Here is a 56581-nt window from a genome sequence, read left to right on the forward strand (position 1 = left end):
TCACTGCCATCACCCGCGTACGCCGGGTCCAGCTGCACCTTGATCGTGTAGGCCTTCGACGCCTTCGCCGCCAACGTAGCAAGCTCGGGACAGCTCACATCCTGACCGGTCGCCGTACAACCATCGCTCGCCGAAACGACCTTCAGCACAGCAGGCAACGCATCTGTCACCACCAGACCCGAAGCCTGCGAGGGACCATTGTTCGTCACCGTCACCGTGTAGTCGAACGTCTCACCCGGGGCCACCAGGGTGCTCGATGCAGGCTTCTTCGCGATCGCCACGTCGGCCTTCACCGGGGAGGGCGGGTTCGGGCCCGGGCCGGGCAGAGTGCCCGTGGATGCGTCGGAGGTGTTGTTGGTCGGGTCCGGGTCGGCAGTGTCCGCGGCCACCTTGGCCTGGTTACGGACATCCGAGCCGTCACCGGTGTAGGCCGGGTCGAGCCGCACGGTGATCGTGTACGTCTTCGACGCCTTCGCCACCAACGTAGCGAGCTTGGGACAGCTGACGTCCTGACCGGTCGCCGTGCAACTATCGGTCGCCGAAACGAACTTCAGCACAGCAGGCAACGCATCCGTGACCACCAGGCCCTTCGCATCCGACGGCCCGTTGTTGGTGACGGTCACGGTGTAGTCGAACGTCTCCCCAGGGGCGACCGGCGTAGCGAGAGTCGGCTTCTTGGTGACGGCGACATCGGCCTTCACCGGAGCAGGCGGATTCGGGCCAGGCCCCGGGCCGGGCAGACCACCGGTTGAAGCGTCCGAGGTGTTGTTGGTCGGGTCCGGGTCAGCACTGTCGGTGGCGACCTTCGCCTGGTTCCGCACATCGCTGCCATCACTGGCGTAGGACGGGTTGAGCTGCACCTTGATCGTGTAGGTCTTCGAGGCCTTCGCGGCCAACGTAGCGAGCTTGGGACAGCTGACGTCCTGACCGGTCGCCGTGCAACTGTCGCTCGCCGAAACGAACTTCAGCACAGCAGGCAACGCATCCGTGACCACCAGGCCCTTCGCATCCGACGGCCCGTTGTTGGTGACGGTCACGGTGTAGTCGAACGTCTCCCCCGCAGCAACCGGCGTGGTCGACGCCGGCTTCTTCGCGATCGCCACGTCGGCCTTCACCGGCGCCGGCGGGTTCGGGCCGGGCCCCGGACCAGGCAGACCACCGGTCGACGCATCCGACGTGTTGTTCGACAGATCCGGATCGCCACTATCGGTCGCGACCTTCGCCTGGTTCCGCACATCACTGCCATCACCCGCGTACGCCGGGTCCAGCTGCACGGTGATCGTGAAGGTCTTCGACGCCTTCGCCGCCAACGTGGCCAACTTCGGGCAACTCACGTTCTGACCGGTCGCCGCGCAACCATCAGGCGACGAAACGAACTTCAACATGACCGGCAGCGCATCAGTCACCACCAGACCGGAGGCCCGCGACGGGCCATTGTTGGTGACGGTCACGGTGTAGTCGAACGTCTCCCCCGCAGCAACCGGCGTGGCAGACGCCGACTTCTTCGCGATCGCCACATCGGCCTTCACCGGAGCAGGCGGATTCGGACCAGGCCCCGGACCCGGCAGACCACCGGTCGACGCATCCGACGTGTTGTTCGACAGATCCGGATCGCCACTGTCGGTCGCGACCTTCGCTTGGTTCCGCACATCACTGCCGTCACCGGTGTACACCGGGTCCAGCTGCACCTTGATCGTGAAGGTCTTCGACGCCTTCGCCGCCAACGTGGCCAACTTCGGACATGACACGTCCTGACCGACAGCCGCGCAACCATCAGGCGACGAAACGAACTTCAGCACGACCGGCAGCGCATCGGTCACCACCAGGCCCTTCGCATCCGACGGCCCGTTGTTCGACACGGTGACCGTGTAGTCGAACGTCTCACCGGGTGCGACCGGAGTAGTCGAGGCGGGCTTCTTCGTGATCGCCACGTCGGCCTTCACCGGGTTGGGCGGGTTCGGGCCCGGCCCCGGACCAGGCAGACCACCGGTCGACGCATCCGACGTGTTGTTCACCATGCTCGGGTCAGCTGTGGCCGACTTCACCGACGCCTGGTTCCGGATGTCCGAGCCATCACCCGAGTAGGCCGGATCCAACTGCACCGTGATCTTGAGGGTCTTCGTCGCGCCCGGGTTCAGCGTCGCAAGCGGAGTACAGGTCACCGCCTGCCCCGAAGCCGTGCACCCCGAGTCCGAGGAGACGAACTTCAACGCGACCGGCAGAGTGTCCGTGACCACCACATTCGTCGCCTGAGACGGTCCGGCGTTCGCCACGACGAGGTCGTACACGAGGCTCTCACCAGGCGCGACAGACGCGGCGCCCTCAGCCTTCTTCGTGATCGACAGATCAGCCGACGCCGTCGCCGTGGTCGTCACCGAGAAGGCCGCTGTACTGTTCCCGGCCGCCGGATCCTCACTGTTCGCCACGGTGGCGCTGCCACCCGACAGCACCGTGCCGAGCGGTGCGTCCGGATCGACCACCACCGAGATGGCGAACGAGGCCGTGCCGCCGTTCTTCAGCCCCGCCGGGATCGTGCACGTCACGGACTTCTTGTCCGCCGCCACCGTGCATCCCGAAGGCTGCGTCGGGGCGGCCGTCGTACGGCCCGGCATCGTGAACGTCACCGTCGACGCCGACGTGGTGTCCGACGGACCGCCGTTCGTCACCGTCCCGGTCACGGTGGCCGCCGTGCCCGGGGTCACCGGGGCGGTCGGCGCGGTCACCGACATCGCCAGGTCGTTCGACCCCTTGGCCGTCGTCGACAGCGGCACGGCCGCCGTGTTGTTCGCCGTGTTCGGATCGTCCACGAAGGCCACCACCGCCGAACCACCCGACAGCGCGGTCGCGACCGGGGCGTTCGAGTCGACGACCAGCGGGATCGCGAAGGTGCTCTTCGCGTCCTTGGCCAGGCCCGCGGCGACGGCGCAGGTAACCGACTTGCCGTCAGCGGCCGCAACACAGCCGGACGGGAGTGGCGAACCGAGCGTCGTGCGCTGCGGCAGCGTGAACGTCACGGTCGCCGCGGACGCCGTCGTCGACGGTCCGTTGTTGGTCACGGTCAGCGTCGCCGTGGAAGTACCGCCGGGCGTCACCGGGTTGGGGGCGGCCGCCGCGGTCATCACCAGGTCGCTGGAGCGCACCGTGAGCCTGGCGCTCGGGCAGGTGGCCGGCTTCGAGGCGTCCGTACACAGCGTGTTCTCGTTGGTCGTGTCCGAGGTCACCGCTGTCACGGCATTGAGGAAGTCACCCTCCTGTCCACCCTTCACCGTGATCTTCAGTGTCGCGGTGGCGCCGTTGGCCAGGCCGCCGACGGTCCACTTGCCGGTGGCCTTGTCGTACTTGCCCGCCGAGTCGTCCGACACGTAGGTGAGACCGGTCGGCAGCTGGTCGGTGAGCACGACGTTGGCCGCCGCGTTCGGGCCCTCGTTCTTCACCGCGACGGTGAACACCGCCTGACCGCCGATCAGCACCACCGACCTGTCCACGGTCTTGGTCACCGTCAGACCCGCCGCCGGCGCGATCAGCACCGGCGCGACCTTCGACAGGGTGGTGAGACCGTCGCCGGTGAAGTCGTTGGTCGCGGTGCCCAGCGTCGCCGTGCTCTTCACCTTCGCCTGGAAGGTGAAGGTGAACGACGCGCCGGCGTTCAGTGTGGTGAAGGCGCCCCAACCCAACTGGGCACCAGTTACCGCCGGTTCCTCCAGGTCGGTACCGTCGGTCGAGCCGGCGACGTAGTCCAGCCGGCTGTCCAGCGTGTCGGTGAAACCGAACGTGGTCACCGGGTAGGTGTTCGGGTTGGTGAACTTCACCGTGTACGTGACGGTGTCGCCCGGCTTCGCCTTGCTCGGCGTCACCGTCTTCTCCGCCGGCATCGGCTTCACGCCCGCCGGACGGAAATAGGTGGCGAAGCTGAAGGTCTTGGACGCGCCCGGCGCCAGCGAGTACGGCCACGAGACGCCCATCGCGCTGTCGAGGTTCTCCGTGCAGCGGCAGGTGTTCTGCAGTGGCTTGCCGCCTGTCGCCTGGTCCCGGACGTTGCTGGGGGTCCCCTCGGCATACGAGCTGCCGGCGGTGAGCGGGACGAACATCATCGCCTGCCCGGTACCGTCGGCGTTCTTCACGCACGCGATGCCGTTGCCCATCCCCGGCGCCCTCGGCAGCACTGCTCCGAAGCTCGAGTCGACTCCTGCCAGCAGGCAGTCGCCGCCCCGGTAGAACGTTCCTTCCTGGGACTTGGTGCCGTTGTTCGTGACCGTGACGTCGATCCGGAAGCCGTTCTCGCCGTTGACGTAGGAGTCCACCTGCGACAGGCGCATCCCACTGCCGGCCGACTGCACCGTCGTCATCGTGAACGGATCGGACGAGCTGCCCGAGCCGGTGGTCGGCGTCTGGCTGACACCGACCAGCGAGCTGGCGCCGTTGAACCAGCCTCCCGAGACGAGGGAGCCTCCCACACTGAGGGCCGAGCTGCAGCTCGGGCCGCTGCCGCCCGCCCAGAACTGGGCCGTGCCGTTGTAGTCCGCCTGACACCGGCCCGCCAGCTGGCTCCAGATCCTGGTCACCGGCTTGCCCTTGTCGATCAGGCCGGTGGCGACCAGGACGACCGAGACGGTGTCGGTGAGGGCTGTCTGACCCGCAGTCAGGGTCTGGCTCGCCTTGTAGGCCACCTTGGTAGCGCTCGTGGCCTGGCCGTTGGCGACGATCGTCCAGGTGCCGTCGGCCGCGACGGTCGCCGTGCCGATGGCCGTGGTCGACGTGCCACGGGTGAGCGTCACCGTGGCTCCGGGCGCCCCGGTCCCGGTGAACTCGGTGTCGGTCCCGATGGTCTCGCCGTCCTCAGGCGACGTGATCTTCACAGCCGGAATCTGCCACTCGACCACGACCGCGCCGGCCCTGGTCGGGATGCCGTACTTGTCGGTGTCGTAGAACGGATCCTCCGTCCCGCCTGCAATCTGTCCCGCCCCCGCAGTGGTGGTGCCGTCCGGGACCTTCGCGGTGTCCACGAAACCGCTGCCGCCGCCACCGCCTGCGCCGGCCTGCGTAACGACGCTGCCGTCACCGCCCGCGCCACCGGCGTAGCCGGATCCCCCACCGCCTCCGGCGCTGCTGGTGCCGATGCTGCCGTCCGTTCCGCCCGCACCACCGGCCCCGAGCGGCCCGGCAACCCCCGCCTTGCCCGAGCGGGCGCCGGCGTTCCCGGCCGCGCCTCCGACAGCACCGGTCGCACCGGCGCCGCCCTTGGCGCCGCCCGCGCCATCGCCGCCGGTCACCCCGTTCGCGCCACCACCGGCCCCGCCGTCGCCCGCCACCGCCCCGGTGACCCCCTTGCCGCCGCCGCCACCGCCACCGGCAACCAGCAACAACCCTCCGGACGCGTCCTTCACCCAGGCCGCACCGGCGCCGCCCCCCGCATTGAAGACGCCGCCGCCCCCTGCGGGCACGTTGATCGAGTACGACGACGCCAGCGGCGCCGAGACGGTCCCCAGGGTGTAGCCACCGGCGCCACCCCACCCGGAAGTGGCACCGACCCCGTTACCACCGCCGCCGCCCCACAGATGGAACCGCACCGCGGTCGCCGCGGCCGGCGGCGTGAACGTCTGCGTGGAACCGGTACTCCGGAAGACCTGGCACTGGTTGTAGCCCGTCGTCTTCGCGACGCAGGCGCCCGCCGCTGCACGCGGCTGAGGCACGGCCTGGCCCGCCGGGGCCACGGCGACAGACGAGAACGGCGACGCGGCCGTGGCCAGAACACAGGCCACCACCACCGCGATCAGGCGCTTGACACTGCCGGCCATCGAGTTCCCGTTCTATCTGAATCAGGCATACCGTGCTTTTTGTATATAAAGGCCTTTCATAATGCAGATATGACTGGACACTCCAGAGCGCACGATGATCAGCAAAGATGAACCCGTCCAGAGCAGCAGTGCACCGGAACAGGGTCAGCTGCCTCTCCCTCAGGTCCCGCCCACAGACCGCCACACCACCAGGCTTGGGCACCAGTTCCGGCACCCGGGATATCCGCACCGGGTGAACAGGAGCGCCGGACCCGTGCTCGGACGAGAGGTCAACTTCGGTTCCCGTACCGCCCGTTCAGGCCTGGTTGGCCCCAGCATGACGAAGGAGTGCGCAGATGAGCGGTATGCACGGCCACCACGACATGGGCCACACCGTTGCGGGGTGGACCGGCTCGGCCCTGGTGTTCGCGGGATTCGGCGACCTGGCTGCTGCACCTCGCGGGCCGGGGAAAGTCGAGCGGCCAGGCCGCAGCCGCGAACTGACGACCGCTCAGCCTGCGGACTGACCCGGCGAGCGCTCGGTCAGCCGGAGGTGCCGCTGCCGGGCTGCCTGGGCCGAGCCGAGGCCGAGGTTGACGGCGATCTGCTGCCAGGTCAGCCCCCGGCCGCGCGCCATCTCCAGCAGGCCGAGCTCCCACTCGTCCACCTCCGCCCGGGCCCACTGCACCAGGGCCAGCGCGGCCGCCAGGTCGTCCGCGTCGACCGGCGCCTCACCCTCCTCGGGGAACTCGCTGCCGCCGGCCAGCATCACCACCCGCCGCCAGGCGTCCACCGGGCCGAGCGGCATCCGCCGCTCCTCCCAGCGGGTACGGGCTTCGCCGTGGGCGTGGCGCTCGGTGATCCGGAGCAGGGCCGGGTACTGCCGCTTCTCGTGCGCCTCGGCCACGTCCGGCACGCCGAACGGGGCGGAGAGCTGCACCTTACTGTCCTCGGTCATAGCCACACGGTAGGCGACCATGGCATTCGTTGACAACATTTTATTGCAAACAGTCTGTTCAAAAAGTGCGCCGCAGCCACCCGCCACCGGACCGTGAGAAGCTGGCCGGACCCATCCCTGAGCAGGAGGAACGGCAGATGGCGGAGCCACGGACGCGACGCCCCGCGCGCCCGCGCGAGGAGGTCTTCGCCACGGCCCGGGCGGCGATCGCCGAGCACGGGCTGGCCAAGCTGACGATGGCCGGGCTGGGCAAGCAGTTGCAGATGAGCGCCGGGCACCTGCTCTACTACTTCGGCAGCAAGGACCAGCTACTGCTGGAGACCCTGCGCTGGAGCGAGGAGCAGCTCGGCGAACGACGCCGCACCGCGCTGGCCGATCACGCACTGACGGCCCGTCAACGACTGGCTGCGTACGCGGAGTTGTACCTGCCCGAAGGCCCGGGAGATCCGCGCTGGATCCTCTGGCTCGAGGTCTGGGGCCGCTCCCCGGCCAGCGCGGAGATCCGGCAGGGGCAGCTGGAGATCGAGGCCCCCTGGCAGGCCGACCTGGTCGCGCTGATCGAGGAGGGCGTGGCGGGAGGCGAGTTCACCGCCGACGGTGCGGCCGACCGGGCCGTCCAGCTCCGCGCGCTGCTGGACGGCCTCGCGGTACCGGTCGCGATCGGCCTGCCAGGCGCGAGCCGGGCGGAGGCGGCCGGTCAGGTCGCCTCGGTGGCCCGGGCGCTGCTGGGCGGCTGATCCCCAAGCTGCTGACCGCCAGTCAGTGGATCTCGCGCCGCACCAGCACCTGGGCGAACGGCTCACCCGTCCGCCGGGCGTACGCCATCCGCTCGCGCACCTCGAACAGCGTCCGCGGGCGGTAACCCGGGCCTCCGCAGCAGCTCTTGTGGAAGTCGACCCCCGCGTTCAGCAGTACCGACAGGGTCCGCCAGGCAGCGGTGTCGCGACGGCGCGGTGCGGCGAACGCCGAGCCCGCACGGAGCAACGGCCGGGCGCAGCGCGGGCAGTGCCGCCGGTGGTCACCGACGGGCGACTGCTTGTACGAGGCCCGGCAGGGCAGGCAGACGTACGACGTCTTGGTCGGGGTCATGCCCGGAGCGTAGACCGGACCGGACCGCCGGATCGAGTGGGTTTTCGGTTCACTCGGTCCAGAGCGCGGCGGCCGTGCGGTCGGCGGAGTAGCCCTTGGCGCGGACCTGGATCTGGCGGAGGAAGTCGACCGTGCCCGGCGGGTGCGGGTGGGCCCAGTGGTTGGCCAGGAAGTGGGCGACGGCCGGTTCGTCGGCGAGCGGGTCGGCCAGGCCGGGGGTGCAGAGCAGCAGGATGTCGCCGGGAGTGGCCGGCACCAGGCGGAACCGGAACGGCCTGGGCGACGGACCGGCGGGGGACGGCAATTGGCCGTCCGGGTGGTGCAACAGCCGGGCCGCGTAGGCGTCGATCCAGTGTCCGGAGCGCAGCAGGTACAGCCCGCTGGGGCCGAGTCCGAAGGCGGCGCGGTGGGTGGCCGCCGGGTCGAGCGAGAGCAGCAGACAGTGCAGGGCCCCGGTGGACGGACCGTCAGCGGACGGCCCGTCAGCGCCCGGCACCGAGGCGGCGTCCGGCAGCATTCCCGGGGCGCGCAGCGGTGCGAACGCGCTGGTGGTGAGGCGCTGGAGCCCGTAGCGCAGCCGGTCGCGCGCGCCGTCGCGCAGGTCGGCGGCGAGCTCCGTACGGCTGCGGCCGATCGCGGCGGCCAGCTGGCGGCAGGCCTCGGCGGCGAGCGGCGAGGGTGCGGCCGTGGCGGAGGTGGTGGCCACCACGGCGAGCAGCAGGCCCTCCTCCCCCTCGCCGAACCGGGTGATCAGCAGCGCGTCCCGGCGCAGTTCACCCCGGTAGCGCGCGGAGTCACCCCGGACCGAGACCGCGCGCAGCGTGGCGGTGCCGTACTGGGCGCCCTCCAGGACGGTGTCGGGGGTGAGGACGGCGAGCCCGTCCGGGTCCGCCGCGGCGACGGCGGTCGGCTCGGGGCCGTAGGTCGGCGGCCGGTCGCCGACGTGCGGGACGGGCTGCTGGTCGTACGCGCGGCGGGCGGCGGGCGGCAGCGGCTCGACGGAGGTCAGGGGTTCGGCCGCCGGCTCCTCGACGGGTTCTTCCGCCGGGGTCGGATCCACCGGGAGCGGGGCCACCGGGAGCGGGGCCACCCCGGGCCCGGCGGCCGTGGTCTGCACGATGCCGGCGGACGGATCGTCAGCCACCGGATCGTCAGCCACCGGGGCGTCACCCGGCTCGCCCTCGTCCGGCCCGCCGACCACGACCGCCTCGGTGCTGCGCTGTGCCCCGATCATCCCGAGCGCCGAGTCGAACCAGTCGTCCACCGACAGGGCGTCGGCCTCCGGCACCACCTCGGTCTCCGGCGAAACCTCCTCCGGCACCGCCTCGGCCGTGCGCTGCGTCCCGATCATCCCGGCCGCCGAGTCGAACCGGTCGTCCACCGTCGCGTCGTCCTCCGGGGTGTCCGGTGCGTCCGGCAGGGTGGCAGCCGGGCCCTTGTAGACCTCGTGCCACCAGCCGTCGCCGCGCTGCGGTGGTGCGCCCTGGTTGCTCATCCGGCTGCTCCTCGTCCGTGTCTGCCGACTGCCGAGCGGGCCTGGGCCCCGGGCTCGACGTCATTGTCCCCAAGGAGAACGACGGTGTCCGGGAATCGGAGACAACCGGTCACCCCGTGGGCGCAGTGCCACGACGGCCGGTCGGGACCGGCCGAAACCGTGCCGAACTGCACGTACTCGACGTGAACGGCTGGGAACGAGACCCCCCGAGGGGCTCCACCCTCACCCGTTCGGCTGATTAATATGTGCGCATGACCGCGCCCGGGGCTTACACACCGCAGCCGGGGAGGGCCACGATCACCGGCCGCCCCGCCGCTGCGCTGTGGGTACTGCTGCTGGCGGGCCTGCTCACGGTCCTGCCATGTGCGGGCCGCGCGCACGCCGGCGCCAGGACGACCGCCCCGCCGCACCTGACCACGGTGACGGCTCAGCCCGTCGCCGTCGCGGCCGCCGCGCACGTTCTCGTGCACCACCGTTCGCAACAGGGCCAGGGCGCCGATCGGCTGCCGCTGATCTGGTGCACGGTGGACGGCGAACGGCCAGGCCCAGGCAGCGGCTGCTCCAGCCATCTGTACTGCGGCCAGGAGTCCCAGCTGCCGAACGCGCCACCGCAGCCCGTACCCGCGGTGCCCGCCCGGCTGATCCCCCCTCAGACACTGCCCGCTCCGCCGGTGCTCGCACCGCTGAGCGGCCCGGACCTGGCGCCCGACCTGCATGCGCTCCAGGTCCAGCTGAGCTGAGCGGAACCCACCGTCCGAGGACCGGCCGAGGCCAGCCGGCCACGACCGACCGAGCCCCGGACGGCTCCGCTTCCCCTGCCAATCCGTAGACCGCCGAGCGGGCACCGCCCGACGGGGACAAGGACAACTTTCATGGGTTCCGCCGCCAAGCAGCAGCCGACCAAGCAGCCCGGCAAGGGCAAGTCGAACGTCCGGCCGACCACCGCCGACCGCCGCGCCCGGATCGCCGAGCTGCGCGCCGAGGAGCAGCGCCGCGACCGCCGCAACAAGTTCATCGCGATCGGCGCAGCCGCCGTGCTGCTCGCCGGCATGGTGGGCGGCGGCGCGTGGATCGCGCTCGACGCGAAGGAGAAGAAGGACAAGGCGGCCGCCGCCGCCAAGGCGCCGATCGACGGTGTCCAGACCTTCGACAACCTCACCCGCAACCACGTCGCGACCAAGGTGACGTACCCGCAGACCCCGCCGGTCGGCGGCGACCACAGCCAGGTCTGGCTGAACTGCATGGGCACCGTCTACGACAAGCCGGTCGAGAACGAGAACGCCGTGCACGCGATGGAGCACGGCGCGGTCTGGGTGACGTACAACGCCAAGGCTTCGGCCGACGACATCAGCACGCTCTCCACCAAGGTGAAGACCACCCCGTACTCCTTCATGAGCCCCTACCCGGAGGAGGAGGGCGCCATCACGCTGACCGCGTGGGGCACCCAGCTGAAGGTCGACAGCGCGGCCGACCCCCGGGTGGCGAACTTCTTCACCAAGTACGTGCAGGGCCCGCAGACCCAGGAGCCGGGGGCGTCGTGCAGCACCGCCCAGTAGTCGCCGACGAGGTGGCCCCGGCCGGGGCGGGCCGGCGCCGGCTCTGGTGGCCCGCCGCGCTGGCGGCCGCCGTGGCGCTCGGTCTCGGTGTGCCCGCGCTGGTGGCCGGCGGCTCGGACGCCAGCGGCTCGGTGGCGTCGACGCCCGCACAGGAGTCGGCGGAGGCCGGGTTCGCCCGGGACATGGCGACCCATCACCAGCAGGCCATCGACCTCTCGTTCATCGTCCGGGACCGGAGCCAGGACACCGAGGTCCGCAACCTGGCCTTCGACATCATCAACACCCAGGCCAACCAGCGGGGCATGATGATGGGCTGGCTCGACCAGTGGGGTCTGACCCAGCACTCGGGCACCAAGCCGATGGCCTGGATGAAGATGGACCATCAGTACGAGCCGCACGACGGCTCGCTGATGCCCGGCATGGCGACCAACACCGAGCTCGCCAAGCTGCGTTCGCTCAGCGGCCAGGAGGCCGAGGTCTACTACCTCCAGCTGATGGTCGAGCACCACAAGGGCGGCGTCGCCATGGCCCAGGGCTACGTCGACCTCGCCACGAACGCGGTCGAGAAACGCCTCGCCCAGACCATGGTGAACGGCCAGCGCGGGGAGATCGACCTGATCACCGAGCTGCTGGCCAAGCGCGGCGCCAAGCCCCTCTCCTAGCAACCTCGCCGAAGGGTGCGGCCGGACGTCACCGTCCGCCGCACCCTTCGCCGTCTCCTCAGGAACGCAGCCTCAGGAGCGCGGCGCGCTGGTCCGGACCCGGGCCGCCAGGGTGGCGGCCGCACCCGCGACCAGGGTGAGCAGGACGAGCACCGCCCGGCCGCCGGTCTGATGGCCCGCCAGGTGGACCGCGAGTACCGGCAGGGCGGTGCCCAGGGCGGTGCCGAGACCGCGCACCATGTTGACCAGCCCGCCGCCGACGGCCGAGCTGGCGGGCGGGATCGCGCGCATCACCAGCGCGTTGTTCGCCGGCAGCAGCAGCCCGAGGCCGTAGCCCGCCACCACCAGCGGCAGGACGGTGGCCGCCGGCGKGGCGGGCACCACCGCGAGCAGCCCGAGGCCGAGCGCCGCCACCAGTGCGCCGCAGCGGCAACGGACGGCGTCCGACCAGGAGCCGGGCAGCAGACCGGCCCCGACGGTGGCCGCCACCGCGAAGGCGGCGGGGAGCGCGGTGATCACCAGCCCGGCGGTGGCCACCGGTGCGCCCGCGCCCACCAGCATCACCGGGCCGAGCACCAACGGGCAGAACAGCAGCAGATAGCCGACCAGGGCGATCAGCAGCCCGGTCCGGATGCCGGGGGTGTTGATCAACCCCGGCGGGATCAGCGGGCGGTCGGCGCGCTGCTCCTGCCGGGCCAGCGCCAGGGCCAGGACGACGGCCGCGAGCAGCAGGACGGCCACCACCCAGGCGGGCAGCGGGAGTCCGGATGCGGTAGAGAGCGCGAGCAGGAAGGTGGTCGAGCAGCCGGCCAGCAGCACCAGCCCGGCCAGGTCGAACCGGCCGTCCCGGCGGGGCTGCTGCGGCCGCCCCTGCGGGTAGGTGCGGGGCAGCAGGAACCAGCCCGCCAGGATGCCGAACAGGCCGATCGGGACGTTGATCCAGAACACCCAGCGCCAGGAGACATGCTGCACCAGCAGCCCGCCGAGCGTCGGCCCGAGCGCCAGACCAAGGGCCTGGGCGGCGGCCTGGACGCCGAGCGCGGTACGCATCGCGTGCTCGGGGACGCCCCGGGCTACCAGGGCGACGCTGTTCGCCTGCATCATCGCGCCGCCGACCGCCTGGACGGCCCGGCAGGCGACCAGCAGGCCGAGGCTGTCGGCCAGCCCGGCGCCGAGCGAGGCCAGCGCGAAGACCCCGAAGCCGCCCAGGTAGACCGTCTTCCGGCCGACCAGGTCGGAGAGCCGTCCGATCGGGGCCAGCAACGCGACCAGGACCAGCAGGTACGCGAGGGCGACCCACTCCACCGCGGCGAAGTTGGCGTCGAAGGCCCGCTCCAGCTCCGGGAAGACCAAGGCGGTGATGCTCGCGGTGAGCTGCCCGAGGAACGCCCCCAGGCAGACCGTGCCGACGGCCAGCCAGTGCGCGTGCCGCCAGCCGGCCACCGCTCGGGGGCGGGGGCGCTCGGCCAGCAGACGCTGGGCAAAGCTAGGGTTCACGGTGGCCACCCGAGCAATATATCTGTCACAGAGCTGCTCTGTCGACGAACTGCTCGGATGGCGATCGGATCGTTACGGGATGTGCTCGCGAGCAGACCTGGTCACCTACCGACAGGTGTACGAGGCCCGCGCGCTACGCTGTCGCCCATGTCGCCGCAGCCCAACCCCGATCCGACCCTCGGCCACTCCCCTGATTCGGCGGACCACGAGTCCGTCCTGGAGGAGGCCGCAGCCGTCGCGCGGGCCCAGCGGCTGACCGACGTGATCACCCGACTCCGCCGCGCCCTGCGCAGCAGCATCCGCACCGACTACCCCTGGGAGTCACTGCCGATGGCCCAGGTCGAGCTGCTCCAGACGCTGGCCGCCGCCCCGCTCCGGGTCGGCGAACTGGCGGCCCGTCAGCGCCTCGCTCCCAATACCGTCAGCGGGCTGATCGGCAAGCTCCTCGAGGCGGGCTTCGTCGACCGCCAGCCCGACCCCGGCGACCGCCGCACCGCCCGGATCGCGCTCACCGAGGCCGGCCACCAGCAGCTCCGCGACTGGCAGCACGCCCACGAACGCCGGCTGGCGGCCGCCCTCGAAAGCCTCCCGCTCGCCGAGCGCGAGGCCGTCATGCACGCCCTCCCCGCGCTCGAACTCCTCGCCAGAGCCCTGTCCGGCACCACCGGCAGCAGCACTGGCATCAGCACCACCGGTGTGCCGCCCGAGGGTCGCTGACGCCACGTCAGGCGAGGTCCTTCGAGGTCGACGGGCCCCCCGAACTCCTCGCGGAACTCGACAAGATCGCCTCCCGCGCGCGAGCGGCGTCCCGCAGGACGGCAAGCACTAGAAGAGCGAGCCCCGCTCCAGCGCCAGCAGGTGCCGCTTGCGGTCGATGCCCGCCGCGAAGCCGGTCAGCGCACCGTTCGCGCCGACCACCCGGTGGCAGGGCAGGATCACCAGCAGCGGGTTGGCGCCGACCGCGCCGCCCACCGCCCGTACGGCCGTCGGGGGTTGGCCCGCCAGCGCGCCCAGTTCGCCGTAGGTGACGGTCTCGCCGTACGGGATCTCGGCGAGCGCGGCCCAGATCCGCCGCCGGAACTCGGTGCCCACCGGTGCCAGCGGCAGGTCGAAGCTGGTCGACTCCCCGGCGAAGTAGGCGTCGAGCTGCCGGATCACGGCCTCGAACGCCTCCGGGTCGTGCAACCAGCCGTCGGCGGGCTCGTCCAGCGCGCCCTTCTGCCCGGGTGCGGTGACCGCCTGCAGGGCGAGCGAGCCGTCCGGCTGCAGGGTGCCGCTGAGCAGCAGGCGGCCCAGCGGGCTCTCCATCGTCGCGAACACCGTGGTCATGCCCGGACTCCTTCTGATGCCTCGTCAGTCTTCGGGCCAGCCACGGGAGTCAGCGAGACCCACAGCCGGTGCACGGCGTACGAGCGCCACGGCGCCCAGGCCGCGCCGGCCAGCGCCGCCGCCTTGGGGTCGCCCGGGTGGCCGAGCCGTTGCAGGCCGTGCTTGACGCCGACGTCGCTCGGCAGGAAGACGTCCGGATCGGCCAGTGCGCGCATCCGCAGGTAGCCCACCGTCCACGGCCCGATGCCCGGCAGGGCGAGCAGCGARGCGGCGGCCGCCTCCCGGTCCGCGCCGCCGTCCAGCCGGACCGCCCCGTCGGCCAGCGCCGCGCAGAGTCCGCGCAGGGCGCGACGGCGGGCGTCCGGCATCGCCAGGTCGGCGGAGTCGGCCACCGCCAGGGCCCCGGCGGGCGGGAAGAGCAGCCGCAGGCCACCGCTGGCCTCGGGCAGCGCGACGCCGTAGCGCGCGCTCAGCCGGGCAGCCAGGGTCCGGGCCGCCACGACGGTGATCTGCTGGCCGAGGACGGCGCGGACCGCCAGCTCGTGCGGGTCGACGTGCCCCGGGGAACGTACGCCGGGGCGGGCCCGGACCAGCTCGCCGAGCACCGGGTCGGCGCCGAGCTGGCCGTCCACCGCGTCGGGGTCGGCGTCCAGGTCGAAGAGCGCCCGGAGCCGGTGCACTGCGGTGGTGAGGCCACGCAGGTCGGTGAGCTGGAGCCGGCAGTCCAGCCAGCCCCGGTTCGCCGGGTCGCCGGCCCCCAGGCCGTCCACCTCGGCGATGGCGTGGCCGTACGGGAGCGCCAGGGTCCGCCGGTAGGTGCGGACGCCGGGCACGGCGCCCGGCACCACCTCCTCCACGCCCGGGACCGCACGCAGCGCCAGGAAGTCCAGCAGGTGGTCACTGTCGAGCGCGCCCCGGTAGGCCAGCCGGAGGCCGATCGACCCGGGTGTCGCGGTGCCCTTGCGGTGGCCGTTGGTCTCGGCACGCAGGCCGCTCGGGGTGCGGTCGTAGACCTCCCGGACGGTGTCGTTGAACTGCCGCACCGAGGAGAACCCGGCCGCGAACGCGATCTCGGTGACCGGGAGTTCGGTGGTCTGCAGGAGCAGCCGGGCGGTCTGCGCGCGCTGTGCCCTGGCCAGCGCGATCGGCCCGGCGCCGAGCTCGGCGGTCAGCTGCCGCTGCACCTGCCGCGAGCTGTACCCGAGCCGCTCGGCCAGGCCCGCGACACCCTCGCGGTCCACCACACCGTCCCCGATCAGCCGCATCGCCCGGCCGACCAGGTCGGCCCGGTGGTTCCACTCCGGCGACCCCGGCACCGAGTCGGGGCGGCACCGGCGGCAGGCCCGGTAGCCCGCGCCCTGGGCGGCGGCGGCGGTCGGGTAGAAGGTGCAGTTGACGCGCTTGGGGGTCACGGCGGGGCAGCTCGGTCGGCAGTAGATGCCGGTGCTGCTGACAGCCGTGAAGAACACCCCGTCGAAACGGGAATCCCGGCTGTCCACCGCTCGGTACCGGGTGTCGTCGTCGGTCAGAGTCTCGGTCACGTCCTCCAGTCTGCGGCACTCCCGACCTGGCGACTGGCGGAAATGCGACACCCAGGTCGGACCTGACGATCTTGGCCACCGATTCCGCCGAACCTCGCGGGGGGCCGATATCTGGGAGCGCTCTCACCTCCTGCCCTCACCCGATAGGCTCTGCACAGACAAGTCCGAGCCGACCAACCCACCCCGTAGCCCGAGGAGTCCGCAGTGGCCCAGCCGCAGCCCAAGGCCCAGCAGGCCGGCGCGCGCCCGACCCTGGAGTCCGTCGCCGAACGGGCCGGGGTCTCCCGCGCCACCGCGTCCCGGGTGGTGAACGGCGGGACCGGCGTCCGGGAGGCGCTGCGGGAGAAGGTACGGCAGGCCGTCGACGAGCTCGGGTACGCACCCAACCTCGCCGCCCGCACCCTGGTCACCCGGCGGAACCAGGCCATCGCCGTGGTGGTCTCCGAGCCCGAGAGCCGACTCTTCTCGGACCCGTTCTTCGCCCAGCACCTGCGCGGCATCAGCCGTGAACTCTCCGCTGCCGACAACCAGATGGTGCTGCTGCTGATCGAGGCCCAGCAGGACTACGAGCGGGTCGGGCGCTACCTGGCCGGCGGCCACGTGGACGGTGCGCTGCTGTTCTCGCTGCACCGGAGCGACCCGCTGCCCGAGATGGCCCGCAGAGTCGGCCTGCCCACCGTGATCGGCGGCCGCCCGGGCTGGCCCGGCGCCGAGTCCGACCGCGAGCTGGTCTACGTCGACAGCGACAACCGGGGCGGCGCCCGGATGGCGGTCCAGCACCTGCGCTCGCTCGGCCGGACCCGGATCGCCACCATCACCGGACCGCTCGACCAGACCTCCTCCACCGACCGGCTCGACGGCTACCGCGACCTGATCCCCGACGGCGACCCCGCCCTGATCGCCGAGGGCGACTTCACCCCCGACGGCGGCGGCCGCGCGATGACCGAACTGCTGGCCCGGCGGCCCGACCTGGACGCCGTCTTCGCCGCCTCCGACGCGATGGCCTCCGGCGCCCTGCGGGTCCTGCGCGCACACGGCCGCCGGGTCCCCGAGGACGTCGCCCTGGTCGGCTTCGACGACGTCGAGTCCATCGCCGCCTGGACCGAGCCCCCGCTCACCACCATCCGCCAGGACATCGAGGAGATGGGCCGTCTGATGGCCCGCCTGCTGCTCCGCCGCCTGGCCAGCCCGGCCCAGCCGCTCGCCCCCACCTCGGTGATCACCCCGACCCAGCTGGTCCGCCGCGAGTCCGCCTGACGGCGGTCCCGCCCGGGGCATCGGTCAGGACCTGTCTCACACCTCGATCTCGCCACCGAGCTGTCGCAGGTGCCGACGGAAGGTGTACGTCGGGTCGGCCGCCCGGCGGGTCAGGTAGTCGTCGAAGGCGGTCTGCCGGCGCAGCGTCTCCCCCGCCCTGATCCGGTCGGCCTGGGCGCGTTCGGTGGTGTGGATGCCGGCGGCCGTGGTCAACACCTCGGTGGCGCGGTCGGCGGGCACGAACAGCACGCCGTCCTGGTCGCCGAGGACCACGTCCCCGGCGGTGACGGTGTGTGCGCCGATCCGCGCGCTGACCAGGGCCTCGGGCTCCCGCTCGGCCGCCCGGAGCGGACCGAGCGGACAGGCGCCGTAGCTGAACACCGGCAGCCCGATCTCGATCAGCTCGGGGGTGTCCCGGTGCTGTCCCCAGATCACCACGCCGGACAGCCCGGCCACCCCGGCCTCCAGCACGGCCAGGTCGCCGACGCAGGCCTCGTCCGTCCGCCCGCCGTTGTCGATCACCAGCACGTCGCCCGGACCGGCCTCGCCGAATGCCTCCAGGAAGACGTCCACGCTGCCGTAGTGCCGGACCGGCAGCACCCGCCCCGCCACCCGCTGGCCCGGCACCACCGCCCCGATGCCCGGCGGAGCCACCCGCAGCGGCACCCCGAGGCGGACACAGGCGTCGGCGACCAGGGGCGTGGACAGTGAGGCGAACAGCTCACGGTGCGTCATACCCGAACTCTGCCACGCCACCTGGCTAGCGGGGCGGAAGTACCGTCAACACCCGTTCGACAAAAGCCTTGTAGTCGGCCATGAAGTCACTGAGGAACTGCAGCGTGGTCGGCTCGGTCACCTCGCCGTCGTCACCGAACAGGCCCGGGGTGAACTGGATGTACGCCTCCGGGGCGGACATCTGCGGGGCGTTGCAGAAGCTCAGCGCGGACCGCAGGCTCTGCTGCGCCACGGCGGTGCCGATCTTGCCGGGTGAGGTGCCGATCACCGCCGAGGGCTTGTGGGTGAAGGAGTTCGTCCCCCACGGGCGGCTGGCCCAGTCGATCGCGTTCTTCAGCGCGCCGGGGATACCCCGGTTGTACTCGGGCGTGACGAACAGCAGCGCCTGCGAGGCGGCGATCGCCTCCTTGAGCGCCCGGCCCTCCGGCGGGTAGTCGGCGTCGAAGTCGTGGTTGTAGAGCGGCAGATCCTTGATCGGGATCTCCCGGAACTCCAACTCCGCCGGCGCCAGCCTGATCAGCGCCCGGGACAGCACCCGGTTGATCGACTTCTCGGACAGGCTGCCGACGAAATAGCCGACCTGATACGTGGTCACACGAGTCCCCTTCTGGAAGGCCCCCGGAGCATCGTGCCCCAGCACCCGTCGCCCAGGCGACCCGGCTCACCCACCCGGCGCAACGGGCCGGCCCCCGGCAGGAGCTGCCGGGGGCCGGTCGCAAAACGGGCTCGGTCAGTCGACCGCACCGGTCACTTGACCGCGTCGGTCAGTTGAACGGGATGCGCAGCACCGAGGCGTTGCCCTGGGCCTGGGTCGCGCCGGTGCGGAGCTGGGCCGGGGCGTTGCCGATCGCGGACCAGACCTCCACCCTGACCGTGCCGTTGGCCAGGTTGCCGAGGCTGCCGGTGGCCGAGGCGAGACCGGCGGTGGCCGCGTAGCGCTCCCAGCCCACCACCGGGTCGGTGGCGAAGTAGCGGAAGGTCTCGACCCGGTCGAAGCTGCCGTTGCCGGTCAGGTCGTAGGAGATCCGGACCTGCTGGCCGAGGCCGACGGCCGTACCCGCGTCCAGGTAGAGGTCGAACTCCGTTGCGGCGCCCGCCCGCAGGGTCCCGTTGACGTTGCGCAGCTCGTACACGGTGGGCTGGTACGGCGTGCCGTCGTGGTTGGTGCCACCGGCCGAGGCGATGGTGCTGGTGGTCGCGCCGGTGCCGTAGGCGGTGGTCAGGCCGCCGCCGGGCTGGAGGTAGAAGGTGCTGCCACTGGTGGGCGGCACCGACGGCGAGGGCGACGGCGACGGCGAGGGGGAAGAGGAGGGCGACGGCGACGGCGACGGCGACGGAACCCCGCCCGACCCGCCGTCCTGGAAGCTGCCCCGCTCGCTCGCGGTGGACCGGGCCGGCACGGTGAGCGTGTAACCGTCCGAGAAGTGCACCGCCCGCGCCGCCGTCGAGTAGTTGTGCGCGACGTGCGTACGGGTGGCGCCGTTGACGAAGACCGCCGAGGTCGGCTGGTCCGAACTCACCGCCGCATCCAGTGTCCCGAGGGCGGCGAGGTTGTAGATCCAGTGGTAGGTGTGCGCCTTGGACTCGCCCTCCTCGGGGGTGTAACCGTCCTTGCCCGCATCCCAGTTGGCCTTGGCGGCAGCCGGGTCTGCGAGCGCCTGGAACTCCCAGGCCAGGTCCCGCCAGTCGGTGAACACCCCGCCGTTGTTGGCCTTGAGCTCGGCCAGGTTGGCCTTGATGTCGTCCTGCCGGCGCGCCAGGTACAGCGAACCGCCGGTGATCGGCAGGTAGTTGATGCCGTGGATCATGCCCGGGCTGGCCGTCCACCAGGTGGAGTACGCGGCGCCGCTGCCCCAGACCATGCCCGCCGTCTGGTGCCCGAACCCGGCCGGGAAGGCGGACTGGTCGGCGTTGAACCAGTACTGCTCGACCGCCCGCGACTCGGTGGTGTAGAGGTAGATGCCGAGGTCCCGCAGCGTGGTGTCCCCGGTCGCCGAGCCGTAGAGGATCAGCCCCGCACTGAAGTTGAGCGACTCGGAGGAGGACTCCTCGTTGTTCCCGGCCGCGAAGGCGGCGTGGCCCGCGGCCCAGCCGTGGCCCGCGTACGGGTCGAAGCTGCGCAGCCAGGGGAACCGGGTGTCGGCCCGGTCGGCGTTGGCGGCGTCCTTGGCGAGCAGCTTGACCATCCCGCCCCAGGCGGAGTCGGCGGCCCAGGCGGCGTCGTAGCGGGCCACCGTGGCGGCGGCCTGGATGTAGTAGCCGTAGTGGAAGTGGTGGTCGTTCAGCTCGCCGTCGCTGCCGTACGAGGCGGGGTAGCCGATCAGGGTCTTCCAGACGTTGTCGTACGCGAAGACCGTCGAGCCGGTGCCGGCGAACCAGGTCTGCAGTCTGCCCTTCATCAGGCCGAGCAGCCTGTCCCTGGTCGCGGTGTCACCCAACTGGTCGGCGATCGGCACCAGTTGACCGAGCCGGGCGAGCGCCTTGCCGGTCCAGTAGGTGTCACTGGCACCCATGAACGGGTCGGCCGAGTTGGCCACCTCGCGGACCATCGCGCCGAGCGCGGCCCGGTCCTCGGCCCCGACGTCCGGCAGCGAGGGCAGGATGGCGTCGGCCTTCATGGTGGTGCTGAAGCCGGAGCCCTGGCGGACCTTCATCTGGCCGCGCGGCGAGGTGTACGTGAGCGCGGTCAGCGGGTCGGCGCTGGCCTTCCACTGGTGCGGGTAGAGCGCCAGCAGGGTGCCGGTCTGACTGCCCTCCTGGGCGGTCGTGGTGGCCGTGTAACTGGTCGTCACCGAGCCCGCGTTGTAGTTCCAGGCGACCTTGGTGTCGGTGACGAAGCTGTACGCGTAGGTGCGGAACAGTGCCAGGTCGTTCGGTGAGGGCAGCACGGCGACGGAGTAGTAGTCCTTGGCGCCGAGCGCGGCGCTCAGCACGGTGCCGTTCACGTTCCAGCTGGTGCCGGTCGGCGCGAACAGGCCGTAGTGGTGGCCGCCGACGGTGATGCCGAGGACGTTGCCCTGGTTGGCGAAGACCGTCGGGGTGCCGGCCGCGGTGATCTGCGCGGCGCCGCCGGTGGCGTGTGCGTAGACGTAGGGCAGGCCGTGGCCGATGGTCGTGGCGAGGGTGTGCGCGCCGTCGGTCCACTGCGGGGTGACGGTCCAGTCGGTCCAGCCGTCGACCTTGGTGTCGGGGGCGTTCAGCCCGGCCACGCCGACGGTGAGGTCCTTGGTGTGGGTGAAGTCGTACTGGCGCCCGTCGGGGGTGATGGTCGGGTTGGTGGGGTAGCCGACCTCGAGCCCGCCCGAGGCGGCCTTGAACGTGAAGGGGTGGGCGTACAGGTTCTCCGAGTAGGGGTTGCCCGCGTACCGCTGGAAGACCAGCGAGGACCACCAGTCGTTGGTGGGGACGGCCTGGCCGGCCATCTTCGCGGTCACCTTGGGCGTGAGCGGGGCACCGTCGGAGTTGCTCGGGCCGATCGTGCCGGCCGGGCGGGTGTCGGTGTACCCGCCGAGCCCGACCTTGATCGTGGCGGCGGAGGCGGTGGAGGCGCCGACCGTGGCGGTGAGGGCGGCGGCGGTGAGCGCGATCGCGGAGAGGGCCGCGGCCGGGCGGACCAGACGTCTCGGGGACCGAGCGCGTGGCGGCTTCATGTCTGAACACCTCGGGGTGGGAGTGGGGGATGTGAGAGCGCTCTCACAGAGGTCTCGATCCCGGACCGTAGGGGCGCCCGAGGAGCACTGTCAACGGGCCCGACGAAACCTTCCTGACTTCACGACCTGAAACCAGGAGCAGAACAACTCCCGAGATTACGTTCGGGTTTCGAGCACTTGACGGGTGGTGAACTCAACCGGCACTCTCCTTTCAGCGCTTGAGAGCGCTCTCAGAATCCGATCAGGAGGCACCCCCATGCGCCCGTTCAGAGCCGCCGTGACCACCGGCAGCGCCGCCCTCGCCGCCACCCTGCTGCTGACCGCATGCAGCTCCGGCAGCACCACCGGCGCGCAGGACGCGAACGAGAAGGTGACGCTGACCGTCGACCTGTTCGGCACTTTCGGGTTCAAGGAGGCCGGCCTCTACGACGAGTACATGAAGCTGCACCCGAACATCACCGTCAAGCAGAGCGACACCCAGGACGAGGGTCAGTACTGGCAGGCGCTGCAGACCAAGCTGGCCGGCGGCGGCGGTCTGGCCGACGTCCAGGGCCTGGAGGTCGGCCGGATCGCCAGCGTGATGCAGAAGCAGGCGGACAAGTTCACCGACCTGAAGACGCTCGGCGCCGGTGACGTCAACGACGGCCTGGTGCCGTGGAAGGCCGCCGCGGTGAAGACCGCCGACGGCAAGGTGCTGGGCGCGGGCACCGACATCGGTCCGGAGGCGGTCTGCTTCCGCACCGACCTGTTCAAGGAGGCCGGGCTGCCGACCGACCGGACCGAGCTGGCCGCCAAGTGGGCGACCTGGGGCGGCTACCTGGCGCTCGGCAAGGAGTACGTCGCCAAGGCCAAGCCCGGCAACGCCTGGACCGACAGCGCGGCGGGCATGTTCACCGCCGAGGTCGGCCAGCAGAAGGTGCGCTACGCGGACGAGAGCGGCAAGGCCGTGCACGAGAGCAGCCCGGCGGTGCAGACCGCCTGGGCGGACGCCACCAAGCTGGTCGCCGACGGTCTCTCGGCCAAGCTGCCGCAGTGGACCCCGGAGTGGAACAAGGCGTTCAGCACCGGCAAGTTCGCCACCCTGAGCTGCCCGGCCTGGATGATCGGGTACATCAAGGGGCAGGCGGGCGACGCCTTCGCGGGCAAGTGGGACATCGCGGCAGGCCCGGGCAAGACCGGCAACTGGGGCGGCGCCTACCTGGCCGTCCCGAAGACCGCCAAGCACCCGAAGCAGGCCGCCGAGCTGATCAAGTGGCTGAACGCCAAGGAGCAGCAGGTCAAGCTCTTCACCAAGCAGGGCTCCTTCCCGTCCAGCACGGGTGCGCAGGGCGAGATCAAGTCGGTCAAGGACGCCTACTTCAACAACGCCCCGATCGGCGAGATCTTCAGCGAGGCGGCCGGCAACATGCCCGCGCAGGTACTCGGCACCGAGGACGGTGTGGTCGGCAAGGCGTTCACCGACGCGCTCGGCGAGGTGGAGCGGACCAACACCGCCCCGGCCACCGCCTGGCAGCACGCCCTGGAGAACGTCAAGAAGGCCAGCGGTAACTGACGCCCGATCAACTCCGGCTCGGGGCGCCGCCCGCCCCGGGCCGGGGTGACCACCGAAGGACCACCATGGCCACTCTCTCCGCCCCGCTGCGCAGCTCGCAGCCCGCGACCGCGCGGCCGCGCCGGGGTGCCCGGCTCGCCCCGTACGGCTTTCTCGCCCCGTTCTTCGTCCTGTTCGCGGCCTTCGGCCTGTTCCCGTTGCTGTACACGGCCTATGTGTCGCTGCACCGGGTGGAGTTGCAGACCTCGGACCGGATGGACTGGCTGGGGCTCCAGAACTACACCCGGCTGTTCGAGGACCCGTTCTTCTGGAACGCGCTGGGCAACACCTTCACCATCGGGCTGCTCTCCACCGTCCCGCAGCTGCTGCTCGCGCTCGGTCTGGCCCACCTGCTCAACTACCGCCTGCGCGGCCGGACTTTCTTCCGGGTCGCGATGCTGATGCCGTACGCCACCTCGGTCGCGGCGGCCACCCTGGTCTTCGCCCAGCTGTTCGGCCGGGACTACGGGCTGATCAACTGGGCGCTCTCCACCGTGGGGTTGAGCCCGGTCGACTGGCAGGCGAACACCTGGGCCTCGCAGTTCGGCGTCTCCCTGATCGTCACCTGGCGGTGGACCGGCTACAACGCGCTGATCTACCTGGCCGGCATGCAGTCCATCCCGCAGGAGCTGTACGAGTCGGCGGCCGTCGACGGTGCCTCCCGCTGGCAGCAGTTCCGGCACATCACGGTGCCCGGGCTGCGGCCGACCATCGTCTTCACCGTGGTGGTCTCCACCATCGGCGCCACCCAGCTGTTCGGCGAACCACTGCTGTACGAGGGCAACTCGGGCGGCGGCATCTCGCACCAGTACCAGACCCTCGGGCTCTACATGTACGAGCAGGGCTGGACCTTCTTCCACCTGGGCCGGGCCGCCGCCGTGGCCTGGGTGATGTTCCTGCTGATCGTCGTGCTGGCCCTGGTCAACGCGGCCATCGCGGCCCGGCGCAACCGTACGGACCGGTGACCCCCGTGAAGAGAAGCTCCGTGAAGAGACGTTCCCCGCTCCAGGGCGGCCCGCTCGCCTACGGCGTGCTGATCGCCGCCACCCTGGTCTTCGTCTTCCCGTTCTACTGGACGCTGGTGGCCGCGAGCCGCTCCAACTCCGAGCTCAGCGCGGCCACTCCGGCGCTCACCCCGGGGCCGAACCTGTTCCACAACATCGGCGAGGCGCTGCAACAGGCCGCCATCGGTACGGCGTTGGTGAACTCGCTGGTCGTCTCGGCGGCGGTCACCGCCGGGGTGGTGCTCTCCTCCACCCTGGCCGGCTTCGCCTTCGCCAAACTCCGGTTCCGGGGGCGGGGGTTGCTGCTGGCGATCACGGTCGGCACGATGATGATCCCGCCGCAGCTCGGGGTGATCCCGCTGTTCATGGTGATCGTGAAGCTGGACCTGCAGAACAAGCTGCCCTCGGTCATCCTGCCCGCGCTGGTCTCCGCCTTCGGGGTCTTCTTCATGCGGCAGTTCCTGGTCCAGGCACTGCCGGACGAGCTGATCGAGGCGGGCCGGATGGACGGCGCGTCGAGTCTGCGGATCTTCTGGTCGATCGTGCTGCCGGTGGCCCGTCCCGGGATGGCCGTGCTCGGCATGCTCACCTTCATGGCCACCTGGAACGACTTCTTCTGGCCGATCGTGGCCTTGAGTTCGCAGAACCCCACCGTCCAGGTCGCCCTCAAGTCGCTCGGCCAGGGCTACGTCCCGGACCAGTCGATCATCATGGCCGGCACGCTGGTCGGCACCCTCCCCGTGCTGGTGGTCTTCGCGCTGCTGGGCCGTCAGATCGTCGGCGGCATCATGCAGGGCGCCGTCAAGGGCTGACACACCTACTCTGAGTACCCATGGAAGGCGACATGTCCGTAGAAGCCCTACCGGCCCCCGTCCGCACCGACTTCCCCGCCGGATTCGTCTGGGGCGCGGCCACCGCCGCGTACCAGATCGAGGGCGCCGCCGCCGAGGGCGGCCGCACCCCGTCCATCTGGGACACCTTCAGCCGCACCCCCGGCAAGGTCCGCAACGGCGACACCGGCGACATCGCCGCTGACCACTACCACCGCTACCGCGAGGACGTCGCGCTGATGGCCGAACTCGGCCTGGGCGCCTACCGGTTCTCGCTGGCCTGGCCGCGCATCCAGCCCGCCGGGAGCGGTCCGGCCAACGAGGCCGGTCTTGACTTCTACGACCGGCTGGTGGACGAGCTGCTGGCCAACGGCATCACCCCGGTCGCCACCCTCTACCACTGGGACCTGCCGCAGACCCTCGAGGACCAGGGCGGCTGGCTGAACCGCGACACCGCCTACCGGTTCGCCGAGTACGCGAGCCTGACGGCCCGTCGGCTGGGCGACCGGATCGGCACCTGGACCACCTTGAACGAGCCGTGGTGCAGCGCCTTCCTGGGCTACGGCTCCGGTGTCCACGCCCCCGGCCGGACCAGCCCGGCCGAGGCGCTGACGGCCCATCACCATCTGTTGCTGGCCCACGGGTTGGGCGTCGCGGCACTGCGGGCCGAGCTGCCGGCCACCGCGCAGGTCTCGCTCACCCTCAACCTGGCCGCGGTCCGCCCGCTCACCGCGGACCCGGCCGACCTGGACGCGGCCCGCCGGATCGACGGGCTGGCCAACCGGATCTTCCTCGACCCGGTGTTCCACGGCAGCTACCCCGCCGACGTGCTGGCCGACACGGCGGAGGTGACCGACTGGTCCTTCGTCCACGACGGCGACCTCGCCGAGATCTCCCGCCCGATCGACTCGCTCGGCATCAACTACTACACGCCGACCGTGGTGGCGGCCGACGACCCGGAGCACCCCGCGCCGCGCCAGGACGGCCACGCCGGCGAGCTCTCCCCCTGGCCCGCCGACACCGGCGTCCGCTTCCTGCCCGCCGAGGGCAGCCGGACCGCGATGGGCTGGCCGGTGGACGCGGACGGCCTGTACGAGCTGCTCACCCGGCTGCGCGACGACCTGCCGGGGCTGCCGCTGCTGGTCACCGAGAACGGCGCCGCGTACGACGACTACAGCGACCCCACCGGCGCGGTGCACGACCCGGAGCGGGTGGCCTACCTGCACGGGCACCTGGACGCGGTCCGCCGGGCGGCGGCGGACGGTGTGCCGGTGTGCGGCTACTTCCTCTGGTCGCTGCTGGACAACTTCGAGTGGGCGTACGGCTACGGCAAGCGGTTCGGCATGGTGCACGTCGACTTCGCCAGCCAGCGCCGGACGCCGAAGGACAGCGCCCGCTGGTACGCGGAGGTGATCCGCACCGGGCGACTGCCGCGCTGAGCGGACCCGGACGTGGGGGGGGGGGGGGGGGGGGGGGGGGGGGGGGGGGGGGGGGGGGGGGGGGGGGGGGGGGGGGGGGCACCGTCCTCGATCGCGGCCCGCACGGCGCAGCCGGGCTCGGAGTTGTGCCCGCAGTCGTGGAACCGGCAGTCCTCGGCCAGGTCCTCGATCTCGGAGAAGGCCTGCGCGAGGCCCTCGCCGCCGAACAGACCTGCGCCTCGCAGACCGGGGGTGTCGATCACCACGCCACCGCCGGGCAGCGGAATCATCTCGCGGGTGGTGGTGGTGTGCCGGCCCTTCTCGTCCACCACGCGGGTCTGCTGCACCACCATGGAGTCGGTGTTGCTGAGTGCGTTGGTGAGCGTGGACTTGCCGGCACCGGACTGGCCGATCAGCGCGCTGGTGGCGCCCATGCAGGCGCGCAGCACGTCGAGGCCGTCGCCGGTCTCGGCGCTGACCACCACCACGGCCACGCCGGGGGCGATCTGCTCGACGTCGGCCTTGACGAACTCGGCGTCGTCCACCAGGTCGCCCTTGGTGAGCACGACCACCGGATCGGCGCCGGACTCCCAGGCGAGCGCCAGGAAGCGTTCGATCCGGCCGAGGTCGGGGTCGGCGGCGAGCGAGGCCGCGATCAGCACGGTGTCGACGTTGGCCGCCAGCACCTGACCCTCGGAGCGGTTGCCCGCTCCCTTGCGGATGATCGCGGTGGAGCGCGGCAGCAGGGCCGAGACGGTCGGCATCGGGGCAGCCGTCAGGTCGACGCCCACCCAGTCGCCGGTGCAGGCCCAGTTGATCGGGTCGGGGTCACGGACCGGCCGGATGTCGGCGCGGACGGTGTGCAGTTCCGCCGACTCGGGGTCGGCGAACAGCACGTCGCACATCCCCCGGTCGACCCGGGTGATCCGCGCAGGGGTGAGCCCGCCCTCGGCGAGGGGGGCGAAGAGCTCGTCGAGCTCGGAAGTCCAGCCGTAGTCGGCGAAGACAGGGGTGTGCAGAGAAACGGATGCGTGAAGCAACGCGGTGGGGCCCTTCGGGAGGAATGCTTTCCCGGCGGGCGGCGGCTGCTGCGTGGAGTTCTGTTACTGCGTCAGCCGACGGCCGGGACGGGGAGGGGTGTGCGCGAGCTGCCCTGGGCAGCCGTGACCTGGGTGACAGCCACGAGGCTCACCTCCTGTTTCCGTACTCGGCCCGCTTCTTCCACGGGCGCCAACAGACGAACACGCTAGTGGGTCGGCGCGCCGACCCGCATCCCATTTATGACCTGCGGTTTCCTCGGCGGGCCGGGCCACCTCCGACGGCAAGACCGCCGTCTCGGATGCTGAGATCAGATCCCGTCCCACGGGCCGCGCGGGGCCGGCCGGTCGGTGTCCGGGGGCGGCGGCGGGCTGCGGCGGTGATGGGGGCCCTCGGAGGAGATCCGGCCGCGCACGTTGCCCGGCGCCAGGAAGTCGGCCCAGCGCTCGGGGTACTCGGACGGCGGGTGGCCCTCGTCGTCATCGTCCTCGTCCTCCTCCACGCCCTCGGCCAGGCCGAGCTCGCGGGCCAGCCGGGCCCGCTCCACCGCACGCCGGGCGGTGACCTCGCGGACCACCGCGGCGGCCGCCTCCTCGCTGGCCCGCTCGTTCTCGGCCCGGGCGTCGGCGGTCTGCACGGTCGGCCAGCGGCGGTCTATGGCGGCGTTCATCGCGGCGCCGATCAGCACCGCGAGCGCGACCACGCCGATCCACAGCAGCACCGCGACCGGCGCGGCCAGCGAGCCGTACACCGAGCGGCCCTCGACCGAGCTGACCAGGTAGATCCGCAGCAGTACCGAGCAGACCACCAGCACCACCAGGGCGACCAGCGCGCCCGGGATGTCCTCCCGCCAGGGCGTGGAGACCGGGACGGCCACGTGGTAGAGCGTGGTGAGGAAGACGATCAGCAGGGTGATCGCCACCGGCCAGTACAGCGCGTCGATCAGTCCCGACCACTCCGGCAGCGCGTTCAGCACCAGCCCGGGGCCGGTCAGCAGCAGCGGCAGCACCAGCGAGCCGATCACCAGCGCGCCGAGGTAGAGGCCGAGCGACATCATCCGGGTCTTGACCAGGCCGCGCTTGCCGTCCAGGCCGTACATCACGGTGATGGTGTCGATGAAGATGTAGAGCGCCCGGGAGCCGGACCAGAGCGAGAGCAGGAAGCCGATCGAGATCAGGTCGGGCCGGCCGCCGTCGGCGAAGACGCTGTCCAGTAGCGGCCGGACGGTCTGGTTCACCGAGCTGGGCGAGAGCACCGCGCTGGCGGCGGTGATGATGTCCTCCTCCAGCCGCTCGATGGTGCCCGCCCCGAGGATGTCGTCGAGGTAGCCCAGGGTGCCCGCCAGGCAGAGCAGCAGCGGGGGGATGGAGAGCAGGGTGAAGAACGCCGCCTCGGCCGCGAGCCCGGTCACCCGGTACTCGACACAGGTGTTGGTGGTGTCCTTGAGCAGGCTCCAGAGCGTCTGACGCCACGTCGACCGCCGCGCCCGCCGCCCGCCCTTGCCTCGTCGTCGCGAGGGCCGCTCGGCTGTCGTCCTGGTGGTTTCCCCTGCTGGCTGCACGCCCCTACGGTATCGGTCGGCGGACGGTGAGCCGACGAGGCGCCTGACACACCCTCAACAGGGGCTCCGGCGTGCCGCGCAGCGCCACGGTCTCACCCTGTGAAACCATTCCGTCCACTATGCGGACGATAGTGGACCGGGGACAGTGCGCCGTGCGAATCTCTTGCCATGCCGAGCGCCGGAACCACCCTAGTAGGTCGACTTCACGTCGATCTCCTTCGCGTGTCCAGCGCCATCTGTCCGGTGACCTGAGCCCTACCCCGCCGCCACCACCGCACCCCCGGCGCGTACCACCTCGCCGTCCCCGCCGCAGCGGATGTGCGAGCCCCCGGCAAGGTCACTGCTTCCCAAGTCCTCGCGGAACACCGCAGGTCACAGCAGGGCCACGCCTGGATGCTCACAGCCGCCACCAGAGCCACTGCCGTAAGGACTTCACCATGGCCCCCACTCCCGAACCGGTCGAGCCCCCGGKCGACGCCGCCCCGGCGCGCCGGCCCGCCGCCGCCCGCAAGGTGACCCGCCACCGTGGCGAGGGCCAGTGGGGCATGGGGCACCGCACCCCGCTCAACCCCAACGAGCAGTTCAAGAAGGACGACGACGGTCTCAACGTGCGGACACGCATTGAGACGGTCTACGCCCAGCAGGGTTTCGCCTCGATCGACCCGGCCGACCTGCGCGGCCGGATGCGCTGGTGGGGTCTGTACACCCAGCGCAAGGAGGGGATCGACGGCGGCAAGACCGCGATCCTGGAGCCGCACGAGCTGGACGCCGAGTTCTTCATGCTCCGGGTCCGGATCGACGGCGGCCGCCTGACGGTGGCCCAGCTGAAGGCGATCGCCGAGGTCTCCGAGCAGTACGGCCGGGGCACCGCCGACCTGACCGACCGCCAGAACGTCCAGTACCACTGGATCCGGATCGAGGACATGCCCGCGATCTGGCAGAAGCTGGAAGCGGTCGGCCTCTCCACCACCGAGGCCTGCGGTGACACCCCGCGCGTGATCCTGGGCTCCCCGGTCGCCGGGATCGCCGAGGACGAGATCATCGACGGCACGCCCGCCATCGACGAGATCATGCGCCGGTTCATCGGCAACAAGGAGTTCTCCAACCTGCCGCGCAAGTTCAAGTCGGCGATCTCCGGGTCGCCGCTGCTGGACGTGGCGCACGAGATCAACGACATCGCCTTCGTCGGCGTCGAGCACCCCGAGCACGGCCCCGGCTTCGACCTCTGGGTCGGCGGCGGGCTCTCCACCAACCCCAAGCTGGGTGTCCGGCTCGGTGCCTGGGTGCCGCTGGACGAGGTCGCCGACGTGTACGGCGGCGTGATCGGGATCTTCCGTGACTTCGGCTACCGCCGCCTGCGCAACCGGGCCCGGTTGAAGTTCCTGGTCGCCGACTGGGGCGTGGCGAAGTTCCGCCAGGTGCTGGAGGACGACTACCTCAAGTACCAGCTGATCGACGGCCCCGCGCCGAAGGAGCCGAGCGGCACCTGGCGCGACCACGTCGGCGTGCACCGGCAGAAGGACGGCCGGTTCTACGTCGGCTTCGCTCCTCGGGTCGGCCGGGTCAACGGCAAGCTGCTCGGCCAGGTCGCCGACCTGGCCGCCGAGCACGGCTCGGACCGGCTGCGCACCACCGCCGAGCAGAAGATGATCGTGCTGGACGTCCCGGCCGACCGGGTCGAGTCGCTGGTGGCCGGCCTGGAGGCGCTGGACCTGCGGGTCACCCCCTCGCCGTTCCGGCGCGGCACGATGGCCTGCACCGGCATCGAGTACTGCAAGCTCGCCATCGTCGAGACCAAGGAGCGCGGCCGCACGCTCATCGACGAGCTGGAGACCCGCCTGCCGGACTTCGCCGAGCCGCTCACCATCAACATCAACGGCTGCCCGAACGCCTGCGCCCGGATCCAGGTCGCGGACATCGGTCTCAAGGGCCAGCTGGTGACCGACGAGAACGGCGAGCAGGTCGAGGGCTACCAGGTGCACCTGGGCGGCGCGTTGGGCCTGGAGGCCGGCTTCGGCCGCAAGGTCCGCGGCCTCAAGGTCACCAAGGACGGCCTGCCGGACTACGTCGAGCGCGTGCTGACCCGCTACCAGGCGGAGAAGAACGACGGCGAGCGGTTCGCCCAGTGGACCGCCCGGGCCAGTGAGGAGCAGCTGTCGTGAGCGAACGCGCCGCCCCCTTCCACTGCCCGTACTGCGGGGACGAGGACCTGCGTCCTTCCGAGGCCGGGCACGGGTCCTGGGAGTGCCATGGCTGCCGCCGGGCGTTCCAGCTGAAGTTCCTCGGCCTGCTGTCAACCACCAACGGGGGTACGGCACATGAGTCTCGCGACTGACTACGAGGAGCTGGCCGCCAAGGCCGCCGTCGAGCTGGAGGAGGCACCCGCGCAGGAGATCCTGCGCTGGGCCGCCGAGCACTTCGGCAAGCGGTTCTGCGTCACCTCCTCGATGGAGGACGCGGTGGTGGCCCACCTGGCCTCCGCCGTCTTCCCGGGCGTGGACGTGGTGTTCCTGGACACCGGCTACCACTTCGCCGAGACCATCGGCACCCGGGACGCGGTGGCCGCGGTGATGCCGGTCAACGTCATCACCCTCAAGCCGCTGCGGACCGTAGCCGAGCAGGACGCCGAGTACGGCGCCGACCTGCACGACCGCGACCCGGACCTGTGCTGCTCGCTGCGCAAGGTCGAGCCGCTCAACCGGGGGCTCGGCGGCTACGACGCCTGGGCCACCGGGCTGCGCCGGGACGAGTCCCCGTCGCGGGCCAACACCCCCGTGGTGGCCTGGGACGCCAAGCGCCGCAAGGTCAAGCTCGCCCCGATCGCCCGCTGGACGCAGGCGGACGTGGACGCGTACGTGGCCGCCAACGGGGTGCTGCTCAACCCGCTGCTGTGGGAGGGCTACACCTCGATCGGCTGCTCGCCGCTGTCCTGCACCGCCAAGCCGGGCGAGGGCGAGCAGGGCCGGGCCGGCCGCTGGGCCGGCTCGGGCAAGACCGAGTGCGGCATCCACCTCTGACCACCTGATCCACCGTCAACTACCTTCTGGAGATCTCACCGTGAGCACAGCCACCACCCCGGTTGCCGACGGAGCCGCAGAGGCGGCCCCGCAGGCCGCCGCCTGCGAGCTCGGCGCCACTGTGTGGCTGACCGGGCTGCCCAGTGCGGGCAAGACCACGCTGGCCTTCGCGCTGGCCGAGCGGCTGCGCGCCGAGGGCCACAAGGTCGAGGTCCTGGACGGTGACGAGATCCGCGAATTCCTTTCCAAGGGACTGGGGTTCAGCAAGGAGGACCGGCACACCAACGTGGCCCGGATCGGCTTCGTCGCCGAGAAGCTGGCCGCCAACGGTGTGAAGGTGCTCGCCCCGGTGATCGCGCCCTACGCCGACTCCCGGGCCGCGGTCCGCGAGCGGCACGCGGCGCTCGGCACCGAGTTCCTGGAGATCCACGTCGCCACCCCGGTGGAGCTCTGCTCGGAGCGCGACGTCAAGGGCCTGTACGCCAAGCAGGCCGCCGGTGAGATCTCCGGTCTCACCGGGGTCGACGACCCGTACGAGGCGCCTACGCTGCCGGAGTTGCGCCTGCAGACCCAGGGCCGCGAGGTGGCCGAGTCGGCCGCCGAGCTGTACGCCTTCCTGACCGAGAGGGGCCTCGCATGACCACCGCCACGGACAGCCTGCCGGCCACCGACAGTCCCTTCACGCTGTCCCACCTGGACGCCCTCGAAGCGGAGTCGGTGCACATCTTCCGTGAGGTGGCGGGTGAGTTCGAGCGGCCGGTGATCCTGTTCTCCGGCGGCAAGGACTCGATCGTCATGCTGCACCTGGCGCTCAAGGCGTTCTGGCCCGCACCCGTGCCGTTCACCCTGCTGCACGTGGACACCGGCCACAACTTCCCCGAGGTCATCGAGTACCGGGACCGCACCGTCGCGCAGCACAACCTGCGCCTGCACGTCGCGCACGTCCAGGACTTCATCGACGACGGCCGGCTGCGCGAGCGCCCGGACGGCACCCGCAACCCGCTGCAGACCGTCCCGCTGCTGGACGCGATCGAGTCGAACAAGTTCGACGCGGTCTTCGGCGGCGGCCGCCGGGACGAGGAGAAGGCCCGGGCCAAGGAGCGGGTGTTCTCGCTCCGCGACGAGTTCGGCGCCTGGGATCCGCGCCGCCAGCGCCCCGAGCTGTGGAGCCTGTACAACGGCAAGCACGCGGTCGGCGAGCACGTCCGGGTCTTCCCGCTCTCCAACTGGACCGAGCTGGACGTCTGGCAGTACATCGAGCGGGAGGGCATCGAGCTCCCGGAGATCTACTACGCCCACCACCGCGACGTGTTCAAGCGGGACGGCATGTGGCTGACCGCCGGCGAGTGGGGCGGCCCGAAGGAGACCGAGACGGTCGAGAACCGGCTGATCCGGTACCGCACCGTGGGCGACATGTCCTGCACCGGTGCGGTCGACTCGGACGCGGCGACCATCGCCGACGTGATCACCGAGATCGCCGCCAGCCGACTCACCGAGCGTGGCGCCACCCGAGCGGACGACAAGATGTCCGAGGCCGCCATGGAAGACCGCAAGCGCGAGGGGTACTTCTAGACATGAGCACCACCATCGAGACCAGCGCCACCTCGCTGCTCCGCTTCGCCACCGCCGGGTCCGTGGACGACGGCAAGTCGACCCTGGTCGGCCGGCTGCTGCACGACTCCAAGTCGGTACTGACGGACCAGCTGGAGGCCGTCGAGCACGCCTCCCGCAAGCGCGGTCAGGAGACCCCCGACCTGGCACTGCTCACCGACGGCCTGCGGGCCGAGCGCGAGCAGGGCATCACCATCGACGTGGCCTACCGCTACTTCGCCACCGCCCGGCGGCGGTTCATCCTGGCCGACACCCCCGGGCACGTGCAGTACACCCGGAACATGGTGACCGGCGCCTCCACCGCCGAGCTGGCCGTGGTGCTGGTGGACGCCCGCAACGGCGTGGTCGAGCAGACCCGTCGGCACGCGGCCGTCGCCGCGCTGCTGCGGGTGCCGCACGTGGTGCTGGCGGTCAACAAGATGGACCTGGTCGAGTACGCCGAGCCCGTCTTCGCCGCCATCGCCAAGGAGTTCACCGCCTACGCCGCCTCGCTGGGCGTCACCGACGTGGTGGCCGTGCCGATCTCGGCACTGGCCGGGGACAACGTGGTCGAGCCGTCCGCGCACATGGACTGGTACGGCGGCCCGACCCTGCTGGAGCACCTGGAGACGGTGTCGGTGACCACCGACCCGAGCGAGCAGCCCGCCCGCTTCCCGGTCCAGTACGTGATCCGCCCGCAGAGCGGAGAGCACCGTGACTACCGGGGCTACGCAGGCCAGTTGGCCTCCGGCGTGCTGCGGGTCGGCGACCCGGTGACGGTGCTGCCGAGCGGTCACACCACCACCGTCGCGGGCATCGACGCCCTCGGTGTGGAGACCGACATCGCCTGGGCCCCCCAGTCGGTGACGGTGCGCCTGGCCGAGGACATCGACATCTCGCGCGGCGACCTGATCGCGGGCGGCGCAACTCCCGTCCCCACCAAGGACGTCGAGGCCACCGTCTGCCACCTGAGCGACCGTCCGCTGCAGGTCGGGGCGAAGGTGCTGCTCAAGCACACCACCCGGACGGTGCGCGCCCTGGTCAAGGAGATCTCCTACCGGATCGACATCGACACCCTCGAACAGCGCTCCGGCGCCGAGGGGTTGACGGTCAACGAGATCGGCCACGTGGTGCTGCGCACCGCCGAGCCGCTCGCCCTGGACAGCTACACCGACAACCGCCGGACCGGCTCGTTCCTGCTGATCGACCCGGCCGACGGCACCACCCTCACCGCCGGCATGGCGGGCGAGGCGTTCGACACCGTACGTACCGACGCTGATGGGGAGGACTGGGTCTGATGCCCAGCGAAGCGTTCTCGGGGATGGACAAGGAAGGCGGCCGCATCGGCAGCGGCGTCCTCGGCAGTGGCCAGGGCGGACTGACGCGATGTGCAGGCGGACAGGGGCACTGACCCCCTGTCACCGGGGGTGGCCGCTTCCCACAGCAGAAGCCGCCCCCGGCTTGTCGGCACCGTTCCGTGCCTCCATCCGACTTTCTTTCTTTCCTGCATGAAGAGGACGACTTCGATGACTTCCCACCAGTTCCTCCCGGTTCGCGCCAGACGGACCGCCGTCGCCGCGGTGGCCACCCTCACCGCCCTCGGCCTGCTGACCGCCTGCGGCTACGGCTCCGAGAGCACCGACAAGGCTTCCGCCGCGCCGACCTCCTCCGGCGGGGCCAAGCTCTCCGCCGACACGGTGAAGATCGGCTACTTCGCCAACCTGACCCACGGCACCCCGCTGGTCGGCCTCAAGGAGGGCCTGATCCAGAAGGAGCTGGGCGCCACCCAGGTCAAGACCCAGATATTCAACGCCGGACCGGCCGAGATCGAGGCGCTGAACGCCGGCTCGATCGACATCGGCTGGATCGGCCCCTCCCCCGCGATCAACGGCTTCACCAAGTCCAACGGCGAGGCGCTGAAGATCATCGGCGGCTCGGCCTCGGGCGGCGTCCGACTGGTCGTCAACCCCGACAAGATCAAGTCGGTGGACGACCTCAAGGGCAAGAAGATCGCCACCCCGCAGATCGGCAACACCCAGGACGTGGCGCTGCTCAGCTTCCTGGCCGGCAAGGGCTGGAAGGTCGACGCCAACTCCGGCGCCGGTGACGTCTCGGTGGTCCGCTCGGACAACAAGGTCACCCCGGACGCCTACAAGTCGGGCTCGATCGACGGCGCCTGGGTGCCCGAGCCGACCGCCTCCAAGCTGGTCTCGCTGGGCGCGAAGGAACTGCTGAACGAGAAGTCGCTCTGGCCGGACCAGAAGTTCGTGATCACCAACATCATCGTCTCGCAGAAGTTCCTCAAGGAGCACCCGGACGTGGTGGAGGCCGTGCTGCGCGGCTCGGTGAACACCAACGCCTACATCAAGGCCAACCCGGCCAAGGCGAAGGAAGCCGCCAACGCCGCGATCAAGGAGGCTGCGGGCAACGCCCTGGAGCCCGCCGTCCTCGACCCGGCCTGGGCCGACATCGACTTCATCGACGACCCGCTGGCGTCCACCCTCCAGAAGGAGGCGGACAACGCGGTGACCGCCGGGCTGCTCAAGAAGCCGACCCTGAACGGGATCTACGACCTCACCCTGCTCAACAAGGTGCTCAAGGCGAAGAACCAGGCCGCCGTGGCGGACGCCGGGCTCGGCACCAAGTAGCAGTCCCCCCAAGCTCCGTGGTCCGTGCCCCCGCCCAGCCCAGTCGATGCCCGTCGCCGGGCCGGGCGGGGCCGGACCCCGGCTCCCAAACTTCCCGAACTTCCCGCCAGACCAGTCACCCAGGAGGTGCCCGGATGACCACGGCACTGACCACCTCGGAGCGCGCCGCGAGCGCCGGGGTCCTCGACGGCGCCCCCGCCGTCCGGATCTCGCACGTCCACAAGTCCTTCGGCCGCGCCGGCGCCGCCACCCACGTGCTGGACGACATCACCCTCGATGTCGCGCCCGGCGAGTTCGTCACCCTGCTCGGCGCCTCCGGCTGCGGCAAGTCGACCCTGCTGAACCTGGTCGCCGGACTCGACAAGCCCTCGGCCGGAAGCATCGAACTCCCCGGCCACCGCCCGGCGTTGATGTTCCAGGAGCACGCGCTCTTCCCGTGGCTGACGGCCGGCAAGAACATCGAGCTGGCGCTGCGGCTCGGCGGCACCCCGAAGGCCGAGCGGCGCGCCGAGGCCGAGCGTCTGCTCGACCTGGTCCGCCTGAACGGCGCCCACGGCAAGCGCGTCCACGAACTCTCCGGCGGCATGCGCCAGCGCGTCGCGCTGGCCCGCGCACTCGCCCAGGGCAGCGACGTACTGCTGATGGACGAGCCGTTCGCCGCCCTGGACGCGATCACCCGGGACGTCCTGCACGACGAGCTCACCCGGATCTGGGCCGAGCAGAAGCTCACCGTGCTGTTCGTCACCCACAACGTCCGCGAGGCCGTCCGCCTCGCCCAGCGGGTCGTCCTGCTCTCCTCGCGCCCCGGCCGGGTCGCCAAGGAGTGGCGGATCGACCTGCCGCAGCCCCGCCGGATCGAATCCGCCGGTGTGGCCGACCTGTCCATCGAGATCACTGACGAACTCCGTGGGGAGATCCGCCGCCATGGCCAGCACTGACACCGCCCCCGTCCTCGAGAAAAGCACCGCCGCCGACGTCGGCGCAGGTCTGGACGCACTCGACGCCGTGGTCACCCAGCGGACCCCGCTGACCACCGTGCTCCGGCAGAAGGCCCTGCCGCCACTGGTCGCGGTCGCGCTGGTCCTCGCCGTCTGGCAGCTCGCCTTCAGCCTGGAGCTGACCGACGAGTACAAGTTGCCCAGCCCCGGCATGGTCTGGGCCGCGCTGGCCGACCTGTGGGCCCAGGGCACCCTGTTCAGCATCATCTGGACCAGCCTCTGGCGCGGCCTGTCCGGCTTCGTCGCCGCCGTGATCATCGGCACCCCGATCGGCCTGCTGGTCGCCCAGGTCAAGCCGGTCCGCGCCGCCATCGGCCCGATCCTCTCCGGCCTCCAGTCGCTGCCCTCGGTCGCCTGGGTCCCCGCCGCGGTGATCTGGCTCGGTGTCAACAGCTCGACCATGTACGCGGTCATCCTGCTCGGCGCCGTCCCCTCGGTCGCCAACGGCCTGGTGGCCGGCATCGACCAGGTCCCGCCGCTACTGCTGCGCTCCGGCCGCACCATGGGCGCCACCGGTCTCGCCCGCGCCCGGCACGTGCTGCTCCCCGGCGCGCTGCCCGGCTACCTGGCCGGGCTCAAGCAGGGCTGGGCCTTCTCCTGGCGCTCGCTGATGGCCGCCGAACTCATCGCCGCCTCCCCCGACCTCGGCGTCGGCCTCGGCCGGTTCCTGGAGAACCAGCGCGAGTTCAACGACATGTCCGGCGTGCTGCTCGGCATCATCCTGATCCTGATCGTCGGCGTCGCCATCGACCTGCTGTTCTTCAGCCCGCTGGAGCGCCGCGTGCTGCGCAACCGCGGGCTGCTGGTCAGCAACCGTTAGGACCCCACCATGTACCTCGGCCAGCTGCCCGCACCGTCCCGCGCCTCCGGTGCGGGCAGCCCCGCCCTGCTGCTGATCGCCCACGGCAGCCGCGACCCCCGGCACGCCGCCACCGTCGACGAGCTGGTCCGGCAGGTCCGTTCGGTGCGCCCCGGGCTCCAGGTCGGCACCGCCTACCTGGACCACTGCGCCCCCCGGCTGGCCCAGGTGGTCGACCGGTTCAGCACCGCCGTCGCCGTCCCGCTGCTGCTCAACCGGGCCTTCCACGCGCGCACCGACATCCCGGCCGCACTCCGCGAAGCCGGGGCCGACCTGCCGCTCGCCGACGTGCTCGGCCCGTCCCCGCTGCTGCTGACTGCCCTGGACCGCCGCCTGGCCGAGGCCGGGTTCGACCCGGCCGAGGCCCACCGCACCGGGCTGGTGCTGGCCGCTGCCGGCTCCTCCGACCGGGCCGCCAACGCCGCCACCCGCGCGGTGGCCGCGGAGTACCGCCGCACCCGGGGCTTCGCCGCCGTCGAGGTCGCGCACGCCTCCGCCGCACCACCCCAACTCGCCGACGCGGTCGCCGCGCTGCGGGCCCGGGGGCTGCGCCGGCTCGCCGTCGCCCCCTACCTGTTGGCACCCGGCCTGCTTCCCGACCGAATCACCGCCGCCGCCCAGGCCGCCGGGGTCGACCTGGTCGCACCGGTCCTCGGCGCCGCCCCGGAGATCGCCGAACTGCTGCTCCAGCGCTACGACCGGGCCCGGCAGACCACCGCCGTCGCGGCCTGACCTACCGGCCCGCCCAGCGCAGCACGTCCGCCGAGGCGCCCGCCGTCAGCAGATCCTGCTCGACCCGGCGCCGCCCCACCGCGCCCACCAGGACGGCCACCAGCCAGCGCGGCGAGTTCACGTCCCGGTCCGTCAACACCGCTCGCAGCACCGCGTCGTAGTGCTCCCGCACCAGCCGCCGCTCACCCTCCAACGCCAGGCGCACCAACTGCCGCTTGTGGCCAACTCGGTGGTACTGCGGATACAGCGGCTGCCGCGCCGCCAACGCCTCGACGCGCGGGTCCGCCGGCTCGTCGAAGACCAACCCGAGCACCCCGAGCAGTTCGTCCAGACACCGCTCCTGCTCTGCGAGATCCCGCGCGTCGAGTCGTTCCATGCCTCACAGCCTACGCAGCGTGAACCTGTCATCCAGCACGCCCGCGAACAGCAGGTCCATCCGCCCCGACAGCGTGTACGCCGCCTCACCAGGACCGGCCACCACCGCCGTCGGCGCCGGGTCGGCGGCCGGACGGACCGTCAGCACCGCACTCCGCCAGCCGTCCGCCGAGCGCAGGTCGACCACCGTGTCCGAACCCCCGCCGCCCAGCCGGTTGGTGACACCGTGCAGCACACCGTCCCGGGTCCGCAGCAGACCGTCCAGGCCGACCGGGCGGGCCCCGCCCGTCACCGCCACCTGTCGCAGCTGCCCCGGCCGGTCGATCGGCACCCGCCACAGCGTGCCGTCGTCGTACTTGCCGACCAGCAGCGTGCGCCCGACCCGGACGATCCCGTTCAGCCCGAACCCGCCCACCGGAGCCGTCAGCCGGGCATCCCGCAGCAGCACCGTGGCGGAGCCGTCCGGCCGCACCCGGTACATCACCGGGGCGAACGAGTCCGTCACGTACGCCTCGCCGTCCGGCCCCAGCACCAGGTCGTTGGCGAAGTGCCGGCCGCCGTCGGCCGCGACGGCCGCCAGGTCGGTGTAGAAGATCCGCCGCCCGCTCTCCAGGTCGTATGCCCCGATGCCCGCCACCACCCGGGCCGGGTCGTGCCGCAGACCCACCCCGGGGTCGGCGTTGGCCACCAGCACCCGGCCCCGGGCCCGGTCGATCTGGATGCCGACCACCGACACCAGGTGCTCCGGGTCGTCCACCAACGTGCGCACCGAGCCGTCGGGGCGGACCACCGAGACGGTGCCGTGCCGCAGCGAGCCGACCAGGAAGCGGCCGTGCGCCGCGTCCCAGACCGCGTCCTCGGGGTGCAGGCTGTCGGCGTGCCCGGCCACCAGCATCGGCGGGTACGGGTGGGCGGCGGCAGCGGGCAGCGCCCCCGCCCCCAACAGGGCGGCGGTCACTGCCGCCACGGCGACGCCACGGAACGGACGGATCGTCATCTCGGTTCTCCTTCAGGAGCGGTGGTACGTGCCTCCACCCTCCCGCCCCGCGCCGAGCCCCGGCAGTGCCCAGCGATACTGGTAGCGGGGATACCAGGACCACAGGGGGAACGATGACCACCACCGAACTGCAGCGCACCGAGCTGTCCGACTTCCTGCGCACCCGCCGGGCCAGGCTGACCCCGGAGCAGGTCGGCCTGGCCCCGGGCGTCCGCCGCCGCACCCCGGGCCTGCGCCGGGAGGAGCTGGCGCTGCTCGCCGGGGTCGGGGTCACCTGGTACACCTGGCTGGAGCAGGGGCGCCGGATCAACCCCTCCCCCGAGGTGCTGGGCAGCCTGGCCCGCACCCTGCGGCTGGACCGGGCCGAGACCAGCTACCTGTTCCAGCTGGCCGGCGGCGCCACCACCACCGAGCCCACCCCGGCCGAACTCCCGGCCCCACTGCTTCGGTTGATGTCCGGTCAGTCCCCGGCCCCGGCCTTCCTGATGGACGCCGACTGGCAGGTCCGGGCCTGGAACCCGGAGGCCGACGCGCTGTTCGGCTACACCGACTGCGACCCGGCCGACCGCAACCTCGCCTGGCTGGCGTTCGCCAACCAGGCCAACCGCCGCCGCACCGTGGATTGGGAGCGGCACGCCCGCCGACTGCTGGCCCAACTCCGCACCGCCGCCGGGGAACGCTCCGCTCTGGCCGATGTGATCACCCGCCTGCGCACCCACTTCCCGGAGGCGGACCGCTGGCTGGACGAGCACCAGGTGCAGGAACGGGGCGGCACCGCGAAGGACTTGGCCCACGAGACGGTCGGGCTGCTGCGGATCGATCAGCTGGTGCTCCAGGCCTCCGAGGGATTCCAGCTGGTGGTCTTCTCCCCGCGTGACCCCGAGACCACCGATCGCCTGCGCCTGCTCACCCGCTGAACGCGGCCACCAGCGGATCGGCATTGCGGGGCAGGTCGGTTGTGACACCGGCCCAGGAGCCGTCCCGGAACACCAGATCGATCCGGCCCCGCTGCAGCACACCCTTGGCGTTGCGCCGGAACTCGGCCAACTCGCCGCGCGGCACGGCCCACTGCACGGCGTGCTGCTCGGTGAGCAGCTGCCAGAGCGCGGAGCGGTCCACCACCATCAGCACCCGCCGGTCGGTGACGGTGAGCAGGCCCGAGGCGTACGCGCCGTCCTCGTGCATCCGGATCACGAACCGCCCGGCGGCACTGGCCCAGTCCCCGCCCATACCGGTGCCGTGCAGCGCCCGTTCGGGCGCGGCCGACGCCACCCGGTCCTCGACCGCGCCGACCGCCGCCGAGACCGGGTTCACCACCGCGTAGGCCCGGCGCAGTACGTTGAACGGCTTGGCCAACTTCTGCTCCAGCTGGCTGGCCTGACGGGGCGTGAGCAGCGCCTCGGGCGGGCGCGCAATACCCGGAGCCAGGCTCACCTTGGCCGCCTCGATCAGGGTCTCGCCCGGCGCCAGCAGCGGCTGGACGATCTCGCGGTCGGCGTTGAGCATCGCGTGCCCGCCCTTCCTCGTCGGTCTCAGCCGAAGGCCTGGTCGAAGCGCTGCTTGCGCTCCTCCGGGCTCAACTCTACGGTCGGCGGCAGGTTCTGCGGGTTGATCTTCTTGTCCGCCTCGTCGGCGCCGAAGATCAGACCCTGCTGGATCGCGGTCTTGGCGGTCTCGCCCACCGGGTCACCGGTCAGGCCGATGGCGCCCAGGGCGGCCTTGCCGACGCCCTTCTTGATCATGCTGGCGGCGAGCGCCTCGGGGTCGAACTGCTTGGTCCAGGTCCACGGCTTCTTCGGGCTCAGGTGCGGCCGGGCGGAGGCCGCCTTGATCGCCTTCATGGCGTCCGCGACCTTCGTCAGCGCCGTGGCCAACTTCCGTACCAGCATGGCGATCCGGGCGCTGGCGATGGTGCCCTCGGCGGCTGCGGCGGCGGCCTCCGCAGCCAGCGACACACCGGCCGTGATCACGCTGAAGGCGAGCGAGGCGGCGAAGGTGATGATCGCCCACTCGATCAGCTCACGGATCACCGTCTCCACCAGCTCCTGGGCGACCCGGCACTCCTCGGCGGCCTCCTCCAGGCGGTAGGCGGTGTTCTCCATGTCGTCCGCCTCCTCCTCCAGCGCCGTCTCGTACTCGGCGAGTTCCTGCTGGAGCTTGTCGGCGGCCTCGCCCTGCCAGTCGTTGGTCAGCGCGGCCCGGTCCCGCCGCTGGTCGGCGATCACCTCACGGAGCGCCTCGGCCTGTGCCTTCCAGAGCTTGGACGCGTCCAGCAGCCCCTCCGGGTCACCGGTGACGAACTCCAGCATCTCGGCGAACGGCTCGACGATCGGGCGCAGGATGGCGTCCACCACGCTGCCCAACGGACTGAGCCAATTGTCGATCTTCACATAGGCGTTGACCGCCTCGGACGCCGGACTGCTCATGCCCCGAGCCCCCTGGCCATCGTCTGCATGTTCTCGGCGAGTCCGCGCTCGACGGCCTCGTAGGATCGGGCCAGGTCCTCCGAGTGCGCGGAGATCCGCTCCATGGTGTCCGCGACGGAGGTCAGGTTGACCACGGCGGCCTCGTGCCGCTCCTGGTAGTCCCGCTCGATCTCGTCCGCCTCCGGCAGCTTGCCGAAGGCCCCGGACGGCAGCTGGTGCCCGCCCAACTGGCTCCGGATCTCCCGTACTCGGGTCGAACGCTCCTCCGAGGTACGGCCGAATCGCCGTATCGCCTCCGGATCGACCTGATACTCACCCGCCATGGCAGGTACTCCTCCCCCGTGACCGTCCTCACTCCGACATCGTGAGGCCGGAAAAAGCTAGCACACGCCCCACCACCGACTCTGTGCGGTCCGGTCCCGAAAACGCCACTGGGGCAACAGACTTGTCACGTCTGTTGCCCCAGTACCGATTCGCGAGATCAGTCCGACTTGCGCCGCTGCCGGCCGGTGCCGTAGTTGGAGCCGGTCTTCGAGCCCGAACCCGGCTTGCTGCCGGCCGACTTACCGATGAACCCGGCAGCCGTCCGACCGTTGCCGCCGTTGGCCCGGCCGGAGCCACCACCCGCGGCGGCACCCGCGCCCATCCGCTGCTTGGTCCGCGGGCGACGGGCGTTGCCGTTCATGTCCACGTCCGCGGGCAGTCCGGAGCGCTTGGGGGCGGCGCGCCGACGCGGCTGGGCCGGGGCTGCCGGGTCCGCACCGGGGGCAACCACCGGGGTCAGCGTGACCGCCACTCCGGTGGGCGTCCGGGCGCCGGTGATCCGGGCCAGCTCGGCGTCGCCGGGGCGGATCTTGGTGGTGGTCGGCCGGATGCCCGCGGTGGTCATCAGGCGGCTCACCTCGCGGCGCTGCTCGGGCAGCACCAGGGTCACCACGGTGCCGGACTCGCCGGCCCGGGCGGTCCGGCCGCCACGGTGCAGGTAGTCCTTGTGGTCGACCGGCGGGTCCACGTTGACCACCATGTCGAGACCGTCGATGTGGATACCGCGGGCCGCCACGTTGGTGGCGATCAGCGCGGTGATCTGACCGTCCCGGAACTGGTCCAGCACCCGGTTGCGCTGCGGCTGCGACTTGCCGCCGTGCAGCGCGGCCGCCTTGACCCCGGCGGCGAGCAGCTGCTTGGCCAGACGGTCGGCACCGTGCTTGGTGTGCACGAACATGATCAGCCGGCCCTCGCGGGAGGCGATGTGCGCGGTGGCCGAGACCTTGTCCGCGGCATCCAGCTGCAGCACGTGGTGGTCCATGGTGGTGACCGCGCCGGCCGACGGGTCGACCGAGTGGGTCACCGGGTCGGTCAGGAAGCGGCGCACCAGGCGGTCCACGTTCCGGTCCAGGGTGGCCGAGAAGAGCATGGTCTGGCCGCCCTCGGCGACCTGCTCCAGCAGCTTGGTGACCTGGGGCAGAAAGCCCATGTCGGCCATCTGGTCAGCCTCGTCCAGGACGGTGATCTGCACGTCGTCCAGCCGGACGTCCTGACGGTTGATCAGGTCGTCCAGTCGGCCGGGGGTGGCGACCAGGACCTCGGCGCCACGGCGGACGGCGTTCGCCTGCCGGGTGATCGACATACCGCCGACCACGGTGGCGATCCGCAGGTTGACCGCGGTGGCGTACGGGGTGAGCGCGTCGGTGACCTGCTGGGCCAGCTCGCGGGTCGGCACCAGCACCAGGGCCAGCGGGCAGCGGGCGTCGGCCCGCTTCCCGGCGGTGCGGGCCAGCAGCGAGAGGCCGAAGGCGAGGGTCTTGCCGGAGCCGGTCCGGCCACGGCCGAGCACGTCACGGCCGGCCAGCGCGTCCGGCAGGGTGGCGGACTGGATCGGGAAGGGCTCGACGACACCCTCCTTGCCGAGGGCGGAGAGCAGGCCCTTGGGCATCTCCAGCTCGGCGAAGGTGGCGGCCGGCGGCCGGGCCGGGGTGCCCTCGACCACGGTGAAGTCGGCGGGCGGCTGCTGCTGGGCGGCGGCGCGCTGCGGGCGGCGGTTGCCGCCACCGCTGCGGCTGAGGCCGCCACTGCTGGTGCCGGTGCGCTGCTGCTGCGGGCGGCCGGTGGACTGCTGCGGGCTGCGACGGTTGCGCGGCGGGCGGGCAGGGGTGGTCATGTGTTCTCCGTCCTGGGCGGCCGATGGCCACGGTTGTCAGCGTGGCGAAGGACCAGAAAGTGGCACCCCCGGCGTGGAGCTGGGGGAGTTCGGCCGTCAGGAGTCGTTGCACCGCCCCGGCCGTTCGGCGGCATGAGCGAGGGCCCGCMCCGTGCGGTGCGGGCCCTCGCTACGCTTGGTTCAGGTTCAGCCGACGAGGCGGCTGGTCTGGCCCTCAACGAGCTCACGGAAGCCATTGGCCTGGATGTTGGAGTAGTGGGCGAACACGTCCGGGCCGCCACCCTCCTGCTCGATGAAGCCGAAGCCCTTTTCGCTGTTGAACCACTTCACGGTGCCGGTAGCCATAACCGTCTCCTTCTACTGGGGCAAGGGACCCACACCTCGTAGGACCCAAGTAGCCGCGATCCCCATCCGGAGGTTGAACACCGGACAAAACAAATGCGCCTGTTGGTTGGTACCAGCAGGCGCACACGTACGTTCATGGGAACCAAAACTGCAACTGCTCCGACTGTAGCACGGGCGCACCCGAGATGATCGGAGAATTTCCCCCGATCGGCCCCCTGACACACGCCGTTCATCAAGCCCGCTCACCTGCGCCGGAGCGGTGGACGGCATGATCACCGTCCACCGCTCCGGACACCGGGTCAGTGCCGTCCGGCCGGCTCCGGCTCCTTGCCGAGCGAGAGCTCCGCCTCGTGCCCGGGCAGCTCCGCGTGGCCTGGCCACCAGGCCCACTTGCCGAGCAGCGCGGTGAGCGCCGGGGTGAAGAACAGCGCCATCACGAAGGCCGACACGATGATGCCGAAGGCCACCGAGAAGCCGATCTCGCTGAAGAAGATGTTGCCCGCGAGCAGCATCGTGCCGAAGGTGCCGGCCAGGATGAAGCCGGCCGCCGCGACGGTCGGACCGCCGTGCTTGACCGCCAGTGCGGCGGCCTCGCGCGGGCTGTGGCCCTCGGCCGCCTCCTCGCGGAGCCGGGCGATCATCAGGATGTTGTAGTCGGTGCCGATCGCCACCACGAACAGGTAGATCAGCATCGGCAGCATGAACATCAGGCCGCTCTCGCCCTGGACGTGCTGGAACATCAGGCTGGTGGCACCGATGGTGGCGGTGAAGCCGAGGCCGACGGCCACCATCAGGTACCAGGGGGCGACCGCGCTGCGCAGCAGCAGGCCGAGGATCAGCATGATCAGCACCGCCGCGATCGGGAAGACCAGCGAGTAGTCGCGGGCCATCGCGGAGTTGATGTCCTTGTAGACGGAGGTCAGACCGCCGACGTAGGCCTCGGTCCCGGCCGGGGCGGAGGCGTGGGCCACCTCGCGCAGGTCGGTGACGGTGTCGATCGCCTTGTTGGTGGCCGGGCCGTCCTTCAGCATGACGGTGAAGTCGGCAGTGCCGCCGTCCTTGCTGACGCTGGGCTTGTCGAAGGCCTGGGCCACCCCGTCGACCTTGCCGAGCGCGGCCGCATAGCCCGCGAACGAGGCCGGGTCGAGCTTGGCGCCGTCCTTACCGGTCAGGTAGACGTGGCTCGGGTCGGCGGCACCGGCCGAGAACGCCGTCATCAGGGTGTCCTGGACGACCATCGACTCCTTGGTCTTCGGCATCGAGCCGGCCGCCAGGTCGAACGTGCCCTTGTAGCCGAACGCGGCCGCCGAGAAGGCCAGCAGCAGACCGCCGGAGACCAGCGCGACCATCAGCGGACGACGCTTGACGGTCTCGCCGAAGACGGCGAAGCGGGCGTTCTTCGGCTCGCGCTGCCACGCCTTCGAGGGCCAGAACAGCACCCTCTCCGGGATCAGCGACAGGATCGCGGGCACCAGGGTGACCGAGGCGATCGCGGTGACGCCGACCGCGATGGCCAGCGAGGGGCCCATCGCCTTGAACATGCCGAGGCTGGAGAGCAGCAGCACGCTGAACGCCACGATCACGGCACCTGCGGCGGAGGTGATCGCCTCACCGACCCGGCCGACCGCGTTGGCCACCGCGTCCTTCCGACTGTCCCCGGCCCGCAACCGCTCGCGGTAACGGAACATCAGGAACAGGAAGTAGTCGGTGCCGACGCCGAACAGCACGATGATCAGGATCGCCGAGACCGAGTTGTCGGCCTTCAGGCCGAAGGCCTTCACCGCGTACCCGATCAGGCCGTTGGCCACCATCGAGTAGACGAAGACCGAGATGACCGGCAGCAGCGCGATGATCGGGCTGCGGAAGATGATGCCGAGCGTGAGCATGATGATCACGATCGTGCCGACGCCGATCAGCAGGTTGGCCAGCTCACCCGAGTCCTTCTGGTCCAGGTTCTGCGCCGCCTGGCCACCGAGCTGGACCTTGAGGGCACTGCCCTCGGCCAGCTTCTTGGCGTCCTCGCGCAGCTCCTTGGCGGAGTCGGCGGCCTCGGGCTTGTAGGCCGCGTCCTTCTCCATGCCGACCATCGAGAGGGCGTACTTGCCGTCCTTCGAGGTGCTCTGCGCGGTGACCGGGGTGACCTGCTCGACAAACTTGATCTTCTTGTCGGTCAGGCCCTGGACGACCTTGGTCATGGTCGCCTTGTCCGCCTCGTCCAGCGGGGCGCCGTCGGTGCGCTCGAAGAGCACCATGGCCGACGGGGTGAAGTTGGCGGGGAACGCCTGCTGCTGCACGACCGAGGCCCGGATGGACTCGTAGTGCCGCGGCAGGAAGTCGCTCGCGTCGCTCTGGGCGGTCAGCTTGGGCGCGGTCGAGACGATGGCGACTGCAGCGATGATCCAGGCGAGGATCACCCACCAGGCGCGCTTGACGACGAATTGTCCGATCCGGTGGAACATGCTCGCTGTGCCTCCTGGGCATGGTTCACCGCAGCCCTTGGGGGACGGGACACTGGGGCGACGGCTGTGAGCGGCCGGGCCCTGAGGTCCCTAGCCGGTCGGCAGGTAAGTAAGTGTGAGCATCGTACGCGAGCCGCCCCTCGACCGGGCAGGCGGGCTCCGGTCGGTGCACCCCCCGGGCCGTGGAACGGCCCTGACCCCCATCCTGACCCGGGCCGCACCCCGGTCACCTCCTGCTCCAGACGGAGGCCCCTCCCCCTCAGGGTGGAGTTGCGCTGCCCTGGAGGAGGAGACCGGTGCCACCGGCCGGCCTGCGCGATGATGCCCGGATGAGCACTTTCGACGCCGCCACCGCCCAGGCCCTGCTGACCCGCGCCTGCGCGACCGCCGGCCTCCCGGACCCGGCGGCGGCGGAGCTGCTGGCGTTCGGCGAGAACGCCGCCTTCGACCTCGGCGATCCGGCGGTGGTGGCCAAGGTCGGCCGTGGCCCTGCGGTGGCCGAGCGGGCCCGACGCGAACTGGCCGTCTCCGGCTGGCTCGCCGGGCAGGGCATCCCGGTGGTCCGTCCGTACCTGCCGGAGCCGGTCCTGGTGGACGGACACCCCGTCACCTTCTGGCACCGGCTGGCCCCCGCCGTCCGCCCGGCCGGGCCCGCCGACCTGGCGCCACTGCTGCGCGCGCTGCACGCACTGCCGGCCCCGCCGTTCGCGCTCCCCCCGCGCGAGCTGCTCGCCCCGGTGGACCGCTGGCTGGCGAGCGCGGACGGGCACGTGGACCCGGCGGACGTCGCCTTCCTGCGGGCCCGCCGGGCCGACCACCAGGCCGCGATCGCCGAGCTGGTACCGGAGTTGACCCCCGGGGTGATCCACGGCGACGCCCTGCCGCGCAACGTCCGGGTCGGCCCGGACGGCCCCGTCCTGCTCGACCTGGAGACCCTCTCCGACGACCTGCGCGAACACGACCTGGTGGTGCTCGCACTCAGCCACGACCGGTACGGCGTCCCCGCCGAGGACTACCTGGCCTTCACCGGGGCGTACGGCTGGGACGTCCGGGACTGGCCCGGATTCGCGGTACTACGCGGGGCCAGGGAGACCGCGAGCGCCTCCTGGGTCGCCCAACAGGCACCCGAAAACCCGGCCGCACTGGCCGAGTTCACCCGCCGGGTCGGTTCGCTGCGGGACGGGGCCACGGCGGTGCGCTGGTACTCGTTCTGAGGCCGTCCGTTCGTACGCACCTTCGGAACCGGCGCGTACGCTCCTGACGTCTCATCGGGCAGGCGCCCTGGACGGGCGGCCGGTACGACGTAAGGAGTCGTCGCCATGCGGACCCCCTTCGCCCAGCCGGGCCGGTACAGCCTCGTCGGCCTGCTCGCCGCCGCACTGCTGGTCTCCTGCACCAGCTCGCCCAAGGCAGAACCGAGTTCAGCTGCCTCGAGCTCCACCCCGTCCTCCGCCACGCCGACTCCCAGCCCGTCCCCGTCCGCTTCACCGTCCCTGCCGCCGCAGCCCGCCACCAGCCCGTCGGCGAGCACTGAGCCGCCGCCCCCGGCGCCGCCGACCAGCAGGCCCACCACACCCAAGCCCTCGACCACTCCCAACCCCCCGCCACCGCCCGGCACTTCGAGCTCGGTGGTGCGCAGCACCGCCTCCGGCGGGCGGACCGTGGCGCTCACCTTCGACGACGGCCCCGGCCCCGCCACCGGCCAGGTGCTCGACCTGCTCTCCCGGTACGGCGCCCGGGCCACCTTCTGCGTGACCGGCCTGAACGCCACGGCCTACCCGGCCGTCGTCCAGCGGATCCGAGCCGAGGGGCACCGGCTCTGCGACCACAGCGTGAGCCACCCGCAGCCCTTCGCGGCGCTCTCGCGCCACCAACAGGCGTACGAGATAGTCGCCGCCAAGGACATGATCGTCAAAGCAGGTGGCGCAGGCACCAAGGTCCCCTGGTTCCGGGCGCCGGGCGGCGCGTTCACCCCCGACAACCAGATGGTCGCCGCGACCAACGGCCTGCGCCCGCTCGGCTGGTCGGTCGACCCGCGCGACTGGAGCCGCCCCGGCGTCGCCGCCATCGTCGGCACCGTCCAGCGCGACCTGCGCCCGGGCGGGGTGGTGCTGCTGCACGACGCGGGCGGCGACCGCTCCCAGACCGTCACCGCCCTGCGGCAGTTGCTGCCCTGGCTGGCCGCCCAGGGGTACACCTTCGACTTCCCGGCGGTCTGACCGGGGCCTCTCCTACCGGAGCGGCCAGGTGCTGTCGACCTCGGCGGCCGGGTCCTTCTCCCGGCGCAGCCAGGACTGCAGATCCTCGGCCCAGCCCCGGTACCAGCCGATCTGACGGGTGTGCAGCTGCTCCGGCGTCAGGCCGCCGACCTCGGCGGGGTAGCGCTCACCGAGGGCGACGGCGACCCGGACCGCGGCCAGCGCGTCGCTGCCCGCCTCGTGGGCGTCGAGCAGCTCGACGCCGTAGACGGCGCAGACGTGCTGCAAGGTGCGCGAGCCGCGCCGGTACTTGTCGACCGCACGGTCGATCACCAGGGCGTCGACCACCGGGCCGACGCTGCCGCCGAGCCGGTCGGCCAGCGAGCGCAGGCCGTACCTGGCGAGCTCGGCGTCCAGCAGGGAGAGGTCGAACGGCGCGTTGAAGGCCACGACCGGGCGGCCCGCCAGCAGTCGCTCGCACAGCGCGCCGGCTATCTCCTCCACGGCCATCGCGGCGGGGCGGCCGTCCCGGCGGGCCTGCTCGTCGCCGATGCCGTGGATCGCCGTCGCCTCGGCGGGCACCGGCACGCCGGGGTCGAGCAGCCAGTTCAGCACCCGCTCGGGCCGGGGCCCGAAGGTGTCCACCAGTGCCGCGGTGACGATCCGGGAGGTCGCCGGGTCGGTGCCCGTGGTCTCCAGGTCGAAGCCGACCAGAGGCTCCTTCCACCAGCTCATCCGAGATGTCCTTCCGTCGGTCCGTCGCGAGGTGCCCATCATCGCGCGCACCAGTGACAGCAGGAACCGCCGGGTACCGAATAACAGCCGTCGGACAGGCCGACTCAGTCGGCCGAGGGGTCGGCCGGCTCGGCCGGCAGGTCGGCTCACTCCGCCAGCATCCCCCGGCCGAGCCAGTCGTTCCCGTCCCTGACCCCGGGCAGCGCGAAGAAGTAGCCGCCGCCGGTGCAGACCAGGAAGTCGCCCAGCGGCTCGCCCTCCAGCCGCCGCTGGACCGCCTCGAACTGCCGGACCAGGTCCTGCTGGTAGCAGCAGAACGCCAGCCCGGTGTCGAGCCGCCCGTCCCCGGCCAGGCCCCGGTCGTAGGTGTAGCCCCGTCGCAGCACCCGGGAGTCGTCGGTCTCGGGGGTGCGCGGGTTGGCCAGCCGGATGTGCGAGTCGAGCGGGATGACGGCGCCGGTCGGGTCCTTGGTGTAGTCCGGCAGATCGGTCTCGGTGGTCCCGCCGAGCGGGGCGCCGGTGTCGCGGCGGCGGCCGATCAGCCGTTCCTGACGTTCCAACGGCAGCTCCTCCCAGGCCTCGCAGAGCACCCGGACGGTGCGCAGCACCTGGTAGCTGCCGCCCTCGGCCCAGGCCGGTTCTCCGCTGCCCGGCTGCACCCAGACCAGCCGGTCCAGCTCCCGGGCCGAGCTCGGGTCCGGGTTGGCGATGCCGTCCTTGAAACCCATCACGTTGCGCTGGGCACCGTCCGGCCGGGCCGGGTTGAGCTGGCCGTCGATCCGCCAGAGCGGCTGCAGCCTGCCCCGGGTGCGGCGGCCGAGGTCGCGCAGCGCGTGGCTGACCACGTCCCGGCTGTCGGCGCAGAACTGGAGCGAGAGGTCGCCGTGCAGCTCACCGGCGCGCAGCCGGTCGCCGCGGAACGCCGGCATCTGGCGGATCCGGGCCGGCTGCACCCCGGCCAGGCCGTAGCGGCGGTCGAACAGCGTGGCGCCGACGCCGACCGTGACGGTGAGGCCGTCGGCGGGGATCACCGGGCCGAGCGTGCCGCTGTCGCCGGTCGGGGCACCCGGGGCGTCGGCCGGCGGGGTGCCGCCCGCGGTGAGGAAGCGGATCCGGCCCGTCAGGTCGCGCAGCAGCTCCGCCAGTCCGGCCCGGTCGGGCACGGTGACCGCGAAGGAGGCGAAGGTGGCGTGGCCCTGGGCGGGGGTGACGATCCCGGCCTGGTGCGGGCCGTGGAACGGGATCACCGCGCGGGGCCGCCCGGTCCTGGCGGCGGCGGGCGCGGCCCCGGCCCCTACCCCGGCGCCCATGGCGAGGGCGCCGGAGGCGAGGGCGGTGGCCTTGACGAAGCTGCGGCGGCCGAATCCGGCCGGGCAGGTCTGATCGGTCATCAGGCGGACTTCCTGGGGCTTGGGAGCGAGTGTCGGTCATCGGCACCTGGAGGGTTCCCGGGCGCACTGTGACCCCGCTGCCCGCTGCCGATGATCAACATCCTGACACCGGGCACGCCCCCCGGCTCGTCCGGCGAGGCCCGCTGACACTCTGTCAGCCGCCCCCCGTTCCGGTACGACTGTCGGCCCCCAGGTCAGGACCCCTCCGGACATCCCTCAGGACACCGCCCGGGAGTCCGCCCAGACCCCCTCGAACTCCTCGCGGTAGACCTCCAGCAGCCCGGGTTCCTGCCCGCCCGGCTCCTGCCCGGCACCGCCGCGCAGCACCAGCGCGGGAGACTCGATCCCGCGCGCCCGCCGCAGGTACGGCTGCACCACGCCGAGATCGCCCGAGCGCCGTCGGCCGGGCGGCCGGGCGCCCTCCACCAGGTACGCGGTGAAGCGCGGCATCTCGTCGAACACCCGGATCTCGAAGCCGCCCTGGTCGCGCAGCCGGGCCCGGACCCGGCGGACGTGCATGATGTTCATCTCGATCGAGCGGGCCAGCTCGCCCCGCCCGAGCCCGAGCTCCCGCTCCCGGCGGCGGACCGCGCTGCTGGCCGGGTTGAGGAAGAGCAGCCGGACCCGGCAACCCTCGGAGGCCAGCCGCACCAGCCGCTTGCCGGTGTAGTTCTGGCAGAGCATGCCGAGCGCGATGCCGACCGCGTCCAGCCGCCTGGCGCCCTCCAGCAGGTCCTCCACCGGCAGCTCGCGCTGCAGCCTGACCCGGTCGGCGTGCACCGAGACCACGTCCGCGAACCGGCCGCCGACCAGCTCCTCGACCACGTCGGCGGGCACCCCGCCGGAGCCGCCGTCCAGCAGGGTGAGCAGCCGGGCGGCGGCCCGCTCGGTCTGCGCCAGCACCGTCCCGGAGAGGCTGCGGTTGCGGGAGACCACGTGCCGGGCGACCTCCAGCTCGTCCAGCGCGAGCTCGATCTCCCGACGGTCGATCAGATAGGGCTCGAAGCACGGCCAGTGCTGCACCATCAGCTCGCGCAGCTGCGGCAGGGTGAGGAAGACCAGCGGGTCGTCGTCGGCCGGGTCGAGCAGGTAGCCCTTGCGGCGGCTGACCTCACGGACCGCGCCGGCCCGGTGCACCCACTCCTCGCCGGCCGGGCCGGCCGCGGCGGTCACCCAGTCCTCGCCGTGCGCGGGCGCGTAGACCGGCCGGAGCACCTCGTCCACCAGGGCGCGCAGCCGCTGTTCGACCAGGTTGAGCCAGACATACGCCCGGCCGGCCAGCCGGACCCGGTGGTCGGCCAGCCCCCACTGGTCGGCGGACCAGGCCAGTGGCGCGGGCTCGGCGGGACCGCCCTGGGCCGGGACGGTGACGCGTTTGGGCGGCCGGCCGCGCATCACCACCGTCGGCGCCTCGCTCCGGCCGGGGTTCTCCGGGCCGTCCCGACCGTCGGCGGGGACCACCATGCGCTACCTCACCTCTCGGCCCACCCCCGGCGGACCGGCGAGATGACGGACCGTCCGCTGACCCTGTCTCAACCATGGCGGAGAGGGCCTGGCCTGAGTCCGCACGGTGCCCGGAGCGCGTGCCGGACGATCAAGGGTACTGCCCGGGTCGGCGGGGGCGCAGCCCCTTGTCCGTACAACCATCCGTTCGGAGAAGGTGGATTAGCCACTGGGCGGACACTCGTTCGGGCGAAGTCGCAGCCGATTGCTCGCGCTGACGGCCTCGGGTTGGGGAGGATTCCGGTATGCCGTGCATCACGGTACGCATGGTCCGTACATGGTTCGGCAGCCAGCCGGGCAGATCCTGTACAGCGCCAATTCCGGTTGGCACCAGGGAAGTTGAGGCGATATGCAGGTCTGGCCAGGGCAGCCGTACCCCCTCGGCGCCACCTACGACGGGGCCGGCACCAACTTTGCGGTGTTCTCCGAGAGCGCCGATCGGATCGAGCTCTGCCTGCTGGGCGAGGACGACTCCGAGACCTCGGTCGAGCTCCGGGAGACGGACGCCTTCGTCCGGCACGCCTACCTGCCCGGTATCCAGCCCGGGCAGCGGTACGGCTTCCGCGTGCACGGCCCGCACAATCCCGGGCTCGGCCAGCGGCACAACAGCGCCAAGCTGCTGCTCGACCCGTACGCCAAAGCGATGAGCGGCCACATCGACTGGGACGAGTCGGTGTACGGCTACCACTTCGGCGCACCCGAGCGGCGCAACGACCTGGACTCGGCGCCGCACACCATGCACTCGGTGGTGATCAACCCGTACTTCGACTGGGGCAACGACCGGCCCCCGCGCACCGACTACCACCGCACCGTGCTCTACGAGGCCCACGTGAAGGGCCTGACCCAGCTGCACCCCGGCATCCCCGACGAGATCCGGGGCACCTACGCGGGGCTCGGCCACCCGGCCGTGATCGAGCACCTGGCCAAGCTCGGGGTGACCGCGATCGAGCTGATGCCGGTGCACCAGTTCGTCCGGGACCACCGGCTGCGCGACCTCGGTCTTTCCAACTACTGGGGCTACAACACCATCGGCTTCTTCGCCCCGCACTCCTCCTACTCCTCCGGCGGGGACCGCGGGCAGCAGGTGCAGGAGTTCAAGTCGATGGTCAAGGCGCTGCACGCGGCCGGCATCGAGGTGATCCTCGACGTGGTCTACAACCACACCGCGGAGGGCAACCACCTCGGCCCGACGCTCTCCTTCCGCGGCCTGGACAACGTCTCCTACTACCGCCTGGCCAAGGACCAGCGGTTCTACGAGGACACCACGGGCACCGGCAACAGCCTGCTGATGCGCAGTCCGCACGTGCTCCAGATGATCATGGATTCGCTACGCTACTGGGTCACCGAGATGCACGTGGACGGCTTCCGCTTCGACCTGGCCGCCACCCTGGCCCGGCAGTTCCACGAGGTGGACCGGCTCTCCTCGTTCTTCGACCTCTGCCAGCAGGACCCGGTGGTCTCCCAGGCCAAGCTGATCGCCGAGCCCTGGGACTTGGGCGAGGGCGGCTACCAGGTCGGCAACTTCCCCCCGCTCTGGACGGAGTGGAACGGCATGTACCGGGACACCGTCCGCGACCTCTGGCGCGGCGAGGCCGCCACGCTGGCCGAGTTCGGCTCCCGGCTGACCGGCTCCTCCGACCTCTACCAGGACGACGGCCGCCGCCCGATCGCCTCGATCAACTTCGTCACCTGCCACGACGGCTTCACCCTGCGCGACCTGGTCTCCTACAACGAGAAGCACAACGAGGCCAACGCCGAGGACAGCCGGGACGGCGAATCGTTCAACCGCTCGTGGAACTGTGGCGCCGAGGGCGACACCGCCGACCCCGGCGTGCTGGAGCTGAGAGCCCGTCAGCAGCGGAACTTCATCGCCACCCTGCTGCTCTCCCAGGGCGTGCCGATGCTCTCGCACGGCGACGAGCTGGGCCGCACCCAGCACGGCAACAACAACGCCTACTGCCAGGACAACGAGCTCTCCTGGGTGCACTGGCCGAAGAACGGCACCCCGGAGTCCGAGCTGCTGGAGTTCACCCAGGGCATGATCTGGCTCCGCCGGGACCACCCGGTCTTCCGCCGCCGCCGGTTCTTCCACGGCCGCCCGGTCTCCGGCACCCACGACGACCTGACCGACATCAACTGGTTCACCCCGGCCGGCGAGGAGATGACCAAGCGGGACTGGTCCACCAGCTACGCCAAGTCGCTCACCGTCTTCCTGAACGGCAACGCGATCTCCGAGCCCGACCGGCGCGGCGGCAAGATCATCGACGACTCCTTCCTGCTGCTCTTCAACGCCCACTCCGAGCCGCTGGAGTTCACCGTCCCGGCCGACCACGGCCAGGAGTGGCAGACCGTGGTGGACACCACCCAGCCGGTGTTGCCCGCCCCGGGCACCGGGACGCGGGTGAAGGCGGGTGACACGCTCTGGCTGACCGACCGCTCGCTGATGGTCCTTCAGCGCCCGGCCTGACCCACCCGCCCACACCGCCCCATCGACCACCCCGTCGACCGCCGTGATTAGGCCGTTCGCACCAACACCGCGTTGGCGCACCAAGCGTCCGGGTAGTCATCAGCCATGACCTCCGAGCAGCCACGCCCGGCGGCGGGCGCCGTCGGTCCACCCACCTCCAGCTACCGGCTCCAGCTCCAGCCCGCCTTCACCCTGCACGACGCCCGGCACGCCGTCCCCTACCTGGCGGCGCTGGGCGTCTCGCACCTGCACCTCTCCCCGCTCCTGGAAGCCACTCCCGGCTCCACCCACGGCTACGACACCGTCGACCACGGCCGGATCAGCGAGCAGCTCGGCGGCGAGCCCGCACTGCGCGAGCTCGCGGCCGAGGCCCACCGCCACCAACTGCGGCTGATCGCCGACGTGGTCCCCAACCACATGGCCGTGCCCGTGCCCGAGCAGCTCAACCAGCCACTCTGGGAGGTGCTCAGGGACGGCCCCGACTCCCGGTACGCGCACTGGTTCGACATCGACTGGACGGCCCAGCCGGGCCCGGTGGACGCGCCCGGGCGCGGCCGGCTGCTGCTGCCGCTGCTCGGCGACCGGCTCGGCGCCGAGCTCGACCGGTTCACCGTGGACGGCGACACCCTGCGGTACTTCGAGCACGCCTTCCCGCTCCGCCCCGGCACCGCCGGGCTGCCGATCGCCGAGCTGATCAG

49 protein-coding genes (1 of these 49 cut by a window edge) are annotated in these 56581 nt (G+C 71.6%); 26 read left to right on the forward strand and 23 right to left on the reverse strand.

The genetic code is table 11. The annotated features are described in order from the left end of the window. Positions 1-5795, reverse strand: a 5795-nt coding sequence (locus ACXJMZ_RS01705; RefSeq protein ID WP_457028164.1) for an isopeptide-forming domain-containing fimbrial protein, incomplete at its 3' end; no start/stop codon positions are given. Between the two features lie 490 nt (positions 5796-6285). After that, positions 6286-6732 carry a DNA-binding protein gene (locus tag ACXJMZ_RS01710; RefSeq protein WP_457028165.1) on the reverse strand — a complete coding sequence of 149 codons (447 nt, stop codon included), beginning with the start codon at positions 6730-6732 and terminating at the stop codon, positions 6286-6288. A gap of 137 nt (positions 6733-6869) precedes the next feature. Between ACXJMZ_RS01710 and ACXJMZ_RS01715 the strand changes: the two genes are divergently transcribed. Beyond that, on the forward strand, positions 6870-7469 hold the full coding sequence (locus ACXJMZ_RS01715; protein WP_457028166.1) for a TetR family transcriptional regulator C-terminal domain-containing protein: 600 nt from the start codon (positions 6870-6872) through the stop codon (positions 7467-7469). Positions 7470-7491: 22 nt separating this feature from the next. Here the strand turns inward: ACXJMZ_RS01715 and ACXJMZ_RS01720 are convergent, their stop codons facing one another. Both ACXJMZ_RS01720 and ACXJMZ_RS01725 read right to left on the reverse strand, forming a co-directional pair. After that, positions 7492-7821, reverse strand: a complete 330-nt coding sequence (locus tag ACXJMZ_RS01720) for a deoxyxylulose-5-phosphate synthase (RefSeq protein ID WP_457028167.1) — start codon at positions 7819-7821, stop codon at positions 7492-7494. Between the two features lie 49 nt (positions 7822-7870). Then, positions 7871-9316, reverse strand: a complete 1446-nt coding sequence (locus ACXJMZ_RS01725; RefSeq protein ID WP_457028168.1) for a protein phosphatase 2C domain-containing protein — start codon at positions 9314-9316, stop codon at positions 7871-7873. Between the two features lie 251 nt (positions 9317-9567). Here ACXJMZ_RS01725 and ACXJMZ_RS01730 point away from each other — a divergent pair, with 251 nt between their 5' ends. From ACXJMZ_RS01730 to ACXJMZ_RS01740, 3 genes are all read left to right on the forward strand, one after another. Continuing rightward, complete coding sequence (locus tag ACXJMZ_RS01730) at positions 9568-10056, forward strand: hypothetical protein (RefSeq protein ID WP_457028169.1); 489 nt, start codon at positions 9568-9570, stop codon at positions 10054-10056. A 132-nt stretch (positions 10057-10188) separates the two neighbouring features. After that, a complete protein-coding gene (locus ACXJMZ_RS01735; RefSeq protein WP_457028170.1) occupies positions 10189-10872 on the forward strand; it encodes a DUF3105 domain-containing protein in 684 nt (227 codons plus the stop codon). Then, on the forward strand, positions 10854-11534 hold the full coding sequence (locus tag ACXJMZ_RS01740; RefSeq protein WP_457028171.1) for a DUF305 domain-containing protein: 681 nt from the start codon (positions 10854-10856) through the stop codon (positions 11532-11534). Before ACXJMZ_RS01735 ends, ACXJMZ_RS01740 begins: the two co-directional genes overlap by 19 nt. A 72-nt stretch (positions 11535-11606) precedes the next feature. Here the strand turns inward: ACXJMZ_RS01740 and ACXJMZ_RS01745 are convergent, their stop codons facing one another. Next, positions 11607-13031: an MFS transporter gene (locus ACXJMZ_RS01745; RefSeq protein WP_457028172.1), complete on the reverse strand. Its 1425-nt coding sequence runs from the start codon at positions 13029-13031 to the stop codon at positions 11607-11609. Positions 13032-13178: 147 nt separating this feature from the next. On the opposite strand from ACXJMZ_RS01745, the gene ACXJMZ_RS01750 reads away from it, so the two are divergent. Further along, positions 13179-13748, forward strand: coding sequence for a MarR family winged helix-turn-helix transcriptional regulator (locus ACXJMZ_RS01750; RefSeq protein ID WP_457028173.1), 570 nt, complete (start codon positions 13179-13181; stop codon positions 13746-13748). Positions 13749-13856: 108 nt separating this feature from the next. Here the strand turns inward: ACXJMZ_RS01750 and ACXJMZ_RS01755 are convergent, their stop codons facing one another. After that, on the reverse strand, positions 13857-14360 hold the full coding sequence (locus ACXJMZ_RS01755; protein WP_457028174.1) for a methylated-DNA--[protein]-cysteine S-methyltransferase: 504 nt from the start codon (positions 14358-14360) through the stop codon (positions 13857-13859). Next, positions 14357-15901, reverse strand: a complete 1545-nt coding sequence (locus ACXJMZ_RS01760; RefSeq protein ID WP_457028175.1) for a DNA-3-methyladenine glycosylase 2 family protein — start codon at positions 15899-15901, stop codon at positions 14357-14359. Before ACXJMZ_RS01760 ends, ACXJMZ_RS01755 begins: the two co-directional genes overlap by 4 nt. Before the next feature lie 204 nt (positions 15902-16105). On the opposite strand from ACXJMZ_RS01760, the gene ACXJMZ_RS01765 reads away from it, so the two are divergent. Continuing rightward, the gene (locus ACXJMZ_RS01765; protein ID WP_457028176.1) at positions 16106-17158 is read left to right on the forward strand and encodes a LacI family DNA-binding transcriptional regulator; all 1053 of its coding nucleotides are present in this window, start codon (positions 16106-16108) and stop codon (positions 17156-17158) included. Between the two features lie 36 nt (positions 17159-17194). Here the strand turns inward: ACXJMZ_RS01765 and ACXJMZ_RS01770 are convergent, their stop codons facing one another. The 3 genes from ACXJMZ_RS01770 to ACXJMZ_RS01780 all read right to left on the reverse strand — a co-directional run bounded on the left by ACXJMZ_RS01770 (position 17195) and on the right by ACXJMZ_RS01780 (position 21543). Beyond that, positions 17195-17893 carry an RraA family protein gene (locus ACXJMZ_RS01770; RefSeq protein WP_457028177.1) on the reverse strand — a complete coding sequence of 233 codons (699 nt, stop codon included), beginning with the start codon at positions 17891-17893 and terminating at the stop codon, positions 17195-17197. A 25-nt stretch (positions 17894-17918) separates the two neighbouring features. Next, positions 17919-18488, reverse strand: coding sequence for an NADPH-dependent FMN reductase (locus tag ACXJMZ_RS01775; RefSeq protein WP_457028178.1), 570 nt, complete (start codon positions 18486-18488; stop codon positions 17919-17921). Positions 18489-18657: 169 nt separating this feature from the next. Continuing rightward, positions 18658-21543, reverse strand: coding sequence for a glycosyl hydrolase (locus tag ACXJMZ_RS01780; RefSeq protein ID WP_457028179.1), 2886 nt, complete (start codon positions 21541-21543; stop codon positions 18658-18660). 256 nt (positions 21544-21799) lie between these two features. On the opposite strand from ACXJMZ_RS01780, the gene ACXJMZ_RS01785 reads away from it, so the two are divergent. The 4 genes from ACXJMZ_RS01785 (at position 21800) to ACXJMZ_RS01800 (ending at position 26407) form a co-directional block, all read left to right on the forward strand. Next, the gene (locus ACXJMZ_RS01785; protein ID WP_457028180.1) at positions 21800-23095 is read left to right on the forward strand and encodes an ABC transporter substrate-binding protein; all 1296 of its coding nucleotides are present in this window, start codon (positions 21800-21802) and stop codon (positions 23093-23095) included. A gap of 65 nt (positions 23096-23160) precedes the next feature. Continuing rightward, entirely contained in the window at positions 23161-24099 is a 939-nt protein-coding gene (locus ACXJMZ_RS01790) for a carbohydrate ABC transporter permease (protein ID WP_457028181.1), read from the forward strand. 20 nt (positions 24100-24119) lie between these two features. Further along, positions 24120-24950 (forward strand): carbohydrate ABC transporter permease, encoded by an 831-nt coding sequence (locus tag ACXJMZ_RS01795; protein ID WP_457028182.1) that lies wholly within the window; start codon positions 24120-24122, stop codon positions 24948-24950. Between the two features lie 32 nt (positions 24951-24982). Continuing rightward, positions 24983-26407, forward strand: a complete 1425-nt coding sequence (locus ACXJMZ_RS01800; protein WP_457028183.1) for a GH1 family beta-glucosidase — start codon at positions 24983-24985, stop codon at positions 26405-26407. Here the strand turns inward: ACXJMZ_RS01800 and rsgA are convergent. Further along, complete coding sequence (gene rsgA / locus ACXJMZ_RS01805; protein WP_457028184.1) at positions 26293-27426, reverse strand: ribosome small subunit-dependent GTPase A; 1134 nt, start codon at positions 27424-27426, stop codon at positions 26293-26295. The two genes, ACXJMZ_RS01800 and rsgA, sit on opposite strands and share 115 nt — an antisense overlap. A gap of 308 nt (positions 27427-27734) precedes the next feature. Then, complete coding sequence (locus ACXJMZ_RS01810; RefSeq protein ID WP_457028185.1) at positions 27735-28985, reverse strand: YihY/virulence factor BrkB family protein; 1251 nt, start codon at positions 28983-28985, stop codon at positions 27735-27737. 168 nt (positions 28986-29153) lie between these two features. On the opposite strand from ACXJMZ_RS01810, the gene ACXJMZ_RS01815 reads away from it, so the two are divergent. The 11 genes from ACXJMZ_RS01815 (at position 29154) to ACXJMZ_RS01865 (ending at position 38829) form a co-directional block, all read left to right on the forward strand. Beyond that, the gene (locus ACXJMZ_RS01815; protein WP_310593185.1) at positions 29154-29237 is read left to right on the forward strand and encodes a putative leader peptide; all 84 of its coding nucleotides are present in this window, start codon (positions 29154-29156) and stop codon (positions 29235-29237) included. Between the two features lie 185 nt (positions 29238-29422). After that, positions 29423-31147, forward strand: coding sequence for a nitrite/sulfite reductase (locus tag ACXJMZ_RS01820; protein WP_457028186.1), 1725 nt, complete (start codon positions 29423-29425; stop codon positions 31145-31147). Then, the gene (locus tag ACXJMZ_RS01825) at positions 31144-31320 is read left to right on the forward strand and encodes an IS1 family transposase (protein ID WP_184921116.1); all 177 of its coding nucleotides are present in this window, start codon (positions 31144-31146) and stop codon (positions 31318-31320) included. Before ACXJMZ_RS01820 ends, ACXJMZ_RS01825 begins: the two co-directional genes overlap by 4 nt. After that, a complete protein-coding gene (locus tag ACXJMZ_RS01830) occupies positions 31304-32002 on the forward strand; it encodes a phosphoadenylyl-sulfate reductase (RefSeq protein WP_457028187.1) in 699 nt (232 codons plus the stop codon). Before ACXJMZ_RS01825 ends, ACXJMZ_RS01830 begins: the two co-directional genes overlap by 17 nt. 40 nt (positions 32003-32042) lie before the next feature. Next, complete coding sequence (cysC, locus tag ACXJMZ_RS01835; RefSeq protein ID WP_082598235.1) at positions 32043-32642, forward strand: adenylyl-sulfate kinase; 600 nt, start codon at positions 32043-32045, stop codon at positions 32640-32642. After that, positions 32639-33574 carry a sulfate adenylyltransferase subunit CysD gene (gene cysD / locus ACXJMZ_RS01840; protein WP_457028188.1) on the forward strand — a complete coding sequence of 312 codons (936 nt, stop codon included), beginning with the start codon at positions 32639-32641 and terminating at the stop codon, positions 33572-33574. The genes cysC and cysD overlap by 4 nt, the downstream gene beginning before the upstream one ends. A 2-nt stretch (positions 33575-33576) precedes the next feature. Further along, the gene (locus tag ACXJMZ_RS01845) at positions 33577-34890 is read left to right on the forward strand and encodes a sulfate adenylyltransferase subunit 1 (protein WP_457028189.1); all 1314 of its coding nucleotides are present in this window, start codon (positions 33577-33579) and stop codon (positions 34888-34890) included. A 228-nt stretch (positions 34891-35118) separates the two neighbouring features. Further along, positions 35119-36240: an aliphatic sulfonate ABC transporter substrate-binding protein gene (locus tag ACXJMZ_RS01850; protein ID WP_457028190.1), complete on the forward strand. Its 1122-nt coding sequence runs from the start codon at positions 35119-35121 to the stop codon at positions 36238-36240. A 134-nt stretch (positions 36241-36374) separates the two neighbouring features. Beyond that, positions 36375-37178 (forward strand): ABC transporter ATP-binding protein, encoded by an 804-nt coding sequence (locus ACXJMZ_RS01855; protein ID WP_457028191.1) that lies wholly within the window; start codon positions 36375-36377, stop codon positions 37176-37178. Continuing rightward, positions 37165-38058 carry an ABC transporter permease gene (locus tag ACXJMZ_RS01860; RefSeq protein ID WP_457028192.1) on the forward strand — a complete coding sequence of 298 codons (894 nt, stop codon included), beginning with the start codon at positions 37165-37167 and terminating at the stop codon, positions 38056-38058. Before ACXJMZ_RS01855 ends, ACXJMZ_RS01860 begins: the two co-directional genes overlap by 14 nt. Before the next feature lie 9 nt (positions 38059-38067). Continuing rightward, on the forward strand, positions 38068-38829 hold the full coding sequence (locus ACXJMZ_RS01865; protein WP_457028193.1) for a sirohydrochlorin chelatase: 762 nt from the start codon (positions 38068-38070) through the stop codon (positions 38827-38829). A 1-nt stretch (position 38830) separates the two neighbouring features. On the opposite strand, the gene ACXJMZ_RS01870 is transcribed toward ACXJMZ_RS01865, so the two are convergent. Then, positions 38831-39205 carry a hypothetical protein gene (locus ACXJMZ_RS01870; protein WP_457028194.1) on the reverse strand — a complete coding sequence of 125 codons (375 nt, stop codon included), beginning with the start codon at positions 39203-39205 and terminating at the stop codon, positions 38831-38833. 3 nt (positions 39206-39208) lie between these two features. Further along, positions 39209-40201 (reverse strand): hypothetical protein, encoded by a 993-nt coding sequence (locus ACXJMZ_RS01875; protein WP_457028195.1) that lies wholly within the window; start codon positions 40199-40201, stop codon positions 39209-39211. Positions 40202-40314: 113 nt separating this feature from the next. Here ACXJMZ_RS01875 and ACXJMZ_RS01880 point away from each other — a divergent pair, with 113 nt between their 5' ends. After that, positions 40315-41118 (forward strand): helix-turn-helix transcriptional regulator, encoded by an 804-nt coding sequence (locus ACXJMZ_RS01880; RefSeq protein ID WP_457028196.1) that lies wholly within the window; start codon positions 40315-40317, stop codon positions 41116-41118. Here the strand turns inward: ACXJMZ_RS01880 and ACXJMZ_RS01885 are convergent. From ACXJMZ_RS01885 to ACXJMZ_RS01910, 6 genes are all read right to left on the reverse strand, one after another. Continuing rightward, positions 41108-41707: a hypothetical protein gene (locus ACXJMZ_RS01885; RefSeq protein ID WP_457028197.1), complete on the reverse strand. Its 600-nt coding sequence runs from the start codon at positions 41705-41707 to the stop codon at positions 41108-41110. The two genes, ACXJMZ_RS01880 and ACXJMZ_RS01885, sit on opposite strands and share 11 nt — an antisense overlap. A gap of 26 nt (positions 41708-41733) precedes the next feature. After that, positions 41734-42627, reverse strand: coding sequence for a WXG100 family type VII secretion target (locus ACXJMZ_RS01890; RefSeq protein ID WP_457028198.1), 894 nt, complete (start codon positions 42625-42627; stop codon positions 41734-41736). After that, positions 42624-42950 carry a DUF2563 family protein gene (locus ACXJMZ_RS01895; RefSeq protein WP_457028199.1) on the reverse strand — a complete coding sequence of 109 codons (327 nt, stop codon included), beginning with the start codon at positions 42948-42950 and terminating at the stop codon, positions 42624-42626. The genes ACXJMZ_RS01890 and ACXJMZ_RS01895 overlap by 4 nt, the downstream gene beginning before the upstream one ends. Positions 42951-43108: 158 nt before the next feature. Next, positions 43109-44785, reverse strand: a complete 1677-nt coding sequence (locus tag ACXJMZ_RS01900) for a DEAD/DEAH box helicase (RefSeq protein WP_457028200.1) — start codon at positions 44783-44785, stop codon at positions 43109-43111. 186 nt (positions 44786-44971) lie between these two features. Next, entirely contained in the window at positions 44972-45130 is a 159-nt protein-coding gene (locus tag ACXJMZ_RS01905; RefSeq protein WP_457028201.1) for a cold-shock protein, read from the reverse strand. Positions 45131-45429: 299 nt separating this feature from the next. Then, positions 45430-47589, reverse strand: a complete 2160-nt coding sequence (locus ACXJMZ_RS01910) for an MMPL family transporter (protein ID WP_457028202.1) — start codon at positions 47587-47589, stop codon at positions 45430-45432. A 329-nt stretch (positions 47590-47918) separates the two neighbouring features. On the opposite strand from ACXJMZ_RS01910, the gene ACXJMZ_RS01915 reads away from it, so the two are divergent. Continuing rightward, positions 47919-48803, forward strand: a complete 885-nt coding sequence (locus ACXJMZ_RS01915) for a phosphotransferase (protein ID WP_457028203.1) — start codon at positions 47919-47921, stop codon at positions 48801-48803. A 105-nt stretch (positions 48804-48908) separates the two neighbouring features. Then, positions 48909-49808: a polysaccharide deacetylase family protein gene (locus ACXJMZ_RS01920; RefSeq protein ID WP_457028204.1), complete on the forward strand. Its 900-nt coding sequence runs from the start codon at positions 48909-48911 to the stop codon at positions 49806-49808. 12 nt (positions 49809-49820) lie between these two features. On the opposite strand, the gene ACXJMZ_RS01925 is transcribed toward ACXJMZ_RS01920, so the two are convergent. The 3 genes from ACXJMZ_RS01925 to ACXJMZ_RS01935 all read right to left on the reverse strand — a co-directional run bounded on the left by ACXJMZ_RS01925 (position 49821) and on the right by ACXJMZ_RS01935 (position 53377). Next, positions 49821-50522, reverse strand: a complete 702-nt coding sequence (locus ACXJMZ_RS01925; protein ID WP_457028205.1) for an exonuclease domain-containing protein — start codon at positions 50520-50522, stop codon at positions 49821-49823. A 146-nt stretch (positions 50523-50668) separates the two neighbouring features. Further along, the gene (locus ACXJMZ_RS01930) at positions 50669-51913 is read right to left on the reverse strand and encodes a Dyp-type peroxidase (protein WP_457028206.1); all 1245 of its coding nucleotides are present in this window, start codon (positions 51911-51913) and stop codon (positions 50669-50671) included. Positions 51914-52129: 216 nt separating this feature from the next. Continuing rightward, positions 52130-53377 carry an SAV2148 family HEPN domain-containing protein gene (locus ACXJMZ_RS01935; protein WP_457028207.1) on the reverse strand — a complete coding sequence of 416 codons (1248 nt, stop codon included), beginning with the start codon at positions 53375-53377 and terminating at the stop codon, positions 52130-52132. 388 nt (positions 53378-53765) lie between these two features. On the opposite strand from ACXJMZ_RS01935, the gene glgX reads away from it, so the two are divergent. Both glgX and treY read left to right on the forward strand, forming a co-directional pair. Next, the gene (glgX, locus tag ACXJMZ_RS01940) at positions 53766-55883 is read left to right on the forward strand and encodes a glycogen debranching protein GlgX (RefSeq protein WP_457028208.1); all 2118 of its coding nucleotides are present in this window, start codon (positions 53766-53768) and stop codon (positions 55881-55883) included. A gap of 105 nt (positions 55884-55988) precedes the next feature. Next, positions 55989-56581, forward strand: partial view of a malto-oligosyltrehalose synthase gene (gene treY / locus ACXJMZ_RS01945; RefSeq protein ID WP_457028209.1) — the start only. 1825 nt of this gene lie beyond the right edge of the window; 593 of the gene's 2418 nt are visible here — the first part of the coding sequence; it begins with the start codon at positions 55989-55991; the stop codon falls past the right edge of the window.

The organism is Kitasatospora sp. P5_F3, from assembly GCF_054049135.1.

Excerpts from the sequence above, each read along its gene's own strand:
- ACXJMZ_RS01915 (WP_457028203.1), top strand. The coding sequence starts at position 47,919 with ATGAGCACTTTCGACGCCGCCACCGCCCAGGCCCTGCTGACCCGCGCC.
- ACXJMZ_RS01860 (WP_457028192.1), top strand. The coding sequence starts at position 37,165 with ATGGCCAGCACTGACACCGCCCCCGTCCTCGAGAAAAGCACCGCCGCC.
- ACXJMZ_RS01935 (WP_457028207.1), bottom strand. The coding sequence starts at position 53,377 with ATGGTGGTCCCCGCCGACGGTCGGGACGGCCCGGAGAACCCCGGCCGG.
- ACXJMZ_RS01870 (WP_457028194.1), bottom strand. The coding sequence starts at position 39,205 with ATGGAACGACTCGACGCGCGGGATCTCGCAGAGCAGGAGCGGTGTCTG.
- ACXJMZ_RS01885 (WP_457028197.1), bottom strand. The coding sequence starts at position 41,707 with ATGCTCAACGCCGACCGCGAGATCGTCCAGCCGCTGCTGGCGCCGGGC.
- ACXJMZ_RS01715 (WP_457028166.1), top strand. The coding sequence starts at position 6,870 with ATGGCGGAGCCACGGACGCGACGCCCCGCGCGCCCGCGCGAGGAGGTC.
- ACXJMZ_RS01815 (WP_310593185.1), top strand. The coding sequence starts at position 29,154 with ATGCCGAGCGCCGGAACCACCCTAGTAGGTCGACTTCACGTCGATCTC.
- glgX (WP_457028208.1), top strand. The coding sequence starts at position 53,766 with ATGCAGGTCTGGCCAGGGCAGCCGTACCCCCTCGGCGCCACCTACGAC.
- ACXJMZ_RS01865 (WP_457028193.1), top strand. The coding sequence starts at position 38,068 with ATGTACCTCGGCCAGCTGCCCGCACCGTCCCGCGCCTCCGGTGCGGGC.
- ACXJMZ_RS01880 (WP_457028196.1), top strand. The coding sequence starts at position 40,315 with ATGACCACCACCGAACTGCAGCGCACCGAGCTGTCCGACTTCCTGCGC.
- ACXJMZ_RS01930 (WP_457028206.1), bottom strand. The coding sequence starts at position 51,913 with ATGACCGATCAGACCTGCCCGGCCGGATTCGGCCGCCGCAGCTTCGTC.
- ACXJMZ_RS01890 (WP_457028198.1), bottom strand. The coding sequence starts at position 42,627 with ATGAGCAGTCCGGCGTCCGAGGCGGTCAACGCCTATGTGAAGATCGAC.
- cysD (WP_457028188.1), top strand. The coding sequence starts at position 32,639 with ATGACCACCGCCACGGACAGCCTGCCGGCCACCGACAGTCCCTTCACG.
- ACXJMZ_RS01730 (WP_457028169.1), top strand. The coding sequence starts at position 9,568 with ATGACCGCGCCCGGGGCTTACACACCGCAGCCGGGGAGGGCCACGATC.
- ACXJMZ_RS01750 (WP_457028173.1), top strand. The coding sequence starts at position 13,179 with ATGTCGCCGCAGCCCAACCCCGATCCGACCCTCGGCCACTCCCCTGAT.
- ACXJMZ_RS01910 (WP_457028202.1), bottom strand. The coding sequence starts at position 47,589 with ATGTTCCACCGGATCGGACAATTCGTCGTCAAGCGCGCCTGGTGGGTG.
- ACXJMZ_RS01720 (WP_457028167.1), bottom strand. The coding sequence starts at position 7,821 with ATGACCCCGACCAAGACGTCGTACGTCTGCCTGCCCTGCCGGGCCTCG.
- ACXJMZ_RS01780 (WP_457028179.1), bottom strand. The coding sequence starts at position 21,543 with ATGAAGCCGCCACGCGCTCGGTCCCCGAGACGTCTGGTCCGCCCGGCC.
- ACXJMZ_RS01755 (WP_457028174.1), bottom strand. The coding sequence starts at position 14,360 with ATGACCACGGTGTTCGCGACGATGGAGAGCCCGCTGGGCCGCCTGCTG.
- ACXJMZ_RS01830 (WP_457028187.1), top strand. The coding sequence starts at position 31,304 with ATGAGTCTCGCGACTGACTACGAGGAGCTGGCCGCCAAGGCCGCCGTC.
- ACXJMZ_RS01790 (WP_457028181.1), top strand. The coding sequence starts at position 23,161 with ATGGCCACTCTCTCCGCCCCGCTGCGCAGCTCGCAGCCCGCGACCGCG.
- ACXJMZ_RS01895 (WP_457028199.1), bottom strand. The coding sequence starts at position 42,950 with ATGGCGGGTGAGTATCAGGTCGATCCGGAGGCGATACGGCGATTCGGC.
- ACXJMZ_RS01875 (WP_457028195.1), bottom strand. The coding sequence starts at position 40,201 with ATGACGATCCGTCCGTTCCGTGGCGTCGCCGTGGCGGCAGTGACCGCC.
- ACXJMZ_RS01845 (WP_457028189.1), top strand. The coding sequence starts at position 33,577 with ATGAGCACCACCATCGAGACCAGCGCCACCTCGCTGCTCCGCTTCGCC.
- ACXJMZ_RS01800 (WP_457028183.1), top strand. The coding sequence starts at position 24,983 with ATGTCCGTAGAAGCCCTACCGGCCCCCGTCCGCACCGACTTCCCCGCC.
- ACXJMZ_RS01735 (WP_457028170.1), top strand. The coding sequence starts at position 10,189 with ATGGGTTCCGCCGCCAAGCAGCAGCCGACCAAGCAGCCCGGCAAGGGC.
- ACXJMZ_RS01725 (WP_457028168.1), bottom strand. The coding sequence starts at position 9,316 with ATGAGCAACCAGGGCGCACCACCGCAGCGCGGCGACGGCTGGTGGCAC.
- ACXJMZ_RS01905 (WP_457028201.1), bottom strand. The coding sequence starts at position 45,130 with ATGGCTACCGGCACCGTGAAGTGGTTCAACAGCGAAAAGGGCTTCGGC.
- ACXJMZ_RS01850 (WP_457028190.1), top strand. The coding sequence starts at position 35,119 with ATGACTTCCCACCAGTTCCTCCCGGTTCGCGCCAGACGGACCGCCGTC.
- ACXJMZ_RS01710 (WP_457028165.1), bottom strand. The coding sequence starts at position 6,732 with ATGACCGAGGACAGTAAGGTGCAGCTCTCCGCCCCGTTCGGCGTGCCG.
- ACXJMZ_RS01900 (WP_457028200.1), bottom strand. The coding sequence starts at position 44,785 with ATGACCACCCCTGCCCGCCCGCCGCGCAACCGTCGCAGCCCGCAGCAG.
- ACXJMZ_RS01920 (WP_457028204.1), top strand. The coding sequence starts at position 48,909 with ATGCGGACCCCCTTCGCCCAGCCGGGCCGGTACAGCCTCGTCGGCCTG.
- ACXJMZ_RS01770 (WP_457028177.1), bottom strand. The coding sequence starts at position 17,893 with ATGACGCACCGTGAGCTGTTCGCCTCACTGTCCACGCCCCTGGTCGCC.
- ACXJMZ_RS01785 (WP_457028180.1), top strand. The coding sequence starts at position 21,800 with ATGCGCCCGTTCAGAGCCGCCGTGACCACCGGCAGCGCCGCCCTCGCC.
- ACXJMZ_RS01855 (WP_457028191.1), top strand. The coding sequence starts at position 36,375 with ATGACCACGGCACTGACCACCTCGGAGCGCGCCGCGAGCGCCGGGGTC.
- ACXJMZ_RS01925 (WP_457028205.1), bottom strand. The coding sequence starts at position 50,522 with ATGAGCTGGTGGAAGGAGCCTCTGGTCGGCTTCGACCTGGAGACCACG.